General features: G+C 70.9%; 53 protein-coding genes and 1 pseudogene (1 of these 54 only partly in view). 23 read left to right on the plus strand and 31 right to left on the minus strand.

Annotated elements, in window-relative coordinates; translation table 11 throughout:
• From DLJ58_RS34270 to DLJ58_RS17590, 4 genes and pseudogenes are all read right to left on the minus strand, one after another.
• Positions 1–419 (minus strand): annotated as a pseudogene (locus DLJ58_RS34270) (hypothetical protein); the annotation flags it as partial.
• A 246-nt stretch (positions 420–665) separates the two neighbouring features.
• Positions 666–1226 carry a GNAT family N-acetyltransferase gene (locus DLJ58_RS17580; protein ID WP_124857762.1) on the minus strand — a complete coding sequence of 187 codons (561 nt, stop codon included), beginning with the start codon at positions 1224–1226 and terminating at the stop codon, positions 666–668.
• Complete coding sequence (locus DLJ58_RS34605) at positions 1223–2644, minus strand: helix-turn-helix domain-containing protein (RefSeq protein WP_244218990.1); 1422 nt, start codon at positions 2642–2644, stop codon at positions 1223–1225. The genes DLJ58_RS17580 and DLJ58_RS34605 overlap by 4 nt, the downstream gene beginning before the upstream one ends.
• Positions 2645–2860: 216 nt before the next feature.
• The gene (locus tag DLJ58_RS17590) at positions 2861–3379 is read right to left on the minus strand and encodes a flavoprotein (RefSeq protein ID WP_124857764.1); all 519 of its coding nucleotides are present in this window, start codon (positions 3377–3379) and stop codon (positions 2861–2863) included.
• A 220-nt stretch (positions 3380–3599) separates the two neighbouring features.
• Here DLJ58_RS17590 and DLJ58_RS17595 point away from each other — a divergent pair, with 220 nt between their 5' ends.
• A complete protein-coding gene (locus DLJ58_RS17595; RefSeq protein ID WP_244218991.1) occupies positions 3600–4706 on the plus strand; it encodes an FAD-binding oxidoreductase in 1107 nt (368 codons plus the stop codon).
• Between the two features lie 68 nt (positions 4707–4774).
• Here the strand turns inward: DLJ58_RS17595 and DLJ58_RS17600 are convergent, their stop codons facing one another.
• Together DLJ58_RS17600 and DLJ58_RS17605 are read right to left on the minus strand one after the other, a co-directional pair.
• Positions 4775–6250, minus strand: a complete 1476-nt coding sequence (locus DLJ58_RS17600; protein WP_124857766.1) for a peptidase M16 family protein — start codon at positions 6248–6250, stop codon at positions 4775–4777.
• A 73-nt stretch (positions 6251–6323) separates the two neighbouring features.
• Positions 6324–7205: a cellulose binding domain-containing protein gene (locus tag DLJ58_RS17605; RefSeq protein ID WP_124857768.1), complete on the minus strand. Its 882-nt coding sequence runs from the start codon at positions 7203–7205 to the stop codon at positions 6324–6326.
• 235 nt (positions 7206–7440) lie between these two features.
• Here DLJ58_RS17605 and DLJ58_RS17610 point away from each other — a divergent pair, with 235 nt between their 5' ends.
• Positions 7441–7938, plus strand: a complete 498-nt coding sequence (locus tag DLJ58_RS17610; RefSeq protein ID WP_158629605.1) for a peptidase inhibitor family I36 protein — start codon at positions 7441–7443, stop codon at positions 7936–7938.
• A 19-nt stretch (positions 7939–7957) separates the two neighbouring features.
• On the opposite strand, the gene DLJ58_RS17615 is transcribed toward DLJ58_RS17610, so the two are convergent.
• The gene (locus DLJ58_RS17615) at positions 7958–10426 is read right to left on the minus strand and encodes a hypothetical protein (protein WP_124857772.1); all 2469 of its coding nucleotides are present in this window, start codon (positions 10424–10426) and stop codon (positions 7958–7960) included.
• A 251-nt stretch (positions 10427–10677) separates the two neighbouring features.
• Here DLJ58_RS17615 and DLJ58_RS17620 point away from each other — a divergent pair, with 251 nt between their 5' ends.
• A complete protein-coding gene (locus DLJ58_RS17620; RefSeq protein WP_124857774.1) occupies positions 10678–11604 on the plus strand; it encodes an S-4TM family putative pore-forming effector in 927 nt (308 codons plus the stop codon).
• A 186-nt stretch (positions 11605–11790) separates the two neighbouring features.
• Here DLJ58_RS17620 and DLJ58_RS17625 read toward each other — a convergent pair whose 3' ends face one another.
• A complete protein-coding gene (locus tag DLJ58_RS17625) occupies positions 11791–12774 on the minus strand; it encodes a YwqG family protein (RefSeq protein ID WP_124857776.1) in 984 nt (327 codons plus the stop codon).
• 50 nt (positions 12775–12824) lie between these two features.
• On the opposite strand from DLJ58_RS17625, the gene DLJ58_RS17630 reads away from it, so the two are divergent.
• Entirely contained in the window at positions 12825–13460 is a 636-nt protein-coding gene (locus tag DLJ58_RS17630) for an 8-oxoguanine DNA glycosylase OGG fold protein (RefSeq protein WP_124857778.1), read from the plus strand.
• A gap of 5 nt (positions 13461–13465) precedes the next feature.
• Here the strand turns inward: DLJ58_RS17630 and DLJ58_RS17635 are convergent, their stop codons facing one another.
• Together DLJ58_RS17635 and DLJ58_RS17640 are read right to left on the minus strand one after the other, a co-directional pair.
• Positions 13466–13834, minus strand: a complete 369-nt coding sequence (locus DLJ58_RS17635) for a DUF4180 domain-containing protein (RefSeq protein WP_124857780.1) — start codon at positions 13832–13834, stop codon at positions 13466–13468.
• Entirely contained in the window at positions 13827–14279 is a 453-nt protein-coding gene (locus DLJ58_RS17640) for a helix-turn-helix domain-containing protein (RefSeq protein WP_124857782.1), read from the minus strand. The genes DLJ58_RS17635 and DLJ58_RS17640 overlap by 8 nt, the downstream gene beginning before the upstream one ends.
• Before the next feature lie 168 nt (positions 14280–14447).
• Between DLJ58_RS17640 and DLJ58_RS17645 the strand changes: the two genes are divergently transcribed.
• A complete protein-coding gene (locus tag DLJ58_RS17645) occupies positions 14448–17792 on the plus strand; it encodes an ATP-binding protein (protein ID WP_124857784.1) in 3345 nt (1114 codons plus the stop codon).
• Between the two features lie 47 nt (positions 17793–17839).
• On the opposite strand, the gene DLJ58_RS17650 is transcribed toward DLJ58_RS17645, so the two are convergent.
• Positions 17840–18799: an alpha/beta hydrolase gene (locus DLJ58_RS17650; RefSeq protein ID WP_124857786.1), complete on the minus strand. Its 960-nt coding sequence runs from the start codon at positions 18797–18799 to the stop codon at positions 17840–17842.
• 44 nt (positions 18800–18843) lie between these two features.
• Complete coding sequence (locus tag DLJ58_RS17655; protein WP_124857788.1) at positions 18844–19149, minus strand: putative quinol monooxygenase; 306 nt, start codon at positions 19147–19149, stop codon at positions 18844–18846.
• A gap of 157 nt (positions 19150–19306) precedes the next feature.
• Here DLJ58_RS17655 and DLJ58_RS17660 point away from each other — a divergent pair, with 157 nt between their 5' ends.
• Positions 19307–20212: an AraC family transcriptional regulator gene (locus DLJ58_RS17660; protein ID WP_124857790.1), complete on the plus strand. Its 906-nt coding sequence runs from the start codon at positions 19307–19309 to the stop codon at positions 20210–20212.
• 64 nt (positions 20213–20276) lie between these two features.
• On the opposite strand, the gene DLJ58_RS17665 is transcribed toward DLJ58_RS17660, so the two are convergent.
• The 3 genes from DLJ58_RS17665 to DLJ58_RS17675 are packed head-to-tail and all read right to left on the minus strand — an operon-like array spanning position 20277 to position 22723.
• A complete protein-coding gene (locus DLJ58_RS17665) occupies positions 20277–21131 on the minus strand; it encodes an ABC transporter permease (protein ID WP_124857792.1) in 855 nt (284 codons plus the stop codon).
• Complete coding sequence (locus DLJ58_RS17670) at positions 21128–22141, minus strand: ATP-binding cassette domain-containing protein (protein WP_124857794.1); 1014 nt, start codon at positions 22139–22141, stop codon at positions 21128–21130. The genes DLJ58_RS17665 and DLJ58_RS17670 overlap by 4 nt, the downstream gene beginning before the upstream one ends.
• Positions 22142–22168: 27 nt before the next feature.
• The gene (locus DLJ58_RS17675; protein WP_124857796.1) at positions 22169–22723 is read right to left on the minus strand and encodes an NADPH-dependent FMN reductase; all 555 of its coding nucleotides are present in this window, start codon (positions 22721–22723) and stop codon (positions 22169–22171) included.
• A 502-nt stretch (positions 22724–23225) separates the two neighbouring features.
• Between DLJ58_RS17675 and DLJ58_RS17680 the strand changes: the two genes are divergently transcribed.
• The gene (locus DLJ58_RS17680) at positions 23226–25055 is read left to right on the plus strand and encodes a hypothetical protein (protein ID WP_158629606.1); all 1830 of its coding nucleotides are present in this window, start codon (positions 23226–23228) and stop codon (positions 25053–25055) included.
• Between the two features lie 439 nt (positions 25056–25494).
• Positions 25495–26010, plus strand: coding sequence for a GNAT family N-acetyltransferase (locus DLJ58_RS17685; protein ID WP_124857801.1), 516 nt, complete (start codon positions 25495–25497; stop codon positions 26008–26010).
• A gap of 25 nt (positions 26011–26035) precedes the next feature.
• On the opposite strand, the gene DLJ58_RS17690 is transcribed toward DLJ58_RS17685, so the two are convergent.
• On the minus strand, positions 26036–27022 hold the full coding sequence (locus tag DLJ58_RS17690; protein ID WP_124857803.1) for an aldo/keto reductase: 987 nt from the start codon (positions 27020–27022) through the stop codon (positions 26036–26038).
• 83 nt (positions 27023–27105) lie between these two features.
• A complete protein-coding gene (locus DLJ58_RS17695) occupies positions 27106–27858 on the minus strand; it encodes an SDR family oxidoreductase (RefSeq protein WP_124857805.1) in 753 nt (250 codons plus the stop codon).
• Positions 27859–27960: 102 nt separating this feature from the next.
• Between DLJ58_RS17695 and DLJ58_RS17700 the strand changes: the two genes are divergently transcribed.
• The gene (locus DLJ58_RS17700; protein WP_124857807.1) at positions 27961–28803 is read left to right on the plus strand and encodes a helix-turn-helix transcriptional regulator; all 843 of its coding nucleotides are present in this window, start codon (positions 27961–27963) and stop codon (positions 28801–28803) included.
• Positions 28804–28917: 114 nt separating this feature from the next.
• Here DLJ58_RS17700 and DLJ58_RS17705 read toward each other — a convergent pair whose 3' ends face one another.
• Together DLJ58_RS17705 and DLJ58_RS17710 are read right to left on the minus strand one after the other, a co-directional pair.
• Entirely contained in the window at positions 28918–29769 is an 852-nt protein-coding gene (locus DLJ58_RS17705) for an aldo/keto reductase (protein WP_244218992.1), read from the minus strand.
• Between the two features lie 97 nt (positions 29770–29866).
• Positions 29867–30832, minus strand: coding sequence for a LysR family transcriptional regulator (locus tag DLJ58_RS17710; RefSeq protein WP_124857811.1), 966 nt, complete (start codon positions 30830–30832; stop codon positions 29867–29869).
• Between the two features lie 52 nt (positions 30833–30884).
• Here DLJ58_RS17710 and DLJ58_RS17715 point away from each other — a divergent pair, with 52 nt between their 5' ends.
• The gene (locus tag DLJ58_RS17715) at positions 30885–31808 is read left to right on the plus strand and encodes a serine hydrolase (RefSeq protein WP_124857813.1); all 924 of its coding nucleotides are present in this window, start codon (positions 30885–30887) and stop codon (positions 31806–31808) included.
• Positions 31809–31962: 154 nt separating this feature from the next.
• Positions 31963–32940, plus strand: coding sequence for an MBL fold metallo-hydrolase (locus tag DLJ58_RS17720; RefSeq protein ID WP_124857815.1), 978 nt, complete (start codon positions 31963–31965; stop codon positions 32938–32940).
• Positions 32941–32983: 43 nt separating this feature from the next.
• Here the strand turns inward: DLJ58_RS17720 and DLJ58_RS17725 are convergent, their stop codons facing one another.
• Genes DLJ58_RS17725 through DLJ58_RS17735 form a run of 3 tightly spaced genes read right to left on the minus strand, consistent with a single transcriptional unit; the run spans position 32984 to position 35374 of the window.
• The gene (locus tag DLJ58_RS17725; RefSeq protein WP_124857817.1) at positions 32984–33523 is read right to left on the minus strand and encodes a DUF1697 domain-containing protein; all 540 of its coding nucleotides are present in this window, start codon (positions 33521–33523) and stop codon (positions 32984–32986) included.
• Between the two features lie 28 nt (positions 33524–33551).
• Positions 33552–34220 (minus strand): response regulator, encoded by a 669-nt coding sequence (locus DLJ58_RS17730; protein WP_124857819.1) that lies wholly within the window; start codon positions 34218–34220, stop codon positions 33552–33554.
• Entirely contained in the window at positions 34217–35374 is a 1158-nt protein-coding gene (locus tag DLJ58_RS17735) for a sensor histidine kinase (protein WP_244218993.1), read from the minus strand. The genes DLJ58_RS17730 and DLJ58_RS17735 overlap by 4 nt, the downstream gene beginning before the upstream one ends.
• A gap of 169 nt (positions 35375–35543) precedes the next feature.
• Here DLJ58_RS17735 and DLJ58_RS17740 point away from each other — a divergent pair, with 169 nt between their 5' ends.
• The 3 genes from DLJ58_RS17740 to DLJ58_RS17750 are packed head-to-tail and all read left to right on the plus strand — an operon-like array spanning position 35544 to position 39763.
• Positions 35544–36293 (plus strand): ABC transporter ATP-binding protein, encoded by a 750-nt coding sequence (locus DLJ58_RS17740; protein WP_167493715.1) that lies wholly within the window; start codon positions 35544–35546, stop codon positions 36291–36293.
• Positions 36287–38710, plus strand: a complete 2424-nt coding sequence (locus DLJ58_RS17745) for an ABC transporter permease (RefSeq protein ID WP_244218994.1) — start codon at positions 36287–36289, stop codon at positions 38708–38710. Before DLJ58_RS17740 ends, DLJ58_RS17745 begins: the two co-directional genes overlap by 7 nt.
• A 42-nt stretch (positions 38711–38752) precedes the next feature.
• Positions 38753–39763, plus strand: a complete 1011-nt coding sequence (locus DLJ58_RS17750; protein WP_124857825.1) for a hypothetical protein — start codon at positions 38753–38755, stop codon at positions 39761–39763.
• Between the two features lies 1 nt (position 39764).
• Here DLJ58_RS17750 and DLJ58_RS17755 read toward each other — a convergent pair whose 3' ends face one another.
• From DLJ58_RS17755 to DLJ58_RS17770, 4 genes are read right to left on the minus strand one after another with little or no spacing between them, the layout of a single operon-like run.
• Positions 39765–40328 (minus strand): SOUL family heme-binding protein, encoded by a 564-nt coding sequence (locus tag DLJ58_RS17755; RefSeq protein WP_124857827.1) that lies wholly within the window; start codon positions 40326–40328, stop codon positions 39765–39767.
• Positions 40329–40360: 32 nt separating this feature from the next.
• A complete protein-coding gene (locus DLJ58_RS17760) occupies positions 40361–41110 on the minus strand; it encodes a YqeB family protein (RefSeq protein WP_124857829.1) in 750 nt (249 codons plus the stop codon).
• A 2-nt stretch (positions 41111–41112) separates the two neighbouring features.
• Positions 41113–41910: an ABC-2 transporter permease gene (locus tag DLJ58_RS17765; RefSeq protein ID WP_124857831.1), complete on the minus strand. Its 798-nt coding sequence runs from the start codon at positions 41908–41910 to the stop codon at positions 41113–41115.
• Positions 41907–42803, minus strand: a complete 897-nt coding sequence (locus DLJ58_RS17770) for an ABC transporter ATP-binding protein (protein WP_091397128.1) — start codon at positions 42801–42803, stop codon at positions 41907–41909. Before DLJ58_RS17770 ends, DLJ58_RS17765 begins: the two co-directional genes overlap by 4 nt.
• Positions 42804–42936: 133 nt before the next feature.
• Between DLJ58_RS17770 and DLJ58_RS17775 the strand changes: the two genes are divergently transcribed.
• The 4 genes from DLJ58_RS17775 (at position 42937) to DLJ58_RS17790 (ending at position 46932) form a co-directional block, all read left to right on the plus strand.
• A complete protein-coding gene (locus DLJ58_RS17775) occupies positions 42937–44196 on the plus strand; it encodes a sensor histidine kinase (RefSeq protein WP_124857833.1) in 1260 nt (419 codons plus the stop codon).
• Positions 44175–44924: a response regulator gene (locus DLJ58_RS17780; protein ID WP_124857835.1), complete on the plus strand. Its 750-nt coding sequence runs from the start codon at positions 44175–44177 to the stop codon at positions 44922–44924. The genes DLJ58_RS17775 and DLJ58_RS17780 overlap by 22 nt, the downstream gene beginning before the upstream one ends.
• A gap of 81 nt (positions 44925–45005) precedes the next feature.
• The gene (locus DLJ58_RS17785; protein ID WP_244218995.1) at positions 45006–46433 is read left to right on the plus strand and encodes an ATP-binding protein; all 1428 of its coding nucleotides are present in this window, start codon (positions 45006–45008) and stop codon (positions 46431–46433) included.
• A gap of 145 nt (positions 46434–46578) precedes the next feature.
• Positions 46579–46932 (plus strand): hypothetical protein, encoded by a 354-nt coding sequence (locus DLJ58_RS17790; RefSeq protein WP_225855057.1) that lies wholly within the window; start codon positions 46579–46581, stop codon positions 46930–46932.
• A 102-nt stretch (positions 46933–47034) separates the two neighbouring features.
• On the opposite strand, the gene DLJ58_RS17795 is transcribed toward DLJ58_RS17790, so the two are convergent.
• Entirely contained in the window at positions 47035–47814 is a 780-nt protein-coding gene (locus DLJ58_RS17795) for a D-Ala-D-Ala carboxypeptidase family metallohydrolase (RefSeq protein WP_124857837.1), read from the minus strand.
• A 305-nt stretch (positions 47815–48119) separates the two neighbouring features.
• Between DLJ58_RS17795 and DLJ58_RS17800 the strand changes: the two genes are divergently transcribed.
• Both DLJ58_RS17800 and DLJ58_RS17805 read left to right on the plus strand, forming a co-directional pair.
• The gene (locus DLJ58_RS17800; protein ID WP_124857839.1) at positions 48120–48758 is read left to right on the plus strand and encodes a DUF6642 family protein; all 639 of its coding nucleotides are present in this window, start codon (positions 48120–48122) and stop codon (positions 48756–48758) included.
• A gap of 41 nt (positions 48759–48799) precedes the next feature.
• Complete coding sequence (locus DLJ58_RS17805) at positions 48800–49264, plus strand: PPOX class F420-dependent oxidoreductase (RefSeq protein WP_124857841.1); 465 nt, start codon at positions 48800–48802, stop codon at positions 49262–49264.
• 23 nt (positions 49265–49287) lie between these two features.
• Here the strand turns inward: DLJ58_RS17805 and DLJ58_RS17810 are convergent, their stop codons facing one another.
• Both DLJ58_RS17810 and DLJ58_RS17815 read right to left on the minus strand, forming a co-directional pair.
• A complete protein-coding gene (locus DLJ58_RS17810) occupies positions 49288–49929 on the minus strand; it encodes an NAD(P)-dependent oxidoreductase (RefSeq protein WP_124857843.1) in 642 nt (213 codons plus the stop codon).
• Positions 49930–49981: 52 nt separating this feature from the next.
• Positions 49982–51214, minus strand: coding sequence for a serine hydrolase domain-containing protein (locus tag DLJ58_RS17815; protein WP_124857845.1), 1233 nt, complete (start codon positions 51212–51214; stop codon positions 49982–49984).
• A gap of 96 nt (positions 51215–51310) precedes the next feature.
• Here DLJ58_RS17815 and DLJ58_RS17820 point away from each other — a divergent pair, with 96 nt between their 5' ends.
• The 3 genes from DLJ58_RS17820 to DLJ58_RS17830 all read left to right on the plus strand — a co-directional run bounded on the left by DLJ58_RS17820 (position 51311) and on the right by DLJ58_RS17830 (position 53480).
• Positions 51311–51904, plus strand: coding sequence for a pentapeptide repeat-containing protein (locus tag DLJ58_RS17820; RefSeq protein ID WP_124857847.1), 594 nt, complete (start codon positions 51311–51313; stop codon positions 51902–51904).
• Between the two features lie 284 nt (positions 51905–52188).
• Positions 52189–53037, plus strand: coding sequence for a hypothetical protein (locus DLJ58_RS17825; RefSeq protein WP_244218996.1), 849 nt, complete (start codon positions 52189–52191; stop codon positions 53035–53037).
• A gap of 113 nt (positions 53038–53150) precedes the next feature.
• On the plus strand, positions 53151–53480 hold the full coding sequence (locus DLJ58_RS17830) for a hypothetical protein (protein WP_124857851.1): 330 nt from the start codon (positions 53151–53153) through the stop codon (positions 53478–53480).
• A 45-nt stretch (positions 53481–53525) separates the two neighbouring features.
• Here DLJ58_RS17830 and dacB read toward each other — a convergent pair whose 3' ends face one another.
• The gene (dacB, locus tag DLJ58_RS17835) at positions 53526–55118 is read right to left on the minus strand and encodes a D-alanyl-D-alanine carboxypeptidase/D-alanyl-D-alanine endopeptidase (protein WP_124857853.1); all 1593 of its coding nucleotides are present in this window, start codon (positions 55116–55118) and stop codon (positions 53526–53528) included.
• 67 nt (positions 55119–55185) lie between these two features.
• Positions 55186–55203 carry the end of an MIP/aquaporin family protein gene (locus tag DLJ58_RS17840; protein WP_091393624.1) on the minus strand. It continues 699 nt past the right edge of the window, so the window shows 18 of its 717 coding nt (coding positions 700–717); its start codon lies off the right edge, out of view; it ends in the stop codon at positions 55186–55188.

Raw genomic sequence — 55203 nt, forward strand, 5'->3', positions numbered from 1 at the left:
TTTTTTTTTTTCAAGCAGAAGGCGGCATACGAGTTTACTACGCGTCTCGTGGGCTCGGAGATGTGTATAAGGGACAGGGTGGGCTCCGCGGGTGGGGTTGGTGGGGCGGCGATGGCGTGGAGCAGGTGCTTGGCGTCGGTGACCTGGTCCTGTTCGGTGGCTGCCTTGGGGCTCAGGGTGGCGATGGCTTCGGCGATCTGGTTCGCCATTGCGATCTGGTGGTGGAGCTTGTCGTCGCCGCTGGGGACGGAGTGAAGGGCTCGGGCGGCCAAGGTGGCGATGTGCCGGGCGAGGGTGGTGTGCGCGTCGGCGGGGTCGAGCTTGTGGTGCTGGATCAGGGCGGGGTCGACGTGCTGGAGCTGGTTGGCCAGCTCGCGAGTGATGAGGTGCTCGTAAACGCCCCGCTCAAGATCCGTCATCCACGCAATCTAATCGGTCGTGGCGTTGAGGCGTTGCCCTGACTAGGCGAGGAATTCCGCGCGTCGGTTCATCGGCAGATGAATATATCGGTGTTTAAGCCTGACGGAACCGATGCCTTGACAACCGATTGTGCTGTGGCTCTCGACGTCCGTGCGGCCAGTCTGCTAGTCAGGGCGGAGGGTTCTCTGCATCTATCGTCGATGTTCCTTGGCTCGGATCGAGCGTCAAACCCGGTGGCTCCACGGCTAGCTAAAAGGACGAGGGCAAATCGGGGCGGTGCGGACCATGACATCGAAGGTTGGTGCGGTTTCCCAGTTGGGGCGCAGCTTGGTGACCTTGTTCCAGCCCCAGGAGCGGTACGCCATCTGGGCGGCAGCATTGTCGGGACGGACCAAGAGCGTGGATCGCGGTTCAGCCCGGCCCGCGACAAGCTCGTCGTGCAGCGCCGCCGCAATGCCCCTACGTCGCCAGGCACGGTGTACCAGCAGCTCGCTGATCGCAAAGGTGCGTTTCCCGTCCTCCTCGGTGAACCCGGGCGGGACGGGCTCATGGATGCCCTCCCACCACCGTGTCTGCGGAGGTAGCGGAAAGCCATAGATGTAGCCGACCAGGGCCTCATCGACCGATGCGGTAGCCAATTCCCATCCAACTCGCTGCATATGCAGATCAAGCTGACGCCGGTAGCGGTCCTCGCTGTAGAACTCGCCGCCACCCGCGTAGACCTCCAGGTAGAGGCCCACGAGCTGATCGAGGATTTCCTTAGCCTCGTTGGCGCTGTGATGGCGAAGTTGCAGGCCTTCGATCACACACTCACCGCCCGGTCATAGGCATCGACGAACTGACGGGTTGTCGTGGTCGCTTGCCGCGGCGCCGCCAAGCTCCCGCGCACGTGCGCGAGATGCTGACTTACCCGCTTCGAGTTGATCTGGCGCACGGCGGGTAGGACGTCCAGAGCGATACGTGCCGCCTCGTTGACGTCGCCCTGCTGGTACACGGCCTCGGAGAGCCGCACCGTGTAGTAGACCTGGTTGCGTCGGTGACCAGGCGAGGGGTTGGCAGTGATCGCGCGCAACGACTGGACAGCGCGTTCGGGTCCGTCGAGGGCAAGGTAGGAGAGCCCTTCGATCCCGTTCAGCTCTTGGGCGTTCACGAAGTGGACGAAACCCTGGTCATCCTCGTGAGTGCCCCGGTCCAACTCCCGGCGCGCCTTGGTCATCTCGCGACTGAATCCACTGGCATCCCTGAGCACGGCGTAAGCGTGCGCCCTGCGCAGGTGCAGCAACGTGGTGAGTCGAGGTGTGGCCCAACCGGCGGAGACCCGTAGAGCGGCTTCGGCGCAGTGCAACGACTCGCCAGGTTGGCTCTCGCGGATCAGTAGGGACAGGTGCGTCAGGGCCCGGACTTCCACTCGTGGGTCATCCGCGATTCGGGCACGGGCTATCGCCTCATTGAGGTACGGCCTCGCCTCAGACCGGCGTTCGGCGTCGATGGCCAGCCAGGCCGCCTCGATGGAAAGGTCGGCCAGGGCGCTTTGGAGCGCGTCGCCGACCTCTCTGCTGTAGCTGGCCCGCGCCGCCCAAGCCGACAGCCTGGTGTGCACTTGGATGGCGACGTCGCAGAGGAGGTCGGCACCGGCTACGGCGTCTGCCCGCCGGAGGTCATCAACCAAGGAGCTCGCGAGCTGCACCTGCTCCATGCCGATTGTCCTGGGCACCTCGGCGGGCCCCGCGAGCAGGTACGTGTGACCGCTAGCAGCGAGTCCCGTGAGCGCGGCCAGTACGTTGAATCGTCGGCGGTCCGTAGCGCCACCCCCTTGGCTTGATGCCTCCTCCACGCTAACCGCCGCGGCGGCCCGCCCGCCCTGCTCGGCTGGCAGATCCTCACCATATGCGCGGTCGGTGCCGTTTGGGATGAGGCTCGTATCGGTCCAGCAAGACTGACCAGGAAGGCGGAACCAAAGGTGTTCTGTGGGTACCCGCAGCAGCTGTGCCCAGTGCGCCAGTCGGTCCAGGTGCACCAGCGGCGGGCCGTTCTCCACCCGACTGAGCTGCGCCTGCGTGATCCCCAACCACCCCGCCACCACGCTCTGCGGCAAGGCGACCCGCCCGTGGTACGGATGGCACCGGTACGCCCTGATCGCCCGCCCCAGATGCCGCTCGGCCAGCGCCAGACGCACCGGCTCGTGCTCCCAGAAGCTCGCCGGCACCACCGGTGGCGCGCTCAACCGGTCTCGCTCGGCGGCCTGGCACGGCGTACACCGTCCGCTGTCGTTGTCCCGGGCGAGCCGTCCGCCGCACCGAGGGCAGTTCGCGTGGGTCACCGGCGGCTCCGTCCATCCAGCATCATCGAGCGTATCCATTGAACACGCTGCGTGGAGCACTGGTATACGCGCGACGCATATCGTCAAAGGACCGCCGAAAAGCGAGCGGACTACAACTACTCAGGACGTGCGCGCCGCCCGCAGCGCCTCGATGACCACGTTCCAACGCCCCGGCCCGTTCACCGACTCCAGCGGCTTCCCGTCCGCCACGACCACGCCGGCAGCGCGCAACACCGCCAGGTGACCTGCGTACGCCGGATGCGCGGCCAACTCCGCCTTGGTGTGCGGAAACGCGATGATCGGCAACCCCGCCCCCAGCGACTCGTTGAGGACGCCCAGCGCCAGCGTGTCGTTGATGCCCAACGCCCACTTCGTGACCGTGTTGAACGTGACCGGCGCGGCCACCACCACATCGGCCGGCGGGTGCGGCTCCGGGTCGCCGGGCATCCGCCACTCCACGCGTACCAGATAGCCGGTCTTGTCTTGCAACGCCTGACGGTCGAGCCACGTCGCGGCGGTCGGGCTCACGATCATGCAGACCCGCCACCCGTCGGCGGTAAGGAGGTCGACCAGCTCGTCGATGTGTTCCGCCGGACCCGCGGCGCAGACGACCAGATAGAGCACCGGGCGTTCCGTCATGCCCGCAGTCTGCCCGATTCGACAGTCGCGACGTCGAGCGCATACCGATCGCGCATGCCACCCATGATCACCACGACATGCCGTTGTGCCTGGTCAGCAGCGACAGTCGACGCATGGCCCGGGGCGGGTGCCTTGTCCCGGAGTTGCGCCGGCCCTCAACGGCGCAGCTCCTCCCCGCCCGCCCCGGTGCCAGCCCATGACTCAACGACTTGGAGCCGGCATGCCCACCGTGATCGACGACGACCCCCCGGCCCGCGTGGGCCTGGCCGCCGCCTGGGACTCGGTCGACATACGGGCCGCCGCAGACTTCTGGTGCACAGTCGAAGACCGCCGAGCTGGGCTGCTCCCACACCGCGACGCGTCGCTCTTCTTCACCGCGCTGGGCCGCCTCCTGGTCGGCGGCGACGACCCGGCGAGCCGGGCGGCGCTGCTCCGGGTGCTCGGCCACGCGTACCGTCATTTCGACCTGCTTCCGCACGCCACCACCATCGGCGACGGGTTGCTCGCCACCGTGGCCCGCCACGCGCGCCCGCTGTGGACGCCGCAGCTCACCATCGCCGCCGAGCGCGCCCTGTGCCGCGCCACGCACGCCATCCACCGCGCCGCCGCGCAGGCCGGCGACGGCCGGGCCTGGTGGCACGTCGAGGTGATCGGCCACGATCGGCCGTCGCCCGACATCGCCATCCTGACGGTACGTCCCTGGCGGCGCCTGCCCTTCCAGCCAGGTCAGGCCGTGCCGGTCTGCACGCCGCGCCTGCCCGGACATTGGCGCTGGCTCTCACCCGCCAACGCCCCACGGGCGGACGGCACCGTCGAGCTGCACGTCCGCGCCGTGCCCGCCGGCACCGTCTCCCACCGCCTGGTCCATGAGGTACGCCCCGGCGAACTGCTCTGGCTCGGCCCACCCGTCGACACCGGCCTGAGCCTCGACCCGGCGAGCACCAGCGACCTGCTGCTCGTCGCCGGTGGCACCGGCCTGGCGCCGCTGCGCGCCCTGGTCGAGCAGGTCGCCGCCGCACCGGACGGCCGGCACGTGACGCTGATCGTCGGTGCGCGCACCTTCACCGACCTGTACGACTCGATCACCCTCGACAAGTTGCAGTGCGCCCACGACTGGCTGACCATCGTGCCGGCCCTCTCCGACGACCCCTGCGCGGAGTCGGCCGAGCAGGGCGATGCCCTGACCATCGCCCGCGGCCACCACCAGCCCGGCCAGGACATCTACCTCTGCGGCCCGCCCGCGATGCTGACTGGCGCGCGGTCACGGCTGCCCGCCCTCGGCATCCCCGCCGCGCGCATCCACCTGCCCAGCGGCTTCACCTGCTGATGGTGTGCCTACCGGACGAACTCTGTCCGGCCCGCGCATGCACGCCGCTCATGACCCTCGACGTTCGGTTACCAGCTGGAACTGAGCTGCCTGACGGCCTGGCGAAAACGCCGCGGCGGCAGGACGGCCCGGAGTTTTTCGGCAGCGTCAGCGAAGTCCGAGATCGTGGTGACGCAGCCGTGGCCGAGGTGGGCGAGCCGGATGACGCCAAACCGCTCGACCACGAGTGCCTGGGACAGCGGGACGGTGTGCACGTTCCCGTCACCGTCCACCGTAGAAATCGCGTCGATGCCGATGACCAGCTTGCCCTTGTTGTGGAACCGCTTGGAGAACGGCGGCCTGACGACCTCACCTGCTGGCATGAAACGGGTGGTCCGGCAGGAATCCTCGGTGGCGCGAGGAAGGTTGGGTTTCGACCCGTACGGTACGACGATCATGGCGCTGGAGAGCCAGCCGGACACGATGTCCCGCGTCGCTTCCGGAGTAAGCCCAGTCAGCTCGCTGAGTGATTCCGAGCTGTAGATCTCAGCCGTGCCGAGCAGCTCCTGGTGGGTCAAGGATTGAAGGTCGCTGATCGACTGCATCCATTCGATGTCGCCCTCCATGGCCATGCGCTGCGTTGGCACCCGGTCAGCGATCTCCACTCGATCAATCCCATCGGCGACAAGCCGTTGCAGCTCGGCCCAGAGCAGCTCCGCCGCGACGGTGGCGTCGAAATTCTTGCCCTTCCTGCCGAAGTCTGGCGTGACCCTCAACCCGAGCTCGTGCCGCGTACTGTCGACGACCTCGCACATGAATTCCGCACCACTGGCCACCCCGGCATCGTCTACTGCCTCAGCGACTCGCGACCGCAGTGCCCACATCAGAAGGACCGCTTCCGCGCTGGGTTCGACACCGACCATCAGCGCGACACCACGGACCTCGTCGGCGTACCAGATCGGCCCCATTTGGTTGTTGACGAGTGGCGTGCTGCGGGTGACTCGCGGGCCGGCGGGCAATGGGAGTCGCATCGCCTGCGGCGGTTCGCCCGTCACGGTGAGGACCGCGTTGCCGCTGGTGAAGGACCTCTCGACGTACCGTCGGATCTCGTCCGCCGTGAAGAGCTTGTAGTCCACTGCGGGCCAGCGCGACAGGCCGAATCCGCTCGGCCCGAAACGCCGCGACAGCAGCGCTCCCCACGGGTCGCGCAGACCTTCGTCGATGTTCGAGACGTACCGGCTGTCCGCATCGAGGCCCGCGACAGCGTCGGACAGATCCTCCGGTGGAAGATTACTGATAGCCGAGCAGATGGTGGCGAAATGCCTCACGACCTGATCAGGTGGGCCACCTGCGAGGAACGACGTGTCGTTCATCCAAATGTTGTCCTGGTGATTCTCCGCGACGTGATCCTCCGTCCAGTCCACCAGGTGCTGGACGAGATGAGTCAGGCCGATGGAGTCGATCTCTTCGTCGCGGGCTCCGCACCCAAAGGTCAACGACGCGGCCAGGGCGCCAGGCACATTGCGTTGGATGACAGTAACTCCGTCTATCTCCTCACGCCGCATGAGCGGATCGTAAGGTGACCGGTCAAGCCAAGGGCTGAGGCGTTCGACCGTCCGAGGCGGCGGTGCTGTTGGGTCAACTGATGGTGTCGCCGAACTCGCGTACCCCGTCGACGTCCAGCGTGATCCGGTCGTTCTCGGTCCACTGGCCGGTGGCGGCGAGCCAGCTCGGGTCGTCGCGTTCGTCGATGGTGCTCCAACTGTGCCGGTGGTGCCGTAGCTGGATCGGCCCGGTCGACTGGCCCGGCGCGAGCGTGCCGTCGGTGAAGGTCAGCTCCACCCAGCCGGGGACCGGCGTTCCCGGGGCCGGGTACGGCGGCGCTGGCGTCGTGATCCCACCGGGCGGCCCGCCCGGCGGACCGAAGAACTGCACGGTCTGCCGGACCCGGTCACAACCCAGCGCGGCCCAGTCGCAGTTCGGCACCAGCGAGGTGTTGCCGCCCTCGAAACGCAGGTGGTAGCGCACCTGCACAGTGCTCAGGTCGAGCGGCCCGGTGCCGGTGTTGGTGACCTTCAGGAGGTGCTGGATCTGGTTGTTCGTCGCTGACCAGTCGAGGTTGAGGTAGCTCACCGTGGCACGTCCGCTGGCGGTCCGCACTGTGGTGGCGGGCGAGGTGTCCGAGTAGCCGCCGAGCGCGCGGGCGGCAATAGCGATCCGGTACGTCGTGCCGGGTGCGAGGTCGGTCAGCGTGATCGTGGTGTCGGTGGTGGAGCCGAGGAAGCGGTACGTGTTCGGGCCCAGCGGCACCTGCACCTCGTAGTTGATCGGCTGCTCCGCACCGGGCTCGACCCAGGCGGAGGGCGCCCAGCTGAGCGTGAGCTGATGTGGTTCGTTGACCACCACCGTGGGGGTGCCCGGGGTGCTGATCGCCGGCCCGTCGGCGCGGGCGGTGTTGACGGCGAGCAGGCTCGCCAGCGCGGCGAGGGCGATGGTGGCGGTGACGCGGCGAGCAGGCATGACCGAATCGTAACCGTCATGCATCGTGGTCAATGCAATGTCCCACGTGCTGGCCGGGGTGCGCCGGAATTGCGCATTGTCAAAATTCTGCACAGATTTCGCCTGGCGATCAATCAATCCTTCTCAATACGCTGACCAGGCGGCGTATCCATCGGTTCTCCGCGCACGCCGCCCAGCTGACCTGGCCGGTGCTGCCGCCCGTCCGTCCCTGCGCGCCCACATCGCGAGGTGTCGAATGGTCATTCCACGTCCGGTTCCTGCCGTGTTCGCGGCCGTACTCTGCTGGCTTTTGATCGTCTTTCCGGCACCCGGTCCGGCCGATGCTGGAGCCGTTGAAAGTCAGGAAATAGCGGATTATCTGTCAACCCACCCGGGTGGGAAGGCGCTCAACGACAACGAGATCAGCTACGACGGCGGGGCGCTCATCGTGACCCTGCGGCGACCGATCGGGACGCTCGCCGCCGCCGACTGTCCCTCGGGCTGGTACTGCTTCTACGAGTGGCCCAACTACGGCTACCCCCGGGGCCGGCTCTCCGACTGCGGCCGGCAGAGCCTCGCCACCTGGCACTGGCAGTTCCGGGTCGAGTCGGCGCACTACAACCTTGGCAGTGGCACGGTGTCGTTCTACTACTACGACACCCGGCTCTTCGACATCGGGGCGGGCAACCGGGTCCGCAGCGACGCGTCCCCCTACCGGAACTGGCCGAACTACGTGGACCGTCGCTGCCGATGACCCGCGCGGCGTGATCGTCTCAGGCGCAGTCGGGCGCGATGGTCCGGTCGGTCCGTCGCTTCGGCAGGAACAGCACATAGTCGAGGATCTGTTCATCGGCCACCGTGGTCGTCTGGTGGCTGAGCAACTCGCCGGTGAGCGGGTTGAACTGCAACGTCTCCCGACGGCCCTGCGTGTCGTCGGCGCTGAAAGCCAGGCCGGAACGGCCGTCCCAATCCGGGTACGCGCCCCGGTCCTGCATGCCCGGCGTCGCCGCCAGCTCGAACAGCAGCGCCGAGACCTGACCCGGGCTCAACAGGTGGTAGCGGAAGATGCGGCTGACCACGGTCAGCATCCCGGCCGCCGTGCGCATTTCCGGCGGTAGCTCGCCCAGCTGCGCAGCCAGCTGTTGCCGCAGCTCCTGCGGGTCCACCGACGGCGCTGGCGGAATCTCGGACAGGTCACCCGGGAGATAGCGGAACGTCGCCGGCGCGCCCGACCGGCGTCCGCGGGTCACCGGGGTGACGACCCGGCGGCCGGACAGCTCCGCGGTCCACCACAGCGTCTCGTCCCGGTAGCTGTTCCGATCGATCCCGGGCGCGAGGTCCGCCGGTGCCCAGACCCGAAGACAGGAGACGGTGTACGCCCCGGCAGCGGCGGTCGGCGCGATGCCCGCGACGGCCAGCGCGAGATCGGTGAGGCGGCCCGACCTGCCGACGACCGTCGGGGTGCTGCCCGTCGACGGCTGGGTGCCAGGTGTCGCCTCGGTCGTCGGTACGACCCGGGCCTCGTCGCGCCCTCTGATCGTGGTGGCCCCGATCATCACCAGCGGTGTCAGGGACACCCCACCGAGCAGGATCGCCAGGACCGCCCGCGCCTTCGGTGGCAGCCGGCTGAACCGGCTGGTGGCGGTCGGGACCCGGACCACCTCCTCGACCGCTGGGCGGCGAGGCCGTGGAACTCTGGTGGTCCGGGCAGAGCCGGTCTGCCGTAGGACCGGCCGATTCACGTGTCGCCCTCCGTCCCGCGCCGAGGGCCACCCCGACGCACTACTGCGGCCGATGGGCGAGGTCACCGATCGGTGGGGCAGCGCGTACCAGCCGGCCGAGGTCTGCCGCTGGGAGATCGGCACCGGGCCCCGATGCCGCGCCGCCGCCTCTGCGTCCAGCGCGCGAGGCGTCTGCTCGAAGGGCGGCCGGTCCAGCGGTGCACCCCGGTTCTGCTGGCTCGGTTGCGGTCCCACCGCGTTGAACCGGGCCGACTGGTCGTTGCCCGGAAACGCGAGCTGCGGAAGCGGGTCGGCCTGCGGCAGGGTCGGCAGGCCGGCCGCCGTCGGCGGGACGACATCGGGGCGGAACTCACGCTGATAGGCGTGTGCCGCGTAGGCGGCCAGCTGGAAGTACCAGGCCCGCCCAGCGCGACCGGCGTCCTCGTAGGTGCAGCTGATCAGCGCCTGACTCAGCAGGGAGAGCAGGTACTGCGCCCGCCAGCTCACCCCCCAGTTGCCCGTCCTGGCCACCACCAACCCGACCGAGTAGCTGGCTTTGATCGCCTTGACCTGTCGCGCGGACAGCCGGTCCGAAGGGCGTTCCTCCGGGTCGATCAGCAGGGTGCGAAGGGCGTCGGTGTCGACGCCGCGGGGGCTGTTCGCCACGTCCGGGCGGACGGCGTCCAGGAGCAGGGTGGCCTGGTCGCGGGTGAGCGGCGCGTCCACGGCGAACCGGTCCGTGTCCACCAGGCAGAACTTCTTGACGTGCACCTGGCCGGCCCGGGAGCAGGCATAGAGGACGTTGCGTTCGTGCAGGTCGCCGTGTGACGCCCCACAGAGCTGGTCGAGCTGGTCGTCGGCGAAGAGCGAACCGGTCTCGGCGAATCGCAGTGGGTGCGGCAGCACCGCCCCGGTCGCTGTGTCATGCAGCCAGTCGCCCTGGACGTCGCCGAGGCCGAGCGAATTCATGGCTTCGGGCAGCTCGTCCCGGGCCCCGGCGTCGGTCAGCTCCCGGCGTACGAATCGGCCGACGCTGGTGCGGCTGGTTCGCCGACCCTGGCGGTACCAGTGGTTCCACACCCCGTCGAGCAGGGCCTTGTAGGCGTCCTTGCGCTGGTCGTCGCGGACCTCGGCCAGTGGAACGAGCTGCTCGGCGCCGTGCGCGATGTCCTGGAACATCAGGTACCGGCCGTCTCCGACCGGGTACGGCGGGTACGGCTGACCGACCAGGTGGCGCTCCGCGAAGCCGGGATCGAGAGTGACAGCCCTGGCGTGCCGGGCGGCCTCCTCGGCCGCCTGCGCGGTGGGCAGCACCTTGACGTACAGCTGCTCGGCGTTCCGGCCGTCACGCCGCTCGGCGATCACCGGGATCAGCTCGGCCTCGCTGTGCCCCCGTCGTCGGCCGGGATGGCACGGGGGCCGAACGACGGCGTCGCGCCCAGCCGCCCACTCCCGCAGCGCGGCCGTGACTGTCACATCCGCTACGTACCGTTCGAACTCGTCAACGAGACCGTCGCCCATGTCCGCCGTTGGACCTTCCACGAGTGGTGAAAGTGGACGCGGACGGGCAGGGGTGGCACGTCCGAGTGAGGGGTGCGCGGGTAAACGCGAAGGTCAAGCTACCTCAATTTTCGGGCGAACGCGGCATTAATTCGCAGCGGATCCCGCACCCTACCTAAAGGTAATAAAGAGTCACTTAACGCTCCCGGAAAAATGCAGTCCGTGACATGTCGATGAATGGATATACGATCGTCACGGAACGGGAGGTTGAGGTGACAGAGCGCACGGAGACCCTGCTCCAGCGGCAGCGCCGACCCGAAATGATGGCGTTGCTGCACGCGATGTCGGTCTGCCACCGCAGGGCCCAACGCCTCGACAACCTCCGAATGGCGCTCTCCGTCGCCATTGGCGTCGCCGGGGCGGTGGTCGCCTTCACCGGCGTGTCCGCCAACGCCGTCACCGCCGTGGGCGCCCTCTGGGCGGTGGTCAACGCGATCGGGCTCGGCTCCTGGTCGACCGGGCAGCTCCGCCGGGCCGCCGTGCTCCAGGAGATGTTCGACGTACGACTCTTCCGGCTGCCCTGGAACGCGGTCGCGGCCGGCGACCCGATCGGCCCGCCGGAGGTCAGCCGCCTCGACCGCGCCTACCGGGGCGACGAGCAGTACCTCCGGGACTACTACGAGGTCCCCGACCTGCCCCGCCCGTACGACGTGCTCGCCTGCCAGCAGCAGAACCTCGGGTGGGGTGCCCGGGTGCGCCGACGGTACGCGTACACCGTGCTCGCCGGCGTGGCGCTCTGGGCGACGGTGGGGGTCGTCTTCGCGGTGACCGCCGACCTGACCGTCTCGGCACTGCTGACGCAGTGGTTCGTGCCGTCGCTCGGCGTGCTGCTGCTCGGTTTGGAGATCTACCGGGGTCAGCGCGGGGTGGCCGCCGAACGGGACCGGGCCCTCACGCTCCTCCAGCAGCAGGTCGCCGCCGCCGCCCGGCACGACGCCGACCCGGCGACCGAGGCGGAGTTGCTGACCCTCGCCCGGCAGACCCAGGACTTGATCTTCCACAGTAGGCAGGGGCAGGCGCGCGTCCCGGACTGGTTCTTCCGGCGGTTCCACGCCGCCGACCGCACCGACTTCCAGGCGGCGATGGACGACCTCGCGAACCTGCTGCGGACCGGCACGCCCGCCGCCCATCCCGACTGACATCGGCCGCACAGCCTCTGGAGCCGCTTTCGCCGGCAACTGGTCCGACACTGCGTACGCCATCTGCGCCACCGCGTAACCGGCAGGTCGTCCGGCGGTGGCCACCCCGGCGCTCGGGGTGGCCACCGCGTCGCTACCGGCAGTCGGTCGGCCCCGACAGGCCGTGCCGTCCGTGCTCGTCCGGCCTCACGGGTTCCAGTAGACGAGGACGCGGGCCTGGTCGAAGCGTCGTTCCTTCAGGTCGGCACGCTGGATCACCCAGTGGATGCTCGCGCCGCCCTGTCTGCCGCCGTGGAACTCGGCCAGCAGAACCCAGTCACCATGGTCGGGTGGCCCGCCAACCCCTCGCACCGACCCGTCGTGGCCGGACCGGCCCGAGGGGTTGGCGCCCAACCACGCGGGGTTGAAACCGTTGCAGTCAGTGCCGTAGCCGCCCAACAGCAGCGGCGTCGGGCCCCCGGCGCAGAACATGCCGTCCGGCACTTTGCCCAGGACGTCCTGCCACACCTTGGTCATCTCTTCGAACGGGGGATCTCCCGGCAGCGGCGGAGACCACGGGGGCCCCGGGATCGTCTTGACGTAGGGCAGAGAGATGTCGACGGTGAGGTGCAGATCGCCCTGCGGGATCTCGTAATAGACCTCCGCGTACTCGTCGTCGTCCGGAGGGAAGTCGGGCGGATACTGCGCTCGCTCCTGGACCGCCACGTCTGCCGGCACATATCTGACCTCGCCCCAGCCGCTTTCCTCGGGCCAGCCGAACAGCAGCAGTTGGCCGTCGGACGGTAGTGGAAGGTCGGTCACGTCTGCCGGAAGAGCGGCGCAGTCGATCGTGGCGATCAGGGGGTACTCGGGGTCCTCGGCGTCGGCCGGAAGCATCACGGGTCCGCGGATAACGCCCACGACCGGTCCGTCACCCCCCTGTGTCAGGAGGGCGGAGGGGCGGGCGAGCCCCAGCCAGCGCTCCACGTCGGCGGCGGGGATGCCGCGGCGCAGCGCCTCGGCACGGACCTGATCGATGATTTTCGCGTTTCGGGGAAGCACGGGAGCACCGTAGGTCAACCGTGCGACGTTCTCGACCCCGCCGGATGCTGGCTGCCCGCAAGACAGGCGCACCTGCAATCGATACCGCGATTTGCCGTCGGCGGGCGGCAGGTGGAAGCGCCCGACCATAGCGTCCGAACCACGGAGTTCCGCGAGCGCGCGATCTGTGGGAGGCGACCATGCAGACGACCGAAGGTGTGGTGTTGCCGGGGGAGCGGGCCCCGGTCAGGTTCAACATGGACAGGTGGCGGGCTGGGCTACCACCGGATGCGTGGCCCGACACGCTGCCGGCGACCGGCGAGCTCTGGCGGCGCGACGTCTTCGCGGTGGCCGACGCGTACCGGGCGGGGTCCGCGAGCCCACGGCAACTACTGACGGCCGCGCTGGTCTGGGCTTACGGACCCATCGGGTACGGCCCGTGGCGCGCCGCCAGGTCGCTCGACGCCGATCCGCACGGCAAACGCCTGGCGTACGCGCTGGAAGAGGTGTCCACGCCAGCGCCCGACGAGGACGCGCTGCGCACGGCGTACCGCCGCTTCCGCGACCCGGACCACGCTCGCCTGCCCTGGTTGGGGCCGGGCCTGTGCACGAAAGTCCTCTACTTCGTCGGCTACCGGCGGGGGGTGGGCGGCGTGCAGCCCCTGATCCTCGACCGGGTCGTGGCCGGCCAACTCCCCGCCGAGGCGGGTGTCGGCCGGCGCAACGGGTGGTCGTCCGAGGAATGGCTGGCCTATCTGCGGTGGGCGGCCGAGCAGGCTCGGATCAGGGGAGTAGAGCCGGACGCGGTGGAGATGGCGGTCGTGCCCGACCGGTGAGGTGGCTATCGGGCGGCGCGGAGGCGGGTGTCGAGCGCGTCGAGGTCGGGGACGAACCAGATCTGCCCACCCTGGTTCGACTCGTGCACCAGCGCGCGCAAGGCGGAGCTCTCCGCGAGCTGCGCCGAGATGTCGCCGATGACTGCCAGCCGCACCCGGTAGTTGACGAACTTCTGCATCACGTCGCCGGCGAAGCGGGTGCCCAGCGAGAAGAAGCGTTCGTCGAGTCGGTTTGCCGGCACGGCGACCACCTGGGCGCCGAGGAACGCCGCCCCGATCAGGTCCAGCGCGTCCTGCTCGGTGGCCACCGGCGGCCCCGCCGGGTCGCAGACCAGCACCGGCACTCCGGCGTGTTCCTGGATCTCGTCAGGCATCGTGGACCTCCCGGTCGAGCAGGCCGTTGTCGGCGTTGAGCACGGCGTCGAGCAGGTGCAGCAACTCGGCGGTGGCGGCCGGGTCACCCAGGATGATGATCTTCAAACGACGGCGTTCCTCGTCGTGCACCGTCTGCACCCGCAGCGGGTTGGCCTGGTCGTGGCCGGTGTTGGCGCTGGCGAGCACGAGCGTCCCGAGCCGGTCGGCGGCGGCTCTGTCGACACCGTCGATCTGGACGATGCTCGACACCTCCGCCTGCCTGGCGACGCTGGGCGCGGTCGGGGCCTGTCCGGTGAGCGCGTCGAGATCGCTGGCGGCGATCCGGTACTGCTTGCCGATCCGCACCGCGCGCAGCCGGCCCGAGCGGATGTAGCCGCGCACGGTGCGCACATGCAGATTGAGCCGGTCGGCCACCTGCTCAACTGAGTATATTTCTTCCGTCATCGCTCCCTACAATACCCGAATAGGGAAGCATAGGGAGCGATGGGGCTGACTCGTTGGCGACATCAGCTCCAAAGGCTCCGAACCCGTCTGGATCGGCGAGACCCCGCGAGGCGTTCGGCCGGCTAACTCGCTCGCGCTGTCGGACGGTTCCAGTACCGTCTGGAAACCATGGACGCGCTCGGCGACGCCATCATCGGGCGGGATCACCCCGCGGGTCTGCTCCGCGCCGAGTTGGATCGCGCCACCACCAGCCACGGCGGTCTCGCCCTGGTCACCGGCGAGCCGGGCATCGGCAAGACGACCCTCGTCACGTCGGCGGCCCGGGAGGCCCGGCAGCGCGGCGCGCTGGTGCTCGGCGCCGCCTGCTGGGATTCCGACAGCGCCCCCGGCTACTGGCCCTGGGTGCAGGTGCTGCGCGGGCTGCGGCGCTCCGCCGACGACTGGGCGGTGGCACGGCCGGATGCCGAGCCGGCCCTCGCGGCCCTGCTCGGCGAGACCGACACCAGCAAGCAGCAGGCCGAACGGCTCAGCAGTTGGGCCGGCGTCGGCACCGGTGCGGACAGCGTCGGCACCGGTGGGGACAGCACCAACCAGGAAGAGTTCGCGCTGTACGACGCGGTGACCGCCGCGCTGGTCTCGGTCTCCCAGCAACGGCCGGTCGTGGTCGTCCTCGACGATCTGCACTGGGCCGACCCGGCCTCGCTGCGGCTGCTGAGCTTCGCCGCCCAGCACACCTGGTTCGAGCGGTTGCTGCTGGTCGGCACCTACCGCGACGCCGAGGTCGAGTCGGGCGAGCACCCGCTGCGCCCTTTGCTGATGCCGCTGCTCGCGAAGGCCACCACGATCACTCTCACCGGCCTCTCCCGCGACGAGGTGGCCGCGCTGATGGCCCGCACCGCCGGGCGGGCACCCGACGCCGACCTCGTCGACGAGGTGCACCGGCGCACCGGCGGCAACCCGTTCTTCATCGAGCAGACGGCCCGGCTGTGGCACGCCGACGACGCGGCCGGCACGATCGCCCCCGGCGTACGGGAAGCGGTGCGCCGCCGCCTGGCCCAGTTGCCGCCGTCCGTGGTCGAGGCGCTCACCGTCGCGGCCGTGCTGGGCCGTGAGTTCCACCGCCAGGTCCTGGCGGCCTGCGGTGCCGCCCCGGTGGCGCAGGTCGACCGGCTGCTCGACCGTGCGGTGACCGCCCGACTGGTGGTGGCCCGGGGCGGCGGCCGGTTCGCCTTCGCCCACGACCTGGTCCGGGAGACCCTCTACGACGGGCTGTCCCACGACGAGCGGCAGGCGCGCCACGGCGCGGTCGTCCGGGCGGTCGACGACCTGCGGGAGCTCACCGATCGGCTGGTCCCGGCCGACCTCGCCCGCCACGCCTACCTCGCGGGCCCCGCACTCGACCGCGCCCGGGTGGCCACGCTGCTGGTCGCGGCCGGGCGGGACGCGTTCGTCCGGCTCGCCGCCGACGAGGCGGCGGTGCACTTCCGTCGGGCGCTGGAGGTCGTCGAGGACCGGGAGCAACGCGTCCGGATCCTCGTCGAATTCGGTGAGGGGCAATATCACCACGCCGGCCGGGAGGAGTCCGCCGCACTGCTCGCCGAGGCCGGGGCGCTGGCTCGCACGCTCGATGACCCGGTGTTGCTGGCCCGTGTCGCCCTGATCGTGAACCGGGCCCGTCAGGTGGAGACCGTTCACTCGATCGACGCGGCGGAGTTGGTGCGCGACGCCTACCGAAAACTGATCGGCGAACCGGCCCCGGACGCCTCGGTCGGCGCGCTGGTCGCCGACCTGATCACCGCCACCGAGACGATCGCCCGTCGAGGGCAGGACGACGAGGCGCTGACGTTCAGCCTCTGGGCCCGCCACGACACCACCTGGGGGTTGGGCACCGCGGCGGCCCGCGCCGCGCTGACCGCCGAGATCCGGGATGTGGCCCGTCGTACGGGAGACCGGGAAACCGAGCTGTGGGCCACCTCGCTGCGCTGGGTGGCGCTACTTGAGTTGGGCGACCCGCACTTCAACGAGGAGTTGGCCACCTTCGTCAACGCCGACAGGGGCGGCGACGCCAGCCGGCACCGCATAGCGGCGACCATCGACAGCGGGATCATCGCGGCTTTCCGGGGTGACTTCACCGAGGCCGACGAGCGGTTCGCCATCCTCAGCGACTTCTCCGACCCGAGCCACGCTGAATTCGGGTTCATGGGCCATCACCTGCGCTGGTCCCGGCTGTTGCTCCAAGGTCGGTTCACCGAGGCCGACACCCTGCTGGACGCGCTGGCCCCGATCGACTACCCCTACCAGGAGTTGCTGCGGGCGATCACCGCCGCGGAGCGGGGCGACGGCGAGACGGCGGTTCGGCTGACCGCCGGCATCGAGGCCGCTGCCATTCGCTACCCGCGCCCGGTGTCGCCGATCTGGCTACGGTTACGCGCGCAGGCCGCTGCCGCGTCCGCCGACCCGCAGCGCTGCGACGCCGCACGGGCCGCACTCGCGCCGCACCGGGGAGAGTGGATGGTGGCGCTCTTCGGCTGCGACGTCAGCGGCCCGGTCGACCACTGGCTGGCACTCATCGACGTCGCCCAGCAACGCTGGGACGACGCCATCGCCGGCTTCACGGCCGCCCGTGCGTCCGCCGACCGGCTGGGCTCCCGTGCCTGGTCGCTCATCGCCCGCGCCAGCCTTGTGAACGCCCTCGCCGGCCGGGGCCACCCGGGCGACGCCGCGACACTGGCCGCGCTGCGCGCCACCACCGCCCAGCAGGCAGCCGCTCTCGGTATGACGCAGGTGCTGCACCGGATCGCCGAACCGGCCCCCATCAACGCGGCCGAGCAGACCGCCACCGCACCCCAGGTCGTCGCGCCGGATCAGGCCGTCGCGCCGGATCAGGCCGTCGCGCCGGATCAGGCCGTCGCGCCGGCCGCGGCAGCCGCGCCCGGCCAGGCCACGGCGGTCGCGCCAGCGATCGAGGGATACGAGTTTCGGCGCGACGGGCCGGTCTGGCAGCTCGCGTACGACGGTGTCGTGGTGCACCTGCCCGACGCCAAGGGCCTGCATGACCTGCACCTGCTGCTCAGCCGTCCGGGCAGTGACGTACCGGCTGTCGAACTGCTCGACCCGGCGGCCGGGCCGGAGCTGGTCGTCGCCCGGCGGATGGGTGGTGATCCGGTCCTCGATGACGAGGCGAAGGCCCGCTACCGGCGGCACCTGGCACGCCTCGACGAGGAGATCGACCGGGCCGCCGCTCGCGACGACGACCGGAAGGTGTCCAAGCTGGACGCCGAACGGGGTGCCCTGCTCGACGAGTTACGTGCCGCAGCGGGGCTGGCGGGGCGGAGCCGCCGCCTGGGCGACGAGGCCGAGCGGGCCCGCAAGACGGTGACCGCGCGAATCCGGGACACGCTGCGCAAACTCGACGAGCGGCACCCAGCGCTCGCCGGCCACCTGCGCGACTGCGTCTCGACCGGCAGCACGTGCTGTTACCTGCCACCCTCGCCGCTGCCCTGGCGGCTCTGAACGCGTGGCCGGCGCGACGCGTGGTCGACACCGGCCGCGGGTGCAGGTCAATCCTTGAGATCAGGGCTGGGGTCCAGGACTCGGGCGAGCCAGTCGGCCTGGGCGCGCCGGGCTGCGTCCGAGACGCGGACCTGCGGGAACAACGCCGAGAACCCGTGGAAGCCGCCGGCCCACACATGCAACTCGGCCTGGCCACCGGCGGCCCAGATCCGGGTGGCGTAGTTGACGTCCTCGTCGCGGAAGACCTCGGCGGTGCCGGCGTCGATGTAGGTGGTCGGCAGGCCGGAGAGGTCGTCCGCCAGCGCCGGTGAGACGTACGCCGAGGCGCTGTGCCCGCCGAGCACGCTGCGCCACCCGAACTCGTTCATCTCCCGGGTCCACACGCCGTCGGGGCCGGTGTACTGATGGCTGGAGGTGGTCTCGTTGCGGTGGTCGAGCATGGGGCACGACAGCAACTGGGCGGCGATGGCCGGGGTGCCGAGGTCACGAGCCATGAGTGTGACACCGGCGGCCAGGCCACCTCCGGCGCTGGCACCGGCCACCACGATGCGGGCCGGGTCGATGCCGAGGTCAGCGGCGTTCTCGGCCACCCAGAGCAGGCCCTGGTAGCAGTCGTCGACGAGGGTCGTACCCGTTGCCTCCGGTGCCAGCCGGTAGTCAACGGTGACCACGACGGCGCCGAACCGGTCGAGCCATTCCAGTGGGACGTCGATGTTCGAGAAGCGGTCGCCCCACATCATCCCGCCGCCGTGGATCCAGTAGACGCAGGGCGCGTCGGCCCCAAGGCCGGTGGGGCTGAAGATCGACAGCGGGATCGGGGTGCCGTCACTCGCGGGAACGGTGACCTCGCGCCGCTCGACCACGCGGCCGTCCAGGTGCGTCTCGATCGGCGGTTGGGGGAAGTGGCGGAGCAGCTCGATCACCTCGGGGCCGAGGGGCGGCATGGGCGGCAGCTCGGCCAGGGGTGCGAGCAACTCGGGGTCGATGGCCGGTCGGGTGGGGTTCATGGGAGTCCTTTCGGTTCTACGGGGGTCGGTGAGGGGTTGCCGGGTCAGAAGCTCGCCTTGCCGCCAACCGGCACCGCGTCGCTGTACGTCGAGTCGCCGGCCAGCAGCGGCTGAAGCTTCGCGACCAGGGTCTGCGCCTGCTCCCCGGCGAAGAACGCGCTGTGCGCCTCGGCGCTGGTCCAGCCTTCGATGACGTGGACGACGTCGGGGTTCGAGGCCGAGCGGGACACCATGAAGACGAGGCAGTCGTCGTGGGGCAGGGACGGCGCGTCGAGCAACAGGTGGATCAGCTCGTCCGCCTTTCCCGGCTGGGCGGTCATGGTGGCCTGGAATCCGTGGTGAACGGTCATCGAAGTGACTCCTAATCGGCGAACTATTGCTGCGATCTCGGAAAACTGACACTTCAATAAGAGCATCGCTACCAGCGGAAACGTTATAGGAATGCTCTCTGGTCCTTGCCTGATCCTCTCGTTTTGACGAGCATCGGCCATGTGCTTCAATCGAGCCGTGTATCTCGATGAGCTGCGGGCGTTGCTGGCCCGCCACGCCCGGCCGGACATGAGCACCGCCATCGACGGGGTGCTCATCTCGAAGGTCGATGAGCAGACCGCCCCGACCACGTCGATGTCGGGCACGGTGCTGGCGCTCATCGCCCAGGGCGCGAAGCGGATGGCGCTGGGCGACCGCGTGTACGAGTACCGCGCGGGCCAGTACCTTGTGGCGTCGGTGGATCTGCCGGTCACCGGCCGCTTCACCCAGGCCAGTGCTGACACGCCGGCTCTGGGGTTCGGGCTGGTGCTGCACCCGGCCACGGTCGCGGAGTTGCTGTTGCAGGCGGCACCGGGCGACCTTCCGCCCCTGCCGGGCGGGGCACCGTCAGGCATGGTGGTCAGCGACGCTCCCGACGAGCTCGGCGACGCGGTGGTCCGACTGCTCCGGCTGCTGGACCGGCCCCGGGACGTCACGGTGCTCGCGCCCCTGATCAAAAGGGAGATCCTCTGGCTGTTGCTCAGCGGGGAGCAGGGTGCCGCGGTCCGGCAGCTCGGCCTGGCCGACAGCAGCCTCAGTCACATCGCCCGCGCGGTGCGGTGGATCCGCGACCACTACGCGGAGGCGTTCCGGGTGGAGGATCTGGCGCGGCTGTCCGGGATGAGCGTGTCGGCGTTCTACCGCAACTTCCAGGCGGTGGCCGCGATGAGCCCGATCCAGTTCCAGAAGCAGATCCGGCTGCAGGAGGCGCGGCTCCTGCTCGCCACGCACCCCAACGACGTCACCGGGGTGGGCAGCCGAGTCGGCTACGAGAGCCCGTCGCAGTTCAGCCGTGAATATCGTCGCCAGTTCGGCGCGCCTCCCAGTCAGGACGCGAGCCGCCTGCGCGGCATCACACGAGCCGAGGTGCCGGCGGTCGTCTGATCGACGACCAAACAGCCGACGGGCGCCGCCACAGCCGTGGCGGCGCCCGTCGCTCGAATCAGGGTCAGCGGCGGTTGTACTTGTACATGGTCAGGGTGCCGAAGACCAGGACGAAGCCGGCGCTCCACAACAGCAGCCACATCGTGGCCGACGGGTCCGACTCGCCGCTCATCGCTCCCCGGATCGCGGCCACCAACTGCGTCACCGGGTTGACCTTCACGAACGCCTGAAGCCAGCCGGGCATGGTGCTCGGCTCGACGAAGACGTTGCTCAGGAACGTCAGCGGGAACAGCACCATCATGCTGACCCCCATCACCGACTTCTCGCTGCGCAGGATCAGCCCGAAGAACGTCCACACCCAGGAGAACGCGAACGAGAAGATGACCAGCAGGCCGATCCCGACGGCAGCCCCGAGCACCCCGCCTTCGGGGCGGAACCCGAGCACCAGCCCGAGGCCCAGGATCACCAGAGCGGCGAGGATGTAGCGCAGCACGTCGCCGAAGATCATGCCGACCAGGGCGGCCGGGCGCCAGACCGGCAGCGTCCGGAACCGGTCGAAGATGCCCTTCTCGATGTCGGTGTTGAGGCCGACGCCGGTGTACATGGTGATCATGACGACGCTGGTCACCATGATGCCGGGCAGGAAGAACTGCAGGTATTCGCGCGGGCTGCCGGCGAGGGCGCCACCGAACAGGTACGTGAACATCAGCACCATGATGATCGGGAACGCGGTCACGTCGAAGAGCTGCTCCGGCACGTGCTTGATCTTCAGCATGGCCCGCCAGCCGAAGGTGAGCGACGCGCCCAGCGCGCTCGGCCGGGGCGGTCGGGCACCGGGCGCGAGCACGGTAGCCAGCGCCTCGGCGGACGGAACGTAGACGGACGGCGCCCGTTCGGCGGTGGTCGTGGTGTCGCTCATCGGGCTGCCTCCAGCTCGTCGTCGCGCTCGTCGGTCGGCACGGCGGGGTGATCGGTCAGGGCCAGGAAGACCTCGTCCAGGCTCGGCTGGCCGAGAGAGAAGTTGTCGACCACGATGCCGGCGCGGGCCAGGTCACTGAGCACGCGAGCGGCCTGGGCGCTGGCGTCGAGGTCGGTGCCGGCCTCGCCGACGCGGGCGGTCAACGCCACCGGATCGGCGGCGAGCTGCACCGGCACGTCGAGTGCCTCCCGGAGCACCCGCTCCGCCTCGGGGCGCTGAGCGGGGTCTCGCAGTCGCAGGTGGACGGTGCCGGAGCCGATCGACGACTTCAACTCACCCGGGGTGCCCTCCGCGATCACCCGGCCGTGGTCGACGACCGCGATCCGCCCGGCGAGCTGGTCGGCCTCGTCGAGGTACTGGGTGGTCAGCAGCACCGTAGTGCCGTGCGACACCACCGCCCGGACGATCTCCCACACCTGGTTGCGGCTGCGCGGGTCGAGGCCGGTCGTCGGCTCGTCGAGGAAGAGAAGATCCGGGGTGTTCAGGATGCTGGCGGCGATGTCGATGCGTCGCCGCATCCCGCCCGAGTACTTCTTCACCTGGCGGTCACTCGCCTCGGTCAGACCGAACGCGGCCAGCAGGGCCGCGGCGCGCTCCCGAGCGGCCGGCTTGCGCAGGCCGAGCAGGCGGGCGAGGAGCACCAGGTTCTCCGTACCGGTCAGGTCCTCGTCGACGGAGGCGTACTGGCCGGTGAGGCTGACCCGGGAACGGACCTTGTCGGCCTCGGTGACCACGTCGTGCCCGAAGACCCGGGCCGAGCCGCCGTCGGGCCGCAGCAACGTGGCGAGCACCCGGACCGCTGTGGTCTTGCCCGCGCCGTTCGGGCCGAGCAGACCGTAGACGGTGCCGGCGGGCACCTGGAGGTCGATGCCGGCCAGCGCCCGGGTGTTCCCGAACGAGCGGGTGAGCCCCTGGGCCTCGATGGCCAGACCGGTGGTGCGTCTACTCATGATCCTTACCTTTCGTGTTGGGCGTGTTCAGGAGACGTAGGGTCGAGCCGCCCGGCCGTCGCGCAGCGCCAGACCCCACCAGCGCAGCTGGTCGAGCAGGACGCCGACGTCGCGTTGCAGCTCGTCGGTGCACTGGGCGGTCGGCTCGCCGGCGAGCAGGTCGATCCCGACGACGTCGCGCACCGTCATCGCGTGCAGTGCGGTGAAGACGGTACGTAGTTGGTCGACCGCGTGCAGTCCGGTGGACCGGCAGCCGTACGACACGAAGCCGACCGCTTTGGCCTGCCACTCGTCGTACGCGTAGTCGATGGCTTGTTTCAAGGGTGCCGGGAAGCTGTGGTTGTACTCGGGGGTGACCACGACGAACGCGTCCGCCCGGCCCACCTCGCGGACGAACGCCCGGATGGACGCGGTCGGCTCGGCCGGGTAGGCGGCCGGGAAGTCGTACTCGGTCAGGTCAACGACCGTCACCGCCAGGTCGTCGTGCCGCGCGGCCTGCTCGACGAACCAGTGCGCCAGCCGGTCGCCGACCCGTCCCTCCCGGGTGCTGCCGACGATCACGGCGATCCGCAACGGTGCCATGGCCCACCTCCCTTCCACACTGAAGGCGCGAGGTGACGACACGCGCCCGCTAGATCCGATCTAGCGGGCCGGGACTCCCTGTCGCCAATCGTGGACCGAAGCCGACCTATGCGGGCCGTCCGGCCGTATCAGCCCTCTGGTCAGCATCCAGTCGGTCGGATGGCAGTGCTGTTGCCATTCCATTGATTAAGCAGGGCCGATGTCTGTACGGTTCCTGACGGCACGGGCAGGCAGGGTTGTCCGTTCCGGCGATGCTGCATCACGGTGTGGTAACAAGTATTAGCGGTGTAGATCTGTCGACGTCTGGCATCCGTAACCACAACGGCAGGTCACGGTGTTCTGCGTCACACGAATGCCTGCCCAAACATCACGAGCTGTCCTATTTGGTCGAGACTTCGACAGGGTTCGGGGTGCTGTAGCAGCGTGTACCCCCTCGGGTACTCATCGCTGTCGCAATGCGGGGAGCGTGATGGTTATGCATGAGCCGCACTCCGTACGAAAGATGATGATGAACTTTGCCTTCGCCGGGGCGGCCGCCGTTCTCGTGACCGCTGCAGGCGCCACAGGTTGGCTTCGGCACCGCCTGGATGCGTACGGCGAATGGTTCGTCCGCAACGGCAATCTGCTGGAGGGCTTGGCGCGAACCCTCTGTCTGACGGCAGCCCTCATCCTCGGCGGGGTGATCTTCTCAAGGTTGCGGCAGCGTCTGGGCGAGGAGAAGACAGTGGCGCAGCGCCCGGGACAACCCGACGTCCCGTGGTTGCAGCGCCTACAAGCATCGGCGGCCGAGCGCCTCAGCGAGCAGGACCGCAAGGCGATCACGATGTTCGTGGAACTCATCGTCGACCCGGCCCGCTCCCGCTCTCGACTGGCGGAAACCGTCGACCTAGACGAGCGGGCGGTGCGGCAGCAGGTGTCGATTTCGTTTGCGCTGCCCGATGCCGAGGAGGGCGGAAGGGCTCTCTACATCCCGATCCTGCAACCGATCAAGGGCGAGCTGGTGGACAACTTCCAGCTCCAATCGGCCGGCGGCAGCTCGTTGCCAACGCTCTCCTACGAGGAGACCACCAAGCTGGCTGCGGCGGGGCTTCGGCTCATCCTGATGGAGATTTTCGCGGCGAAGGATGCGCCATCCCCGCCGAAGACCCTGGACGAGCCTGTGCGCGCGGCCGAGCTGGCCATGCTTCAGATCGTGGCGACCCGTGGGCCGCTGCATACCGGGCAGGTGCATGGACGGTTGGACGTCATTCTCGAGGAGATCAAATTTCCCGACGACGACAGCCGTGAACGCGTCCGCAAATACGTCGCGGCCCTCAGTTGGTCGTACCCGATCGTCGCGGTTGTCTCCGCGGTTGACGCATCCAGCGGGCGCTTCCTGATCAAGTACGAGCGGACCTTCGTGCCGGCGTCCCTGACCACGAGCTGGCGGGGGCTGCTCCGGCTCGGGCTCGGCCTCAAACCTGACAAGGTGGCGATACCGGTGGAGCTGGCGCTCACTGCCGAGAGTTACCACTTGCGGGTCAACGCTCCGGCGAACAAGTACGTCATCAAGCAGTACCTGCAGTGCCGGCACTGTCGGGTGCTGCTGACTCGCCAGTGGCGCGGTAGGGCGCCGATCGGAATCCCCGCCGACGAGGACGCGTCCGGTAAAAAGCCGGACAACAAAAGGCACCTCTGCGCGCACGAGCTCGACCAGACGAGAAGTGCGACCGAAGACGACCGGGTCACTGACCATCATTTTCGAGTTCGTCGCAAGCGCGGGCAGAACTTTGTGCATGTCTATATGCGGGGATACTCCCGGGCGGCGCCGAAACTGCGAGACTTGCAACTCATCACCACCTTTAAGGAGACTCCGCCAGGTGCCCGCGGCCGCGCGGCGATCACCGCCCTGGCCACAACCCTCCTGCTCGCGGTTGCTGGCAACCTCTTGAACAGCCCACAGGGCACCCAGGTGGGAGGCCTGCCGGCCCTGATGCTCGCGTTGCCGGCGGTGGCAGCTTCGTGGTTCGGTCTCTCATCGGACAAGGACGCGCTGGTCGGTGGCTCACTGCTTGCGCGTCTGTCACTCGTCGTCAGCGGGGTGGTCTCGGTGATCGCGGTTGTGCTGTATCTCAGCTCCCCGCCACCGAGCGCACCAGCGCCGATCGTTGGGGGAAGCGTCGCCGACCCGCTGACCTTCGTTGGAATCACTGACTGGCGTTGGATCACTCTCTGTATCGTCTCGGCGTTGAACTTGACCTATATCAGCTACCGGTTCGCGCTCAAGCTCGTTCACTTCAATGACCTGATAAGGCGCGAAGACCTGGGTGCTGGCGACTTCGCATGGCGATGATGAGAAAGTCTGGAGGATCTGTGGCGACACCCGACACACCAAAATCCGAGGGCCAGCCCGAGGATCGGTATCTCGTCGACGACGCCGTCTGGGTGTTGCCGTCCAGCAGTTACGTGGACCCGGGTCCGCCCTTGGAGACGAGCCTCTTCGACGATCCTCAGCGCCTCAACCGGGCCTGGTCACTCACCATGTCGACGCTCCGGGCGGAGGCCCGGGAGTCGCCTCAGCAGCGTCAACAGGTCGGGGATCGCGCCCGGGCGTTGATCGACGAGGCGAACCTGTCGGTCACACCGTCAGGCGATCGCGATGCCGGGGCCTCCGTCGAAGCGCCGGTCCCCGTCGCTGAGCCCAAGGACGGGCCTCGCACGGGTTTTGCCGACCGGGTCGACCGTCTCGCTCAGGCGACACTGCGGCTCGCTCGGCCGCGACACAGTTGAGATTGGCACAGGTACGCATCGAGCCGTGGCACGAGGACGACCTCGACCTGCTGCGGCAGCTCAACTCACCGGACACCCGCAAGCACACCGGCGGCCCGGAGACCGACGAGCAGGTGCTCGCCCGGCACGACCGTTACGTGCACTTCTCCGGCACCGAGCAGGGGTGCATGTTCACGCTGGTGCTGCCGGACGGGGCACGGGCGGGCAGCGTCGGCTACTGGGCCCGCGAGTGGCGTGACCAGCCGGTGTACGAGCTGGGCTGGGCGGTGCTGCCGGCGTACCGGGGGCAGGGGCTTGCGACCGCGGCGGTGCGCGCGGTGGTGGACGTCGCTCGCGCCCGACGGGACCGGCACTACGCCCACGCCTACCCCTCGGTCGACAATCCCGCCTCGAACGCGGTGTGCCGCAAGGCCGGCTTCACGCTGCTCGGCGAGACCGGCTTCGAATACCCGCCGGGGCAGATGATGCGGGCCAACGACTGGCAGCTCGACCTGACCGCCCCACCGACCGTGAGCTGAGGTCGGCGGGGCGGTCGGTGTCAGGTCACCAGGTGGTGTCGAGGCGGTGCCGTTGCCCGGCGGTCAGCTCCAGGTCGACCGCTGCCAGGCTCTCCTCCAGTTGCGCCACCGACGAGGCGCCCACCAGCGGGATGGACGGCAGCTCACCGCCCAGCAACCAGGCGAGCACCACCTGGTTGACAGTCGCGTCGCTCTGCCCGGCGACCTCCCGCAGCGCGGCCAGTCGCCGGGGCGCGCTCGGCAGGTCGTACGCCGAGCTGTGCGGCTTGTCCGCCCGGGTGAACGCCCCCTTGAGCAGCGGCGAGTACGCCACCAGGGTCAGCTCGGGCTCGGCACGCAGGTAACTGAGCAGGTCACCGCTGACGCCGCCCGGCTCGCCGTCCGGGTCCAGTTCGCTGATCAGGTCGGTGCGGTTCGGCAGGTAACTGCGGTGGTACTGGAGCACCTCGTACCCCGGCAGGCCGGCGGCGGTGGCCAACGCGCGGGCCCGCTCCACCCGCCAGGCCCGGTGGTTGCTGGCGCCCAGCAGACCCACAGTGCCCTCGGCGACCAGCTCGGCGAAGCCCTCCACGGTCTCCTGGAGCGGCACGGCGCGGTCTTCGATGTGCGCGTAGAGCAGGTCCAGCCGCTCCACCCCGAGCCGTTCCCGGCTGCGCTCCGCGGACTCGCGGATCACCTTGGCGGAGAGGCCCTCGGCGTTGTCCAGGTAGCTGGTGCCCGGGGCCAGCGGTCGGGCGCCCAGCTTGGTGGCGATGACGATCTCGGCGCCGACGCCCCGGCTGCGCCGCCACCGGCCGAGCAACTCCTCACTCTGCCCGCCCTGGCCGCCGTCCACCCAGAACGCGTAGTTGTCCGACGTGTCGATGAACGTGCCGCCGGCCTCGACGTACCGGTCGAGGATCGCGTACGAGGTGGCCTCGTCGGTGGCGCTGCCGAAGAGCATCGCGCCGAGGCTGAGCACGCTGACCTCGCGCCGGGTCGCCGGGTCGGCGCCGATCGTGCGGTACCGCATGGGGGTCTCCTCTCGTGCGCCCTACCGGCGGGCGCACAGGTAACCCTCCAACCTGGAGCGCACTCCAGGTCAAGCGCTCAACGTCACCAGGGCAGCACGCCGTATCCACCGCCGGCGTCCATCTGGAAGCCCCAGAGCAGCCCGCTCGGCCCGTCGGCCGGCAGGGTCGCCAGGTGCACGCTCACCTCGGCGCCCTGGTCGGCCGTGCGGAAACCGCTGTTGCCGTTGAGGTCGGTGGCGCAGTAGCCCGGGTTCGCCGCGTTCACAGTGATCGGGGTGTCCCGCAGCTCCTTGGCGTACATCGCGGTGAGCATGTTCAGCGCCGCCTTCGACGACGGGTACGGCACGGAGGTCAGCTCGAACAGCGCGCCGTTCGGGTCGGTCATCACGGCGATCGAGCCGACCTCGCTCGACACGTTGACGATCCGGGCGGCCGGTGCCCGGCGCAGCAGCGGCAGCAGCGCGTTTGTCACCGCCACCACCCCGAAGACGTTCGTCTCGTACAGCCGGCGCAGCGTCGCCACCGTCGTCTCGCTGGGCAGCCCTCGTGCGCCGTCGGCGAGGACGATGCCAGCGTTGTTGACCAGAACGTCCAGCCGGCCGTACTCCGCCTCCACCCGCTTCGCGGCGGCCGTCACCGACTCGGCGTCGGTGATGTCGAGCGGCAGGAACACGGCGTCCGCGCCGCCGTCGCGCAGTTCCCGTTCGGCTGCCCGACCCCGCTCGGCGTCCCGGGCGCCCACCAGCACGGTCATCCCCCGGGCGCCGAGCTGCCGGGCGGTGGCGAAGCCGATTCCCTTGTTGGCCCCGGTGATCAGGGCGATCGTGTTCGTCATGACGAAGAGCGTGTCCGCGCCGACGGCGTCCGGGGAGAGACGGGCCGAGGCTGGGACCGGTGGTACCACCCTGGCCGGCCCTGGTCGCGGCATGCTGGGGGCATGACGAGCAGCGGCCTGCGGCGTGACGAACTGGCGGCGTTCCTGCGTACCCGCCGTGCCCGGCTGCGCCCCGCCGAGGTCGGGCTCCCCGAGGGCGAACGTCGACGCACCCCCGGGCTGCGCCGGCAGGAGGTCGCCCAACTCGCCGGCATGTCGATCGACTACTACATCCGGTTGGAGCAGGGCCGCGGGCCGCACCCGTCCCGGCAGGTGCTCGCGTCGATGGCCCGGGCGCTGATGTTGAGCCGGGACGAGCGCGAGTACCTGTTCCGGATCGCCGGGGAGAACCCGCCGCCTACCGTCGGCCCGAGCCGGGAGGTGACTCCCGGGCTGCGGCACCTGCTCGACGCCATGACCGAGACCCCGGCGTACCTCGTCGACGCCGCGTACCACGTGCTGGCCTGGAACCGCATGGCCGCGTACTTCCTGGGGGACCTCGCGGCAGTGCCGGACGCGGAGCGCAACATGATCCGCTGGACGTTCCGGCGGCCGGTCACCGAGGCCCACTGGACCGACGCCGACGCCCGCCGCTTCGTGCACAGCACGGTGGCGGACCTGCGGGCTGCCTATGGCCGTTACCCGGCCGACCCGGCGATCCGTGATCTGGTAACCGAGCTGCTCGGCACCTCGCCACGGTTCGCCCAGCTCTGGGCCGAGCACGAGGTGGAGGAGCGCCGTCCCGTGATCAAGCGGGTGCCACATCCCCGCCTGGGGTCGTTGGAGTTCGAGTGCCGCGTGTTGCTGGTGCCGGAGACCGAGCAGCGGCTGATCGTCTACGTCCCCGAGCCCGACTCGCCGACCCAGGCGGTGTTCCGCCGGATCGCCGAGCGCGTCGGCTCCTGAGCGCCGGGCACAGCGTGATTGACCCGCCGGGAACAGCGTGATGCCTCAGGGTCATCAAGATGACTCTGAGGCATCACGCATTCAGGAGACCTGGCCGCCGAGTGGGGGCTCAGGTCAGTTGGGCAGGTAGGCGAAGGTGTCCGGGTTCGGGCCCTGCCGGCCGGCCTCGCCCTTGTCCAGCGCGGTGATCCGCTCCATCGCCGCGTCGTCCAACTCGAAGTCGAAGATCCGGGTGTTCTCCTCGATCCGCTTCGGGGTGGTCGACTTCGGGAAGATGATGTCGCCGCGCTGCACGTGCCAGCGGAGCACCACCTGCGCCGGGGTCCGGTCGAGCTGCCCGGCGATGTCGACGACCGTCGGGTCGTCGAGCACCTTGCCCTGGGCGATCGGCGACCACGCCTCGGTGAGGATGTTGTGCTCACGGCCGTAGGCGCGGACCTCGTCGTTGCCGAAGTACGGGTGCGCCTCGATCTGGTTGACCGCCGGCACGACGCTCGCCTCGTCGGCCAGCCGCTGCAGGTGCGACACCTGGAAGTTCGACACGCCGATCGAGCGGGCCCGGCCGTCGCGCTGGAACTCCTCCAGCACCTTCCAGGTCGAGACGTAGTCGCCGTCGTACAGGGTCGGCAGCGGCCAGTGGATCAGGAACAGGTCGATGTAGTCCATCTTCAGCGCCGCGAGGGTCGAGTCGAACGCCCTGCGGGCGTCGTCGGGGCGGTGGAAGCCGTTGTTCAGCTTGCTGGTCACGTAGACCGAACCCCGGTCGAGACCGGACACGCGTACCGCCTCGCCGACCTCGGCCTCGTTGCCGTACATCTCGGCGGTGTCGATGTGCCGGTAGCCCACCTCCAGGGCGGTGGTCACCGCCGCGACGGTGTCCTTCGGCTCGATCTGGAACACCCCGAAGCCGAGCTGCGGAATGGTGGTGCCGTCGTTCAGGCTGATGTCGGGAATCGTGATTGCCACTGCGGCTCCTTCGCGTCTTCGTTTCCTGTCATCCATACCCGGGTGGGTGGACGATCCACCGCCCAATCGGGGGTGGCGAACACAACGGCCGGTCGGTTCACCCGGTCGTGTCGAACAGCACCGGCCACGGCCGTGCCGCCGGCACCGACGTCGCGGGCGTCGCGGGCGCGGTGGGCTCGGCGTCGGCCAGCACCTCCGCGGCGAGTTGGCCGAACATCGCCGCCGCCGGATGTGCCGACCGGTCCGGCCAGGCCGCCGAGGTGCGCTTGGCCAGCGGTGCGTCAATGATCGGCCGCCAGGCCATCCGCGGTTCCCGGCGGGCCACCGTCGCCGGTTCCACGGCCACCCCGCCGCCGGCCAGCACCAGCCCGAAGAGGAACTCCGGGTTGCGGGCGGGGCGCACCCGGGCCGGACGCCAACCGTGCTGCCGGCACACCGCCAGCAGGTGGTCGTGCCAGCCGGGGGCGGTGGCGCGGGGAGCGGCCACCAGATCCAGGCCGGCCAGCGACGCGAGCGTCACCTCGCGGCCGCGGGCCAGCGGCGAGGTGCGCGGCAGCAGCACCCCCAGGGGTACGTCGACCGGGGCCCCGAAGCGCAGCCCGTCCGCCGCCACCGGGTGATGCACGAGCCCCACGTCCAGGGTCCGCTCGGTGAGCATCCGCACCTGCTCGGCCGTGGTCAGCTCGTGCAGCTCCACGTCCAGGCCGGGCGCCCGGGTGGTGAGCCCGTCCAGCAGCGAACGCAGCGTCACGGCTGGCGTCTCCGGTGGCACCCCGGCCCGGAGTACGCCCAGCTCACCGGCGCGGATCTGCCCCATCAGGCTGCGGAGTCGGCCCTCGCCGGCGAGCAGTTCCTCCGCCTCGCCGAGCAGCAGCTCACCGGCGGTGGTGAGGCGTACCTGGCGGCGGGACCTGTCGAACAGCTCGACCGTGAGTTCCCGTTCCAGCCGCTGGATCGACTGGCTCAGCGGCGGCTGGGCCATCCCGAGCAGCTCCGCGGCCCGCCCGAAGTGCAGTTCGTGTGCGACCACCACGAAGTGCCGCAGGTGCCGGAGCAGATCCACGGCCGGGACCCTACGCCAACGCGGCCACGGCGGCGCTGGATACCGTGCTGGCGTGGACGTGGAGGAACGTATCGGGGCCATCTTCGCCGCCGTCGGGGTGACGGCCAGCCTGCACGTCGTGGACCTGGACGCCGTCGACCTGGGCGCCGTCCAGGGTGGCGGCCCGGCGGCCGGCGGTCGCGAGGTCGGGGTGCGGGCCGACGAGCAGGTGGTGATCGCCTCGATCTTCAAGATCCTTCTGGTGCTGGAGTTCGCCCGGCAGGTCGAGGCCGGTCAACTGGACCCGACCGAGCGGGTCGTGGTCACCGCCGCCGACCGGCTCGGTGGGTGGGGTCTGGCGGGCTGCGCCGACGACGCCGAGGTGTCGCTGCGCGACCTCGCGTACTTCGCCATGTCGGTCACCGACAACACGGCCGCCGACCTGCTGCTGCGCCGGGTCGGCCCGGACCTGCTGCCGATGCTCGCCGTCGAGCTGGGGCTGACCCGTACCCGGGTCCTCGGTGGCCCACGGGAACTGGTCGAGATGATGCTCGCCGACGTGGGCGCCCGGACCGAGGCGGAGTTCGCCCGGATCTTCCCCACGCTGCCGGCGGACCGGGTCCGGGCGATGCGGGTCTTCGACCCCGCGCACACCACGTCCAGCACAGCCCGGGAGATCACCCGGCTGCTCACGCTGATCTGGCGGGACGAGGCCGGGCCGGCGACGGCCTGCGCGATGGTCCGCACCTGGATGGCCCGGCAGATCTTCTGGACCCGGTTGGCCGCCGGTTTCCCGCCCGGCGTCCGGGTCTCCGGAAAGACCGGCACCCTGCCCGGGTTCCACCTGGAGGCCGGGGTCGCCGAATACCCCGACGGCGGCCGGTACGCGATCGCCGTCTTCGCCCGCGCCGCACAGTTGACCCCGCGTCGCATCGACGTGGACCTGGCCATGGGGGAGGCCGCCCGGACGGCCGTCGAGGCGCTGCGCGGCGAGTGATTTCGCGCCCCTCCGAGCGCCACCGCACCCCCGCCGAGCAGGCTCGATATCCGCTGGCGTATCGAAGCAGACGGCCCTTGATCTTGGACCGCGGCCCGGTGCCGCTGGTTGGCTCGTGGGCGACACATCACCCGACCACGGGGAGTAGATCCGCATGCCCAGTCTCGACCGCCGACGCTTCCTGCGCGACGCCGCCGCCACCACGGCCATGGTCTCCGCCGGTGGCCTCGCCACTGGCGTCGCCACCCCGGCCCAGGCCGCGCCCTCGGCCGCCGCGTCCACGCCCACCGCTCGCCGCAAGGGCGCGGTCAGCTTCCGCTGGTGGGGTACGGCCGGCTGGCGCGTCGACATCGGCGACCGCACCGTTCTCGTCGACCCGTTCCTCAGCCGGATCGACACCGGGCTGTTCACCGGCCCGTTCCGCACGGACACCCCGTTGACAGTGCGCACCGACGTCATCGACCCGCGCGTCGACCGGGCCACGACGGTGCTGGTCACGCACACCCACTGGGACCACTTCATGGACGTGCCGTACATCGCCAAGCGCACCGGTGCACGGGTGTTCGGCACGCTGACCGCGTACCACCTGGGGTTGGCCTACGGGTTGCCGTCGACGCAGCTCAGTGCCGTGAAGGGTGGGGAGGTGCTGGACTTCGGCGACCACAGCGTCGAGGTGGTCGGCTCGCTGCACAGCCGCAACCCGTCGTACTCGGTGGCCTTTCCCGGGGTGCGGGTGAGCCCGCCGCCGCAGCCGGCCACCATCGCCGACCTGCCGGAGGGCGACACGCTGGGCTACCTGCTGCGGGTCGACGGCGGACCGTCGGTCTACTTCACCGGGGCCAGCGACGTCGCCGAACGGAACCTCACCGGCCTCGCGCCCGACGTGGCGATGGTGGCCATGCAGAACGCCACCACCACCGGCGACTACCTGCCCCGGCTGCTGGCCGGCCTCGACTACCCGAAGGTCGTGGTGCCGGTGCACTACGACAACTTCGAGACGGCGTTGCAGAACCCGCCGCCGGTCGCCCCGACCGACCGCACCCGGCTGAACGAGATGATCGCGGCGGTGCGTCGGATCTCGCCGCGCAGCCGGGTGCTGGTGCCCGAGTACGAGACCGCCTACCACTTCTGATCAGCGTCGGTGGGGGTCGCCGGACCGCGACCCCCACCTGAGGTCAGGAGGCGGTCATCTCCGCCAGGGCCCGCACCGACTTCCAGTTGCGGGAGGTGGCCACCACGCCGAGCTTCTTCTCCAGGTACGCGTTCGTGAACTTCGACCGCCCGGCACCGCCGTCGACGTAGTGCAGGAACACCTCCCGGCCGGTCACCGTGAACGACACGTTCTCGGCACCGGGCACGGCCAGCGCATCCACGAGGGACTTCTTCGGTGCTTTGGCGAGGAAGGCCACCAGCAGTCGCGTCGGGTCGTCATCCCGGTCGGCGTACGGGTTGCCGCCCGCGATCGCCGCCAACTCCCGGCCGCTGCGCACCAGCACCGGCACGGTCAACGCCAGCTCGTCGGTGAGCGCCCGCGCGATGCCGGCGGCCAGCTTCTCCGCGTCGCGCACCGTGCTGTCGAAGGCCACGTTGCCGCTCTGCAGGTACGTCTTGACGTCCTCGTGCCCGAGGTCGGTGACGATCCGCCGCAGGTCGGCCATCGCCAGCCGGGTGGTGCCGACGTTGACCCCGCGCAGCAGGGCGACGTACCGGGTCATGGCTCCTCCTCGGGTGCGGACAACCCGCTCAGCGTAGGCCGCCCGGTCCCGCCAGGCCGGTCTCGTACGCGACGATGACCAGTTGCGCCCGGTCGCGTACCGCCAGCTTGGTCAGCAGCCGCCCGACGTGCGTCTTGACGGTGGCCTGGCTGAGGTTGAGGTGCGCGGCCAACTCCGCGTTGGACAGGCCCCGGGCGATCAGCCCGAGGACCTCCCGTTCCCGATCGGTCACCCCGTCGAGCTGCCGGGGCAGCGGCCGGGTCGGCTCCGGCTGCCGGGCGAACTCGTCGATCAGCCGGCGGGTCACCGTCGGCGCGAGCAGCCCCTCCCCGGCCGCGACCACCCGGATCCCGGTCAGCAGGTCCGCCGGTGGGGTGTCCTTGAGCAGGAACCCGCTGGCACCGGCGCGCAGCGCCCCGTAGACGTACTCGTCGAGGTCGAACGTGGTCAGGATGATGACCCGGGTGCCGGCCGTCGCCGGGTCGGCGCAGATCCGCCGGGTCGCCTCGATGCCGTCCATCTCCGGCATCCGAACGTCCATCAGCACCACATCCGGCCGGTGCTGCTCGGTCAACGCGACGGCCTCCACCCCGGTGCCAGCCTCACCGACAGTGGTGCAGTCCGGGCTGAGATCGACCAGCAGCCGGAAACTGCCGCGCAACAACGCCTGGTCGTCGGCGATCAGCACGCGGATCACGCGGCCACCCGGTAGGGGAGGTTGGCCGTCACCGCAAAGCCACCGTCGGAGCGGGGGCCGGCACGGAACTCCCCGCCGTGCAACGCCACCCGTTCCCGCATGCCGATCAACCCGTGCCCCTCCCCGCCGAGCAGGACCGGCCGCCGGCCGTCGTCGGTCACCTCCACCCGCACCTCGTCGGGCAGGACGGTCACCGTGGCCCGGCAGGCGGCCGGCGCGGCGTGCTTCACCACGTTCGTCACCGCCTCCTGCACGATCCGGTACACCGCGAGGCCCACCGACTGCGGCACCGCGCCGGCCGGCTCGTCCCGCCGCACGTCGAGCTGCACGTCGACGCCGCCGATCGCCGCCTGCCGGGCGAGGAGGGGCAACTCGTCCAGCCCGGGCGTCGGCGCGTACGGGCTGTCCTCGCGTAACACGCCGAGCACCCGACGTACGTCGGTCAGCGCGGTGCGGCCGGTCTCCTCGATGACCCGGAGCGCGGCGCCCGCCTCGCGCGGGTCGGCCTCGGCGACGTGGTTGGCGACGGCCGCCTTCACCACGATGAGACTGAGCGTGTGCGCGACCACGTCGTGCAGCTCGCGCGCCACCCGCAACCGCTCCTCGGTGGCAGCCTGACGGACCAGCTGATCACTCTGCCGGGTGGCGAGGGCGCGTCGCTCCCGGATCAGCCAACCGATCACCCAGGCCGGCGCGACCATGACCCCGGCGTAGACGACCGCGCCGGTCCGCGACCAGAGGTCGCCCGCGGTCAGCACCAGGCCGACGCTCACCAGCGCCAGACAACCGACGGCGCAGAGCATCGACCGGCGGGTGGGCGTCGCCACGGCCACCGTGTAGAAGGACAGGCCGATGGCGAACGCCGGAGCAGCGGCCGCGAAGTTGGGTATCACCCCGGTGATCAGAGCGACGGTGGCGATCGAGCTGATCACGACCGCCACCGTCATCGGCCACCGTCGCCGGACCGCCAACGGCAGCCCCAGGGCCATCCCGACCAGCACCGACACCCAGAGCGGCTCGCGTACGCCGCCGTGCAGCGGCGACTCCAGCGCCGCGTACGGGCAGAGCAGCCCACCGACGGCCACCGCCAGCAGGGCGTCCACGGTGTACAGGTCCACCGGCCGCATTCGTCGGGTCAGCAGGAGAGCGGTCACCCGTCGAACGGTAACGGCCGGCTGGGTCGGCCGCGTCCGCCTGCGGGTGGTCATCCCGCAGGACGACGCGCGGCCGGTTGTGGGCCCCGGACTCCACCCGGGGGAGGGCCGGAAAGTGCCCGCCCCGGCACGACGCGCCGCACCCCCGGCATTCGGCACGGTAACGGCCATGACCACAGACACGGTGACCCTGACGGGGCTGCGCGCGGTGTACGGCACCGGAACCCGGCGGGTGACGGCGCTCGACGGCGTGACCACCAGCTTCGCGAGCGGCACGTTCACGGCGGTGATGGGCCCCTCCGGCTCGGGGAAGTCCACCCTGCTGCACTGCGCGGCGGGGCTGGACCGCCCGACCGAGGGGATCGTCACGATCGACGGCACCAACCTCAACGACCTCGGTGAGGACGAGCTGACCCGGCTGCGGCGGGACCGGATCGGCTTCGTCTTCCAGGCGTTCAACCTCGTGTCCACACTGACCGCCGCGCAGAACGTCGAGTTGCCGTCGCGCCTGGCCCGCCGCCGCCCGCCGGCCGGGGACGTCGCCGCCGCCCTCGACGCCGTCGGCCTCGCCGACCGGGCCGGGCACCGGCCGAGTGAGCTGTCCGGCGGGGAGCAGCAGCGCGTCGCCGTGGCCCGCGCGTTGATCACCCGTCCGGCGGTGGTCTTCGCCGACGAGCCGACCGGGGCGTTGGACAGCGCCTCCTCCCGGCAGGTGCTCCGGCTGCTGCGGGCGCTCGTCGACGACCACGGGCAGACCGTCGTGATGGTGACCCACGATCCCGCCGCCGCCGCGTACGCCGATCGGGTCCTTTTGCTGGCCGACGGCCGCGTCGTCGACGAGCTGACCGGCGGGATCACCGCCGCCGCCGTCGCCGCCCGGATCGCCGAGCGGGAAACCGTCGCGGAGTCGTCGTGCTGAGCGTCCGGCGGTCGGCCAGCGCATTCGTGGCCGTCGCCATCGGGGTCACGCTGGTCGCGGCGGCCACCCTGCTGCTCGCATCCGGGCGCCCGCAGGTGCCGGACCGGCTGGCGCGGGCGGCGGTCGTGGTGCAGAGCCCCGAGGCGGGTGCGTCCGCTGACGAGTTCGTGCCGACCCGGCCCTGGTCCGCCACCACGGCGGCGGAATTGGCCGGCAGGCTGGCCGGTCTGCCGGACGTGGTGGCGGCGGTACCGGACCGCACCTTCTACGCTCAGCCGCTCGTCGACGGCCGACCCTCGGCCGCCGATACCCGGCGCGAGGACGCCTACCAGGGGCACGGCTGGTCCAGCGCCCAGCTGGGTGGGCTGCGCCTCACGGCCGGCGAGCCACCTCGTCGGCCCGGCGAGGTGGTCGTCGACCGCGCGCTCGGACTGGGCGTCGGCGCACCGGTCACCCTGCTGACCGCTGTGGGTACGGAGTCGTACACCGTCAGCGGTCTGGTCGACGGGCCGGGCGTCCACGTCGCGGACGAGGTCGCCGCTGCGCTCGCGCCCGGCGTGCGGGCCATCGGGCTGGTGCTCGCGCCGGACGCCGACCCCGAGCGGGTCGCCACGGCGGCTCGCGGAGTCGTCGGCGTCGACGGACGCGTGCTCACCGGTGACGCCTGTGGTGCGCTGGAGCCGCGCGGCGACGCCCGTACCCGGTGGATCGGCATGCAGGTGCTCACCGCCACGGCGGCCCTCGCCGGCTTCGTCACGGTGTTCGTGGTCGCCTCCACCTTCGCGTTCACCATCGCGCAGCGCCGCCGTGAGCTGGGCCTGCTGCGCGCCGTCGGCGCCACCGGACGCCAGGTCCGCCGCATGGTCCACGCCGAGGCGCTCGCCGTCGGCGTCTCGGCGGGAATCGTCGGCATGCTGGTGGGCGCGGCACTCGCCCCGTCGCTGGGTCGGCTGCTGGTCGACGTCGGCTACGAACCGTCGACCTTCGAGGTCCGCTACGAACTCTGGCCGGTCGCGGTCTCGCTCGCCGCCGGGCCGGTGATCGCGTTGCTGGCCGTCTGGTCGGCGTCCCGCCGAGCGGCGCGGGTCCGCCCGCTGGAGGCGTTACGCGATGCCGCTGTGGAACAGCGACCGATCGGCCGGCTGCGTGCCGTCACCGGGGCGCTGCTCCTCGCGGCGGGGGGTGCTCTCAGTCTGGGCACGGCGACCGCCGACGAGGCGCGGGTGGGGGCGCAGTACGCGCTCTACGCGGTGATGGCGCTGGTGGCCGGCACCACAGTGCTCGCCCCGGTGGTGGTCGGACCGCTGGTGTGGCTGCTGCGTTCTCCGGTGCGTCGGCCCGGTGGCGCGATCGGGATGCTGGTCCGGGGCGGGGCGTTGACCGCGACCCGGCGGACCGCCGCCATCGCCGCGCCGGTGCTGCTCACTGTCGCGTTCGCGGTGCTGGTGTCCGGGATGGTGCGCACCACCACCGCCGCGTACGCGGCGGGTCGGGCGGACAACGTGAACGCCGGCTGGATCGTCGTGCCGGACCGCGCGCCCGGCCTGTCCGACCGGGCCGTCGCCGCGACCGGCGGCACCGCGCTCCTGCCGACCACCGTCTACCGCACCGACCCCGGAACGTCGCCACCGGACCGGCCGATGACCGCGCTCGGAGTGGATCCGGAGGGCTTCGCCGCCGCGAACCGGGTGCTCACCGTCGTCGCCGGTTCGCTGAACGACCTGAGGGGTGACGACACCGTGGTGGTCAGCGCCTCGGCGAACCGGCTGCCGTCCGAGTCGTACCCGGTGGTCTTCGCCGACGGGACGACGGTGTCGTTGCGCGTCGTCGCCGTGGTCGACGACGCCTCGATCCCCGGCGACCTGCTCGTGCCCCGGGCCGTGGTGCGGGCGCACGACCCGTCGGCGCTGACGTCCACCGTGTACGTCCGGGACCGCATCGATCCACCGGTCGGCGCGCGGATCCTCGACGTTGCGGGCTGGGCGGCCGAGGCGGACGCCGCCGAGGACCGCCTCGTCTGGCTCTTCACAGTGCTGCTGATCGGGGTGTCCGCCGGCTACGGGGCCATCGCGGTGGCCAACACGCTGCTGCTGGCCGCCGCCGGCCGCGCCGCGGACCTGCGGCTGATCCGGATGGCCGGGGCGACCCGACGGCAGGTCATCTGGCTGGTCACGGCGGAGTCCGCCCTGGTGGTCCTGATCGGCGCGTTGTTGGGTGGGGCTGTCGCGTTCGTCGGTCTGCTCAGCATCAGCGCCGGCCTCGCCGAGCAGGTCGGAGCCCCCGTCGACCTGGTGGTGCCGTGGTCGGTGGTCGCCAGCGTGGTGGGGTTGTGCCTGCTACTCGCGGTGCTGTCCAGTGTGTTGCCGACGTGGCGGCTGCTGCGCCACCGTCCCGCCCGGTCGCCGGTCGGCGGATGACCGCGCCCCCCGCGCGGACGGTTGGGCCGTTACCGTCCACGGATGCGATTCGCGCGCCCGGTCGGGCTGCTCCTCTCCGCCGCCGCCGTCGCGCTCTGGGCGTACGGCATGACCACGTGGCAACCGCTGACCGAGCCGCTCGGCCCGTGGTCGGAGAACCTGCCGGGCAACAACGCCTACTGGGCGCGCGACCTGCGGTTCATGGCGATCATGGCGGTGCCGCTCGGGCTGGTGCTGGCCGGGCGCGGGCAGGTGCGCTGGAGTGGCCCGGCGGTGGTGCTGGGCGGCTGCTGGATCGCCGCCGACGTGGCTGTCGACCGGGCCGACCCGATCGGCCTCGACGCGACGGTGCTGCTCGCCGTCGCCGGTTACGCCGTGCTCGGCGTGGTCGCGGCGCTTCTGCTCTGGTGGGAGCGCGCCGCGCCGCAGACGCGGGAGCCGGGCACGACTCCGGCCGCCGACCGGCGGGTGCTGACCGGGGCGGCCTGCGTGGCCGGGGTGCTGACGCTGGTGGCGGCCGGAATCGAGTCACCGACCGACCGGGAGCCGGAGTTGAACCAGGGCGCCCTGGCCACGGCGGCGCTGCTGGTGGCCCTGGCCGTCGGCGCCGCGCTGGCGGCGGCTCCGGCGCGGACCCGGGCTCGGGTCGGGCTGGCCGTCGGCCTCACCGTGGCGGCCCTGCTCGGCGTCTGGCTGGTCCGTGCCGCCGCGCCCGGTGAACGACTCCTGCCGGAGGCCGCTCTCGGGGCGGTGCTGCTCACCGGGGTCACCCTGCTGGCCTGGGACTGGCCGGGTGGTCGGCCGATCTGGTGGCACCACGCCCTGGCCGCTCTCATCGCGTTTGTGGGCCCGGTGGTGTTCCTGGTGGCCACGGCCATCCCCATGGTGATCATGATGCCGATCGGCGCGGCGTTCACCGCGCTGGCCGGCAACAGCCCGATCAACGCGGCCGACTCCGATCTGCTGGTCTCCCTGGTCGGGCTGCTCGCCGGGCTGGGTATGGCAGCGCTGCTGGCGCGGCCGAGCGTCGAGGACCGTCGGCAGCTCCGCTAGCTCACTCGACGACCGGCAGCACTACCTCGTTGCGGCGCAGGAACCACGGCTTCCACGGCGGGTCGAAGCGCGCGTACCGGATGGCGCCGGTCGGTTGCAGCCCGGCCGCGGTCACCGACCGGCCGAGCATCGTGGCCCGCTGGCTGAACGCCTGCTCCGTCCACCGCCCGGAGAACCGCATCGCCGCCGCCAGCCGCGCCGGAACCGCGTGGATTCGCACCCGGGCGTCCACCGGCTCGGGCAGGGTGGCGGTGGTGAAGCTGGCCGGCATGACGAACTGGATCAGGTACGCGCCCGGCCGCTCACCCTCGATCTGCACCACCGGCACGGTCATGGCGATCTTCTCCGAGCCGCTGGCCGCCGCCATCGCCGGCGCGGCGGAGCCGATCGGGTGCCGGGCCCGATTGGCACCACCGATGTACGCGGTCAGCGGCCGGAACGCCTCGATCGGCGCCCGGGTGAACGACGCCTGGATCTGCATCTCGGCCACCAGGTGGGCGGGGTACCGACGCAGCTCGAAGCCGGGGTGTCGGGACACCACCCGGTACGGCTGCTGTTCGGTCATCGTGCGGCTCCCAGGGTCTGCTGGGACAGACGCTACCGCCCGTCCGCCTCCCGCTCGGCCGAAGTCGGCTGCTCCGGCCCGGGGGCGAGGGCCCGGGTGGTCAACCGCCAGTACTGCCGCTTGCCCTCGTCGCGCAGCACCACCCCGATCTGGCCCAGCTCGCGGCGCAACTCCCGGGAGTCGTCGCGGCGATCCCGCTCGATCGCCCGACCCCGGGCGCGCAGCAGCGCGTCCGCGCCGGCCGGCAACCCGGGCAGGTCCGGAACCCACAGCCGGTACGCCGACCGGTGCGGGTCGTCGTCCGCCCAGCCCCAGCCGTGCTCCCGGAACGCCGCCGCCAGTTGGGCGGCCGGCAGGTCCGTGGACTCCCGGACCAGTTCCGCGCCGTCGGCGTCCAGCAGCACCAGGTGCTTGTCGGCGAGGAAGACCACCCGGGTGTCGACCCGGGCGATGGTCCGGTTCTCATCGGAGCGGCGCAGCTGGACCTGCGCCCCGTCGACGGTGACGATCAACCGTTCGGCGGTGCCGATCCCGGCGATGACCAGGCCGGCCAGGACGCCCACCCCGATGGTGCCGGCGGTGGCCTGCGGCTCGGGCAGCCGGTCCAACCACTCGATCAGGTCGCTGAACGGCACCCAGGGCAGCCGGGCGAGCCAGCCCGTCGCCGCCGCGAGGAGCCATCCGGCGCCCGCGCCGAGCAGCGGAAAGCCACCCCACAGGACCGCCAACTCCAGCGGGCCGCCGCTGACCACGGTGCGCGGACGGTAGCTGGCCATCTCCATGGTCAGGACACCTCGCGGCGCAGGGTCCGGAACAGCCCGGCGGCCAGCGGGAGGACCATCCAGACCAGCAGGGAGACCGCTATCCGCCCCCACTGCCCGCCGGTGACGGCGTCGCTGCTGAACAACGGTTCCATGGTCTTGCTGGTGTCCAGCCATTCGGACGGACCGCGCAGCGGCTTGACCATCTCGCCGAGCACCCCCCACAGGGTGGGCAGCAGCAGGTAGCCGACGATCGCCAGCGGCGGGTTGAGCAGCAGCAGACCGAAGGCGGCACCCATCAACACGCTGGTGACCTGGAGGACCGCCGCGTTCAGGATCAGCGACCAGTCGAACTGCCAGGTGCCCGCCCCGCCGGTGGCGGAGGCGACCAGCGTGCCGACGGCGGCGACGGCGAGGCTGGTCAGCACCGAGGCGAGCGCGGTCAGCGACACGGCGATCAGCTTCGCGGCGACCACCCGCTCCCGGCGGGGCACCAGGGCGTACGTGGTGAGGGCGGTGCGCTGCGACCACTCACTGGTGATCGACAGGATGCCCAGCACCGGCAGCAGCACCGACACCGGCAGCAGCGAGGGGACGAAGAAGTTGAGGAAGGTCTGGTCGGCGTCTCCGGCGTAGATCAGTTGCAGGGTGACGATCGCGGCGGTGGCCAAACCGATGGTGATCATCAGCCAGCGGCCGGCCCGGGTGTCGACGAGCTTGCGCACCTCCACGCCGGTGAGCCGGAGCAGCGACGGTCGGCGTACCGGAGTGTGGTGCCGGGGCGCGACGGCGCCGGCGGCGGGCGCGGTGGTGGTGGTCATCGGACGGCCTCCTTGGTCGATTCGCCGGCGGTCAGGGTGAGGAAGAGTTGTTCCAGGCCACCGCCGCTGGCGGGGCGCAGCTCGGCCAACGCGACGCCGGCATCGGCGGCGGCCTGGCCGACCGCCTCGGCGTCGGCCTGCACGAGCAGCCCCTCCGAGCTGTCGGCGGCGCTCAGGTTGGCCACCTCCAGCGCCCGGCGTAGCGCGGCACTGTCGCGGGCCCGGACCACAGTGCCGCCGCCGGCCAGCAGCTCGTTCTTGTCGCCCTGGGCCACGATCCGGCCGCCCCCGATAACCACCAGCCGGTCCGCGACCGCCTCCACCTCGCGCAGCAGGTGGGAGGAGAGAAGGACGGTGCCGCCCCGGTCGGCGAAGTCGCGCAGCAGGCCGCGCATCCAGAAGATCCCCTCCGGGTCCAGGCCGTTGGCCGGCTCGTCGAGGATCAACACCCGGGGGTCGCCGAGCAGCGCGTGCGCCAGCCCGAGCCGTTGGCGCATGCCCAACGAGTACGCCCGTACCCGACGCTTCGCGGCCACCGCGTTCAACCCGACCAGGTCGAGCTTCGCGGCGACCTCGCGCCGGTCCAGACCCATGGTGTACGCGGACAGTGTCAACGCCTCGCGGCCGGTGCGCCCGGCGTGCTGGGCGGAGGCGTCCAGCAGCACCCCGACCTCCCGCCCAGGGTTGGGCAGCTCCTGGTACGGGTGCCCGGAGACGGTGGCCCGGCCGGCGGTCGGCGTGGTCAGCCCGCAGATCATGCGCATGGTCGTCGACTTGCCGGCGCCGTTGGGGCCGAGGAAGCCGGTGACGGTGCCCGGCTCGCACTGGAACGACACGTCGTCCACGGCCGGGTGTGGCCCGTACCGCTTGGTGAGGTTCTCTACGGTGATCATGCGGTTGAGCCTGCCCGCGCCGCCCGGCCATCCGCTGCGGCCACGGGTCGGTGCCGCGTCGACCTTGGTCGACCGGCGGGTCTCGACTTTGGTAGCTGGTCGTGTCGCCCGTCGGCTGCCTAGCATTGGTGTCGTGACCAGCCTCGCCGTTCCGGAGCACCCCTGGCTGCTGCCCGGGGCGCTGGCCGGCGCGGTCAGCCCGGACGCGGCGACGCGGCGGCCGCGCCGCACCACCCGGGACTGGGCGGTCGACACCCTGGCCTTCCTGCTCTCCCTGTTCTGGGTGCTGTTCGTCACCGCGGATGCCCTGTCGCCGGATCCGTCGTTGGCGGTCCCGCTGCCGCATGACTGGATGACCGGCGTGGACGCGCTGCTCGGTCTGGTCTGCTGCGGGCTGCTCTGGCTGCGTCGACGGTGGCCGCTCGGGGTGCTGGTGGCCACGACACCACTGTCGCTGTTCTCGATGGCCTCGGCCATCCCACTGTTGATCTTCTACTTCACCGTGGTGGTGCACCGACGGACGGCCATCGCGATTGCGGTCACCGGTGCCGGCCTTCTCACCAACCTCGTCTTCAGTTGGGTGCGTCCGGATCGGCAGATGTCGTACTGGGAGACCGCGTCCTGGGGTGTGGTGCTCAGCTTCGCCGTGCTGGCTTGGGGGATGTTCGTCCGGGCTCGGCGGCAGTTGATCGTGTCGTTGCGGGAACGGGCCGAGCGGGCCGAGGCGGAGCAACAACTGCGCGTCTCCCAGGCCCGCCACCTGGAGCGCACCCGGATCGCCCGGGAGATGCACGACGTGTTGGCCCACCGGATCTCGCTGCTCAGCCTGCACGCGGGTGCGCTGGAATTCCGCCCGGAGGCGCCGGCCGACGAGGTGGCCCGGGCCGCCGGGGTGATCCGGGGCAGCGCGCACGCCGCCCTCCAGGACCTGCGGGAGGTGATCGGGGTGCTCCGCGCCGAGGGCGACGGAACAGGCGACGCCCCCGAGCCGCCGCAGCCCACCCTCGCCGACCTGCCGGCCCTGATTGCCGAGTCGCGCTCGGCCGGGGTGCGGGTGAATGTCAGCGACAGCGTCGCCAGCCCGGGGGAGGTGCCGGCGGCGCTGGGCCGGGCCGCGTACCGGATCGTGCAGGAAGGGCTGACCAACGCCCGCAAGCACGCTGCCGGCGCGGCCGTCACCGTGGACGTGGCCGGGGGGCCGGGCGCCGGGCTGACCGTGGCGATCGGCAACCGGTGGCCGGTCGGGGCGCCGGCCGGCGGCACACTGCCGGGTGCCGGCACCGGCCTGGTCGGCATCAGTGAACGGGTGACCCTGGCCGGCGGGCGACTCGCCTACGGTCGGGACGACAGCGGTGACTTCCGGCTGGCCGCCTGGCTGCCGTGGCCGGCGTGACCAGCCCTGCCGGCGCAGCCGGACCGCCGGACGCGAGCGGGCCGGCCGACGCGGCCGCGCCGCCGGTACGCGTGCTGATCGTGGACGACGACGCGTTGGTCCGGGCCGGGCTCTCGATGATCCTCGGCGGTCTGCCGGACCTGGCCGTGGTCGGCGAGGCGGCCGACGGTGGCGAGGTGCCGGCGGCCGTCGCCGCGTACGCCCCGGACGTGGTGCTGATGGACATCCGGATGCCCCGGGTCGACGGGCTGACCGCCACCGAGGCGCTGCGTGCCCAACCGCACCCGCCGGAGGTGCTGGTGCTGACCACCTTCGACGCCGACGAACAGGTGCTGCGGGCGCTCCGCGCCGGGGCGGCCGGTTTCCTGCTCAAGGACACCCCACCGGCGGAGATCGTGCGTGCCGTACGCCGGGTCGCGGCGGGCGAGGCGACGCTCTCGCCGACGGTGACCCGGACGTTGATCGCCCACGTGACCGCCGCCGCCCCCGGCCCGGTCGGCCCGGACCCGCGCCGCGAACGGGCGCTGCGGCTGCTCACCGGGCTCAGCGAGCGGGAGCGGCAGGTGGCGGTCGCGCTGGGGCGGGGCCACACCAACGCGGAGATCGCGGGGGAGCTGTTCATGAGCGTGGCGACGGTGAAGGCGTACGTCTCCCGGCTGCTGACCCGACTGGAGCTGAACAACCGGGTCCAGGTGGCGCTGCTCGTGCACGACGCCGGCCTCGTCTGACCGGCAACTTCGGGCACACCAATCCGGATGAGGTTACACTCATCTTTGGTTGTTCCATCATTGGTAGTGTCAGGAGTGATCGTGGACGGCTTTGTCGGACGGGACCGTGAACTCCACCTCCTGGGCGGCATGCTCGCTCGGGTGCAACGGGGTGGTCGCGCTGGTCGACCAGGGCGGGCCCTCCTCATGCGCGGTCGTCGGCGGGTAGGCAAGTCCCGGCTGGTCGAGGAATTCGTCGATCGGGCCGAGGTGCCGTACCTCTTCTTCACCGCCTCCGCGCAGCCGACCGTCGCAGCCGATCTCGCCCTCTTCGTGGAGGAGGCGGCCGCCTCGACGCTGCCGGGTGCGCACATCCTTCGGGGGCAGCAACCACAGACGTGGGATGCCGCGTTGACCCTGCTCGCCGCCGCGCTGCCCTCCGACCGGCCGAGCGTCGTCGTCCTGGACGAGATGCCGTACCTCATCGCGAGCGACCCGGGCTTCGAGGGAACGCTGCAGAAGATCTTCGATCGCGAGTTGTCCCGGCGACCGGTCCTGCTGATCTGTGTCGGATCGGACCTGGCCATGATGGAAGCCCTCAACGATTACGGCCGGCCGTTCCATCAGCGAGCCACGGAGATGGTCATTCCGCCGCTGAGCCCGGCCGACGTCAGCGACATGCTCGGCCTGTCCGCCGCAGACGCGTTCGACGCCTACCTGGTGTCCGGTGGTTTGCCGCTGATCCTCGACGAGTGGCCGACCGGCGCATCCGTCCACGAGTATCTGACCGACGCGGTACGGGATCCGACCTCTGCCCTGCTGGTCAGCGGTGAGCGGGCACTGGCGGCGGAGTTTCCGCCCCAGTCCCAGGCGGGTCTGGTGCTGCGGGCCATCGGCTCCGGTGAGCGGACGTTCTCGCTGATCTCCCGCGCGGCAGGGGATCTGCCGCAGGCGTCCCTGAACCGCGCCCTGCGCATGCTGACTCAGAAGCGGGCCGTGGAGGTCACCGTTCCGCTGTCGACCAAGCCGTCGCGGGAAACCCGATACGCGGTGGCTGATCCGTACCTGCGCTTCTGGCTGTCGTTCCTGGGGCCGCACCTCTCCGAGATCGAACGAGGGCGGGGCGACCTGACCCTGGACCGGATCGACCGGTCGTGGACGTCCTGGCGGGGGCGGGCCATCGAACCTGTCGTCCGGGAGGCGCTGCGCCGGCTGCCCAGTGACCATCTGCCGGCGGAGGCGGCGACAATCGGCGGCTACTGGACCCGGACCAACGACCCGGAGATCGACATCGTCGGCGCCGACCGTGGGCCCGTCGCTCAGAGCATCAGCTTCGTCGGATCGGTCAAGTGGCAGGAGAACCGACCCTTTGACGCGCATGACCTGGGCCGGCTGCTCCTGCACCGGTCTCGGCTCCCCGGCGCCGACGAATCGGTGCCGGTCGTTGCCGTCTCGCGCAGCGGCGGCACTGCCGTCGACGGCATCCGCGTCTTGTCGGCGGAGGATCTGCTTACCGCGTACCGGAATTGAACTTTCGTCCAGTGTCCGCCGTACCCATGGCCGAGGATGTCGGTGCGGTAGGTCCGCCGCACCGCTGCCGAACTGCGGGAGGCCTGCCGTGCGAGTTGGTGAGCAGTCGACGGATCCCATCGATCAGGTACTGGGTGAGGTGCCAATGCCGGCACCACTGACCCCGGAGGATGTCCGGCTCGCGGTCCGGGCGGTGGTCGTGCACACCGCCGAGGAGTGGCCCACCGGGCCGCTGTGCCGCAACGACGGCGCCTCCTACCCGTGCCGGCTGCACCGCTGGGGGCGTCGGGTGTTGGAGACACACGGGCTCAACGAGCGCCAGATCGAGGCATTGATCCGGCATGGCAATCCGTTCGTGCACGTGCCGTTCCCGTTCACGGCGACCGGGCCGTCGCGGCAACAGGCCGCGCGGGTCGTCCCCCAGGGGGTACGACCCACCGCTGCTGGCCGGCCGGTGACTCCCCCCGTCACCGCGCCGCGCTGGCCCCGGGCGAGCTGAGCGCGCTACCCCTCCGCCCATCCGACCCGGGGCGACACGACGTCGGCCCGGCGCGAAGATTCCCCCTCCGCGTCGGGCCGACGTCGCTCTGAGCGGGTGGGCTCAGTTGCCGACCCCGCAGTCCGGGGCGGACCAGCTCGTCGTGTTCGAGCTGTCGTCCCTGTTGTTCTCCCGACGCGAGTCGACGTGCACGTGGTCGTCGTGGTCGGGGTAGCCCGGCCCGTAGATCCCACTGAAGCCGTTGTTACGGGCGCCGCGGGCGACCTGGCACAGCGAGGACGTCCGTGAGGTCACGTCGGCAGCGTTGCCGTACAGGTGTTGGCTGTCGGACGCGCCGCCGACCTGGTTGTTGCAGGCGCGACTGCGGAACCCACTCGACACGTAGAGCGGCTTGTCACCGAGGCCCTTGCGCAGCGCCTCCAGCTTCCACATGGTGCGCAACGCGTTCTGCTTGGTCTGGTTCGCCGACAACGGGCCGCCGCTCCACCCGCTCCCGCCGCAACCGTTGTCCAGTTCGCCGTAGCTGAAGTGTGCGGGCGTGCAGTCGTTGTCCTGGAGTTGGTACAGCTTGGCGAAGGTCTGTGGGCCGGCGATGCCGTCGGCGCGCAGCCCGTACGCCTGCTGGAACCGCTTGACCGCGGCTGCGGTCTTCGGCCCGTAGCGGCCGTCGTTCTCCACGATGTCCCGGTAGCCGGCCCACCCGGCGACCCGAATCTGCAACTGGCGGACGTCGTCGCCGGAGCGCCCCTGGGTCAGGGTGCGGTTCCAGGTGTAACAGCCGTCCGCGTACGCCGCCGGTGCGGCGATCACCGTGGCGATTGCGGCCCCGGGCAGTGCCAGGGCGAATGCGACGGCGACCCGCTTCAAGGTGTTTACGCGCACAGAAGTCCTCCCGATAGGAGAGCGAATGGGGTGGCTCCAGGACATCGACCGAGAAGTCCCGTGATTTCCACCCTCGCACTGATCAGTGCGGTTGGAGGCGGTTAACGAGAATCGTGCTCACAATCCGCTGTGCCTGGGTATTGGCTGGGAATTCGGCTGATTTGCGAAACAGCCATTCCCGGCCGATCACCCCTCCTGCGGTCAAGGGCACCGAACGTCGCAATCTGTCACACGGAGGGTGATGTTCCCGGGGCGGTGGCGGCCGGTAACGTCAGCTCCGGGGCGGCGGACTGGCGGAGGTGCGCGTGGCACGCGGTGGCGTCTTCTGTGTCGAGGGTCAGTGGCACCGTGACCTCAACGAGCGGGGCTCGGTGCTGCCCACGCTGGAGCTGCTGGAGCGGCTGGGCAAGATCCGCTTCATCCACAAGGACGCGGCCACCCGCGACGAGTTGTTCTACTTCCTGGACCGTTGGCTGCTCAAGCAGTACGCCGACCACCGGGTCGGCTTCTTCGCCATGCACGGTGAGCCGAGCCGGCTCTGCCTCACCGACTGGCAGTCGGTGGAGTTGAACGAGGTGGCCGAGTTGATGGCCGGCCGCGCGGAGGGGCGGCGACTCTACTTCGGCAGCTGCTCGGTGCTGCGCGCCTCGGACGCGGTGCTCCGCGAGTTCCTGGAGGTCACCGGAGCCGCTCTGATCTGCGGTTTCACCCGGGAAGTCGACTGGGTCGAATCGGCGGCCTTCGAAACCGTGCTCCTCGACGTGCTCGCCAACGGCCAGCGACACAATGCGGCCGAGCTGCGGATGGGCTCCGCCCACTGGGCGCCGCTCGCGTCGTACCTCGGATTTCGGGTGATCTACGCCAACGGTCGGGCCTGGCGTCCGTCCGGCCGTCCCCGGGTGCCCACCCAGGCGGTGCACCGCGCCGCAGCCCCACCCCGCTGACCCGCCGCCGCCGCTGGGCCCGCACCTGGTAGGAACGGGGAATGGCACCCAGCATCGCAAGGAACACCCGGGTCGACCGGGACGGCCTGCTCGACTTCCTCCGGCCGCGACACCGCGTCGTGCTGATGACCACCCGGGCTGACGGGCGACCGCAGTCCTCCCCGGTCTCCGCCGGGGTCGACGGGCAGGGGCGGCTGGTCGTCTCCACCTACCCCGAGCGGGCCAAGGTGAGCAACCTCCGCCGCGACCCCCGGGTCTCGGCCTGCGTGCTCAGCGACGACTGGAACGGCCCCTGGGTGCAGATCGACGGCACCGCCGAGGTGCTCGACCTGCCAGACGCGCTGGAGCCGCTGGTCGAATACTTCCGCAGCATCTCCGGTGAGCACCCGGACTGGGACGACTACCGGGCGGCGATGGTGCGTCAGGGTAAGTCGCTGATCCGGGTCACCATCGACGCCTGGGGTCCGATCGCCACCGGTGGCTTCCCGGCCCGCCTCGCCGACTGACCGCGGCTGGCCCCGCACCCGGGTCAGTACGCGGCGGTGAAGCGGGCGTTCGGGTGTCGCGGCTGCTCGATCTCGTCGACGATCGCCACCGCCAGGTCCTCATAGGTGAGCACCGAGCGGCCCTGAGCATCGGTGACCGGCTGGTCGGTGCCGGTGCGGTAGTGCCCGGTGCGAGCGCCGGGGTGGAATTCCAGCGGGGGTGGCGAGACATACGTCCAGCTCACCCCGTCGGCCGCGGTGCGGTAGTAGTCCAGCGCGTCCGCCTGGCCCAGCGCCGATTCCCGGTACTCCACCGGGAAGTCCGGCTCGTCGAGAATGCGGGTGCCGCCCGGGGTGAGCAGGGTGGACCCGCCGCCCAGGTGGATGATCCGCGGTGCGGCCGGCATTCCGCGCAGCGTGGTCACCAGGTTCTCCGCCGCGTTCCGCCACAGCTCGCGCTCGCCGCCACCGATTGCCACTACCACCGCGTCGGCGTCCGGCGCCAGCTCCCGGACACTCCGCTCGCTGGTCGCGTCGCCGGTGACCGTCCGCACCCCCGACGGCCAGTACGAGGTGGCCTCCGGGCGGCGGACGGCGGCGATCACCCGGTGCCCCCGGTCGACCGCCTCGGCAACGACCCGCGAACCGGCGGTGCCGCCCGCGCCAAACACGACGATGGTGCTCACCAGCTCAGGCTAGGGACTGGGCCAGCTCCCGGTTGGTGGAACGACGATCCCGTCAGTCGATCAGGGCGGCGTAGACGAGCTGGCGCAGCTGGGAGCGGAGCGGGTAGGTGCTCGACGGCATGAGCTGTGTGAACAGCAGCGCGGTGATCTCCTCGGCCGGGTCGACCCAGAACGCGGTGCTGGCCACCCCGCCCCAGTAGTACTCGCCGACGCTGCTGGGCACCCGGCTGGGGATCGGGTCGTCGACCACCGCGAAGCCGAGGCCGAAGCCGATCCCGTCCAGGGTGGTCTCGGCGAAGCCGCCGGTGGACAGGGTGCCCAGGTCCTGCCCGCCGGGCAGGTGGTTGCGGGTCATGAACCGCACCGTGCGCGGCCCGAGTAGTCGGACGCCGTCCAACTCGCCGCCGCGCAGCAGCAACTGCGTGAATCGGTGGTAGTCGGCGGCGCTGGAGATCAGGCCGCCACCGCCGGAGAGCAGCGCCGGCTTGCTGAACGCGAGCGACCCCAGGCTGTCGTAGCGGACGGCCCGGCCGCTGCGCGGTTCCGGCACGTAGAGCGCGGCCAGCCGGTCGGCCTCGTCGCCCTCGGCCCACCAGCGGGTGTCGGTCATGCCCAGTGGGCCGAAGATCCGGTCGGCGAAGAACGCGTCGAGGCTCTGCCCGGAGATCACCTCGACGAGTCGGCCGAGCACGTCGGTGGCGACGGAGTAGCCCCACGCCGAGCCGGGCTGAAACAGCAGCGGCAGCTCGCCGAAGGCCGCGCAGGCGCCGGCCAGGTCGACGTCCGCCGGCGGGTACAGGTCGTAGCCGGCGGCCCGGTAGAGCCCGTCGACCACCGAGGTCTGCATGAAGCCGTACGTCAGGCCGGCCGTGTGGGTGAGCAGGTGCCAGACCCGGATCGGCTCGACCGCCGGCACGGTGTACGGCTTGAGCGCCGACCCCTTGGAGTAGACCCGCAGGTCGGCGAACTCGGGCAGCCATCGGCTGATCTCGTCGGTCAGCTCGAACCGGCCCTCCTCCCACAGCATCATCGCCGCGACCGAGGTGACCGGCTTTGTCATCGAGTAGATCCGCCACAGGGTGTCGGCCTCGACCGGTGCGCCCGACTCCCGGTCGCGCAGCCCGTACGTCGAGGAGTGCGCCACCTCGCCGCGACGGGTGACCACCACCTGCCAGCCGGCCAGCCGGCCGTCGTCGACGTACCGGCCGAAGTGCTCGTCGATCCGCGCCAGCCGCGCCCTGTCGAAACCGATCTGATCCGGGTCCTTGCTCCGAGCCACACTCACGCCGCCGAACGTACTCGCCGGTACACCGACACCGGAAGGGGGCAGGCACCGGCCCGCCGGCCGTCGACTGTCGGCGGCGCCCACTAACCTGGCCGGATGCCGGAGTTGACCGAGGACGTGACCTTCCGCAACGAGGACTGGTACGGCGAGGAGCTGACCGACCGGCACTTCGTGGGTTGCGAGTTCTTCGGGGTGGACCTGACCGAGGCGGTGAGCAGAGGCTCGGTCTTCACCGGCTGCACGTTCGGCAACGTGGCGTTCAACGCCTCCCGACATGTCGACTCCGCCTTCACCCGTTGCGTGTTTCGGCGGTGCAACTTCTTCGAGGCCGAGTTCACCGGCTGCAAGCTGGTCGGCAGCACCTTCAGCGAGTGCGATCTGCGCCCGTTGACGGTGGACGGCGGTGACTGGTCCTTCGTCGCGTTGCCCGGTGCCGACCTGCGTGGTGTCCGGCTGACCGGGGTGCGCATGCGCGAGGTGGACCTGACCAGAGCCAATCTGACCAGTGCTACGGTCACCGGTGTCGATCTTTCCGGGGCACAGCTGACCAACGTCCGGCTCGGCGGCGCCGACCTGCGGGGCAGCGACCTCACCGCGCTGGACCCGACGGTCGTCGAGCGAGCCGGTGCCGTGATCGACGTCGAGCAGGCCGTGGTCGTCGCGCAACTGCTCGGCTTCCGGATCGGCTGACCCGAGAAGGCGCTGCTGGTCTGCCGAAGTGCCCGTCCGGAGCGGCCGGGTTGTCCGACAGCGTCCCATTGTGGGCTGGACACGTCCGGCAGTCCGGATCTAGCGTGTCGTCCACGCCCGGGTAAACGTGAAACTGCCCACAGTGGATGGTGTGGTCCTCGGCGGTCCAAAACGGCCGGGTGGCGGAGTTGGAGGGGTCGGTGGCGGACGAAGACCGCACGCGGGCTGGTTCGAGGGCAGGCGACGCGCCGCCGAAGCACCGTCCGCGTGCCATTACCGCCGGGGTGACCCGCAGGGTGTTGCGCCGCGCCCGACGGCGGCGGCGCTGGGCGGTGGAGGGAGCCGCCGTACTCGTCTGCCTGGTGATGTTGGTCTCGTACCTCGCCACCCGGTCCGCTCCGGCGCCGGACGACGACCAGGCGGGTCCGGGGGGCGTGTCCGCTCGTCCCCCCGGTCTCCCGGCCGCCGACGGGCGCACCGGCGAGGCAGGGCCGGCGACGCCCGGTCTGCGTCCGCGCCAGCGCCCGCCCTCGCCGGACCCGACGCCGTCAACCAGCGAGCCCGCCCCGCCACCGGCGAAGCCCGGTGCGCCCGCGCTGACGGTGAGCCGGGGCGAGATGCCCGCCATCGTCGACCTCACCGCCGTGGGCGCCCGGGACTGGGTGCACTGGGGGGAGCGCGGCGGCAGGTCGACGAACCGCAAGCGCTCCGGCTCCGGCGAGATCATCGACGGGGGTGGCCCAGGCCGGCGGGTCGGCTGGGACGGCAACCAGGAGTACGTGCGCTGGGCCGACGGCACGCCGGAGCGGTCGACGAACGGCAGCTCCAACGGCGTCTACGCCTGCGGCGCAGGGAACGGGTTCAGCCTCGCCGTCGCCGGCAGTGGTGAGCCGCGCACTGTCCAGCTCTACGGTGGCATCTGGATGGCTCGGGGGCGACTGGAGGCGCGGCTGTCCACCGGCGGGCCCGCCAGCACCGCCCACCTGGAAGACCCGTACACCAGTCAGAGCGCCCAGTTCACCATCCGCTTCACAGTGCCGAAGGGCGCCCGGCTGCTGCTGAACTGGACCGTCGAGAAGGTCTTCACGCCGCACTGCGGCAACGTCGGCCTCCAGGCCGTGACGGTGCGTTGACTGACTGATCGCTGCGCTTTCGGACAGCGGGACAGTTTGTCCGTCGCGGACTGTCGAATGCGTCGTAACTTTCTGCTGTCCCCATCCGACCATCCAGTGTGGAGGCAGCGGAGATGAGCAGCAGCACCGCCCACCGCGTCTGTCGTGCCGCTTCGTCCGGCACCGGTGAAGCGTCCGGGGAGGTTCTTCGCGACATCCCCCTGCCGCCGTACGTGACGGGCGAGGACACCCAGTTCGCCGTACGGGCGGTGGTGGTGCACGCCCCCCGACGGTGGTCCGGGGGTGTGGTCTGCCGTAACGATGCCAGCCCGCACCCGTGCCGCCTGCACCGCTGGGGCACCCGGGTGCTGGCGCTGCGCGGGCTGCGGGCCGCTGAGATCGCCGCGCTCATCGAACGTGGTGACCCGACGGCGGTGGTCCCCCCACCGGACCGTCCGGCCTGAGCGCTCGCTGGGCCGGGAGGCGCGAACGCGCCTCCCGGCCGTCGCTCAGCAGGTGATCGGTTTGACCCAGGAGCACTCGACGCCCTCCGGGGTGCGCGGCGTCTCCGGCACCGCCGGCCGCGCCACCCGTGCCGACGACGCACCACCCTCGCGGAAGCCGGCCAACGCCACGGCGATCTGGTCCTCGAGCGACTTCACCGAGGCCGTGAGGTAGTTGTTCAGCAGGATGGAGAACGCCAACAGTCGACCATCGGCGCTGGTGACGTAGCCGGAGAGCCCGGAGACACCGGTCAGGCTGCCGGTCTTGGCGTGCACGTTGCCTGCGGCCGGCGTGCCGGCCATCCGGCTGCGCAGGGTGCCGCCGACGAACCGCTCGGGCTGACCGGCGATCGGCAGCGCCGCGTACCAGGTCGCGAACCACGGTTCGGCGCGGACGGCGCTCAGCAGGTCGACGAACTCCGTCGCCGGGATCAGATTGCGCCGGGACAACCCTGAGCCGTCACGCTGGCGCAGTTTCCCGGTGTCCATTCCGCTGTCGGCGACATACTCGCTGATCGCGGTGAGACCGGCCGTCCAGGTGCCCGAGCCGGAGAGCACCCGGCCGATCTCCTTGGTCAACACCTCGGCGTGCCCGTTGTTGGACAGCTTCAAGAACGGCGTCATCAACTCGCCCAGGCTCATCGAGTCGTGGCGTGCCACCGGGTGGGCCCTCTCCGGGGTGGGCTGGCCGAGCACGGTCCGGCCGAGCACCCGGATGCCGTGACGGTGCAGCGCTGCCCGGAACACGTCGGCCGCGTAGCCGGTGGGTTCCCAGACGGTGACCCAGTCGCTGGCGGGCTCGTCGCCGACGGCGATCTGACCGGTCACCACGACGGTGTTGCCGCCGTGCTCACGCTCGATCGAGATCGAGGTCTCGCCGTCGCTGACCGTCTGGGCGCGGTTGTCGACGCGGACGTACCCGGTGGCGGGGGTGGTGGTGACCACCGGTGGGGCGCCGGCCCGGTCGGCCGGTGCGGCGTGCACGATCACGGTGCCCGCGTCGTAGTCGGTGTCCGGGGCCACGGTCAGCGCGGAGACCTGGGCGGCGTAGTAGTAGGGCTCGTCGTCCCAGGTCCAGTCGGGGCCGAGTCGGGTGCGGTCGTAGCGGGTGTCGTCGGCGACCAGGTTTCCGGTGACCACCCGTACGCCGTCGGCGGCGACCTGCGCGGCGAGCGCGTCGTAGTCGGCGGCGAGCATTGTCGGGTCGCCCCCGCCGCGCAGGTAGAGGTTGCCGGAGAGCAGGCCCGCACGGCGCTTGCCGCTCGCCCGTACGTCGGTGCTGAAGCGGTGGCCCGGGCCGAGCAGCTCAAGGGCGGCCGTCGAGGTCAGCAGCTTGGTGTTGGACGCCGGAACCAGCCGGCGGTCACCGTTGCGGTCGTAGAGCGTCTGTCCCGTGCTGGTGTCGACCACGACCACCGACGCCTGCGCGCCGGCCAACCGGGTGTCGGCGAGGATCGTGTCGATGGTGGCACGCAGGTTGGTCGTCGCGGGGGTGGGCGACTCGGCCGTGGCGCCGGGCGCGGCGGCGGTGGCCCCGGTGGCGACCAGCGCGACCAGCGCGACCAGTGCGAGGGCCCGGGGAAAGTGACGGCGATGCATCTACTGATGCTGTCATGGAGATATTCGCCAGAGAAGGCCCTCAGGCGAAAGTTATTGCCGTCTGGGGCTACTTCGGCCCACCGAC

This window comes from Micromonospora arida (genome assembly GCF_003857035.1).
Classification (GTDB): Bacteria; Actinomycetota; Actinomycetes; order Mycobacteriales; family Micromonosporaceae; genus Micromonospora; species Micromonospora arida.

What these genes read in the sequence shown, in the direction of transcription:
- DLJ58_RS17690 (WP_124857803.1), bottom strand. Translation starts at nt 27,022, where the DNA reads ATGCGGTACCGCACGATCGGCGCCGACCCGGCGACCCGGCGCGAGGTC.
- DLJ58_RS17670 (WP_124857794.1), bottom strand. Translation starts at nt 22,141, where the DNA reads ATGAGTAGACGCACCACCGGTCTGGCCATCGAGGCCCAGGGGCTCACC.
- DLJ58_RS17755 (WP_124857827.1), bottom strand. Translation starts at nt 40,328, where the DNA reads ATGACCGAACAGCAGCCGTACCGGGTGGTGTCCCGACACCCCGGCTTC.
- DLJ58_RS17740 (WP_167493715.1), top strand. Translation starts at nt 35,544, where the DNA reads ATGACCACAGACACGGTGACCCTGACGGGGCTGCGCGCGGTGTACGGC.
- DLJ58_RS17675 (WP_124857796.1), bottom strand. Translation starts at nt 22,723, where the DNA reads ATGGCACCGTTGCGGATCGCCGTGATCGTCGGCAGCACCCGGGAGGGA.
- DLJ58_RS17655 (WP_124857788.1), bottom strand. Translation starts at nt 19,149, where the DNA reads ATGACCGTTCACCACGGATTCCAGGCCACCATGACCGCCCAGCCGGGA.
- DLJ58_RS17610 (WP_158629605.1), top strand. Translation starts at nt 7,441, where the DNA reads ATGGTCATTCCACGTCCGGTTCCTGCCGTGTTCGCGGCCGTACTCTGC.
- DLJ58_RS17695 (WP_124857805.1), bottom strand. Translation starts at nt 27,858, where the DNA reads ATGACGAACACGATCGCCCTGATCACCGGGGCCAACAAGGGAATCGGC.
- DLJ58_RS17600 (WP_124857766.1), bottom strand. Translation starts at nt 6,250, where the DNA reads ATGCGGCGTGAGGAGATAGACGGAGTTACTGTCATCCAACGCAATGTG.
- DLJ58_RS17720 (WP_124857815.1), top strand. Translation starts at nt 31,963, where the DNA reads ATGCCCAGTCTCGACCGCCGACGCTTCCTGCGCGACGCCGCCGCCACC.
- DLJ58_RS17820 (WP_124857847.1), top strand. Translation starts at nt 51,311, where the DNA reads ATGCCGGAGTTGACCGAGGACGTGACCTTCCGCAACGAGGACTGGTAC.
- DLJ58_RS17830 (WP_124857851.1), top strand. Translation starts at nt 53,151, where the DNA reads ATGAGCAGCAGCACCGCCCACCGCGTCTGTCGTGCCGCTTCGTCCGGC.
- DLJ58_RS17765 (WP_124857831.1), bottom strand. Translation starts at nt 41,910, where the DNA reads ATGACCACCACCACCGCGCCCGCCGCCGGCGCCGTCGCGCCCCGGCAC.
- DLJ58_RS17595 (WP_244218991.1), top strand. Translation starts at nt 3,600, where the DNA reads ATGCCCACCGTGATCGACGACGACCCCCCGGCCCGCGTGGGCCTGGCC.
- dacB (WP_124857853.1), bottom strand. Translation starts at nt 55,118, where the DNA reads ATGCATCGCCGTCACTTTCCCCGGGCCCTCGCACTGGTCGCGCTGGTC.
- DLJ58_RS17615 (WP_124857772.1), bottom strand. Translation starts at nt 10,426, where the DNA reads ATGGGCGACGGTCTCGTTGACGAGTTCGAACGGTACGTAGCGGATGTG.
- DLJ58_RS17760 (WP_124857829.1), bottom strand. Translation starts at nt 41,110, where the DNA reads ATGGAGATGGCCAGCTACCGTCCGCGCACCGTGGTCAGCGGCGGCCCG.
- DLJ58_RS17750 (WP_124857825.1), top strand. Translation starts at nt 38,753, where the DNA reads ATGCGATTCGCGCGCCCGGTCGGGCTGCTCCTCTCCGCCGCCGCCGTC.
- DLJ58_RS17645 (WP_124857784.1), top strand. Translation starts at nt 14,448, where the DNA reads ATGGACGCGCTCGGCGACGCCATCATCGGGCGGGATCACCCCGCGGGT.
- DLJ58_RS17665 (WP_124857792.1), bottom strand. Translation starts at nt 21,131, where the DNA reads ATGAGCGACACCACGACCACCGCCGAACGGGCGCCGTCCGTCTACGTT.
- DLJ58_RS17635 (WP_124857780.1), bottom strand. Translation starts at nt 13,834, where the DNA reads ATGCCTGACGAGATCCAGGAACACGCCGGAGTGCCGGTGCTGGTCTGC.
- DLJ58_RS17790 (WP_225855057.1), top strand. Translation starts at nt 46,579, where the DNA reads ATGCCGGCACCACTGACCCCGGAGGATGTCCGGCTCGCGGTCCGGGCG.
- DLJ58_RS17680 (WP_158629606.1), top strand. Translation starts at nt 23,226, where the DNA reads ATGATGATGAACTTTGCCTTCGCCGGGGCGGCCGCCGTTCTCGTGACC.
- DLJ58_RS17700 (WP_124857807.1), top strand. Translation starts at nt 27,961, where the DNA reads ATGACGAGCAGCGGCCTGCGGCGTGACGAACTGGCGGCGTTCCTGCGT.
- DLJ58_RS17805 (WP_124857841.1), top strand. Translation starts at nt 48,800, where the DNA reads ATGGCACCCAGCATCGCAAGGAACACCCGGGTCGACCGGGACGGCCTG.
- DLJ58_RS17625 (WP_124857776.1), bottom strand. Translation starts at nt 12,774, where the DNA reads ATGGTCGGGCGCTTCCACCTGCCGCCCGCCGACGGCAAATCGCGGTAT.
- DLJ58_RS17725 (WP_124857817.1), bottom strand. Translation starts at nt 33,523, where the DNA reads ATGACCCGGTACGTCGCCCTGCTGCGCGGGGTCAACGTCGGCACCACC.
- DLJ58_RS17590 (WP_124857764.1), bottom strand. Translation starts at nt 3,379, where the DNA reads ATGACGGAACGCCCGGTGCTCTATCTGGTCGTCTGCGCCGCGGGTCCG.
- DLJ58_RS17630 (WP_124857778.1), top strand. Translation starts at nt 12,825, where the DNA reads ATGCAGACGACCGAAGGTGTGGTGTTGCCGGGGGAGCGGGCCCCGGTC.
- DLJ58_RS17640 (WP_124857782.1), bottom strand. Translation starts at nt 14,279, where the DNA reads ATGACGGAAGAAATATACTCAGTTGAGCAGGTGGCCGACCGGCTCAAT.
- DLJ58_RS17770 (WP_091397128.1), bottom strand. Translation starts at nt 42,803, where the DNA reads ATGATCACCGTAGAGAACCTCACCAAGCGGTACGGGCCACACCCGGCC.
- DLJ58_RS17650 (WP_124857786.1), bottom strand. Translation starts at nt 18,799, where the DNA reads ATGAACCCCACCCGACCGGCCATCGACCCCGAGTTGCTCGCACCCCTG.
- DLJ58_RS17605 (WP_124857768.1), bottom strand. Translation starts at nt 7,205, where the DNA reads ATGCCTGCTCGCCGCGTCACCGCCACCATCGCCCTCGCCGCGCTGGCG.